This is a genomic window from Streptomyces sp. NPDC045967, from assembly GCF_056430495.1.
Genome location: NZ_JBWKLE010000005.1, coordinates 249195 through 303744, shown reverse-complemented (window position 1 = coordinate 303744; position 54550 = coordinate 249195). Strand labels below are relative to the sequence as shown.

Sequence of the window (54550 nt, the reverse complement as noted above, 5' to 3'; positions counted from 1 at the left end):
GGCCCGGAACTCTTCGTCGCTCACTCCCCCAGCATGCGGGTCGGTGCGGGGCTCGGGGGGTACGGGGGTCGTCTGGGGCACGCTCCGCACGCTAGTGCGGTCCTCCCCGCGCGCACATCGGGCGCCGGTCCGAGTCGCGTCCCCGCCCCTCGTCCTAGGCCTCCGGCGTATCGTGTGGCCGCGGGAACCGAGGGGGAGCGCTCTCCGCCGTGACCCGCCCCTGACGCGCATATATCCATCTCGTGTGACTTAAGTCACACAGAGCAAGATTTGTTGACCCTGTGTACCTGCCGCACAGCTCACTGTGATTCAGTGGACGGGACACCGCAACAAACGCCGATGACAAACCTGGAGTTGCTGTCGAGGTCTCGGGGAGAGCGAGCAATGGAGACCGAGTCGGAGCCGTACGTCCGTCTTGCGACCCTGCGGCAGCTGCACCGGGTGGTGGCCGAGCTCAACACGGCCCGGAGCCTGGCGGACACCCTGCAGACCGTCGTGAACGGCATCGTCACGGGCCTCGGCTACGAACTCGCCTGTGTCAACCTCGTACGCCCCGACGGTGATCTCGTCGTCGCCGCCTTCGCCGGCGACCCCTCCGCGGAGGCCCTCATCACCGGCCGCGTCGGCTCCCGCTCTTCCTGGGAACGCCGCCTGACGATGGGTGAGGACTGGGACGGTCTGCGCTTCATCCCGCACACCGAGGGCTGGGTGCTCATGGAGGACGACGTCCCCCAGTGGCACACCGACGGCCCCGACCCGCGGTTCGAGGACGAATGGCACCCCGAGGACCGCCTCTACGCACCCATGTACGCGTCCGGCGGGGAACTGCTGGGTGTCATCTCGGTGGACAGACCGCGCAACGGGCGCCGACCGGGAGCCTGGGGGCGCGAAGCGCTCCAGATGTACGCCTTCCAGGCGGCCATCGCGATCAGCAACGCCCGGCTCCGCGCCAACATGCAGCGGGCCCTGGTCCGCCTCGAGCGCGAGCAGCAGGCGCTGCGGGCCAGCGAGGAGTCCTTCCGCCAGGCCTTCGAGTACGCGCCCAGCGGCATGGCCATCGCCGAGATGGGCGGGGACCAGCACGGCCGGCTGCTGCGGACCAACGACGCGCTGTGCCGGCTGCTGGGCCGCCCGGCCTCCGTCCTGCGCCGCTACTCCTTCTCCGACCTGGTCCACCCCGAGGACATCGGCACCCTGCTGCGGACCTCGGCCGAAGGCGGGCGCGCCGAGCTGCGCCTGGGCCGGCGCGACGGCACGTACGTATGGGTCTCGCTGCGCAACTCCGTGGTCGCCGACGCCGCCGACGGGCCGCGGTTCCTGCTCACGCACGTCGAGGACATCGAGGAGCGCAAGCGCCACGAGCTCCAGCTCGCCCACCGGGCCAGCCACGACTCGCTGACCGGCCTGCCCAACAGCGCCGAGCTGCGGGCCCGGCTCGGGGCCCGGCTGTGCCGCAGGCCCCAGTCGGTACGGGCCACCGCGGTGGAGGCCCTGGACGCGGCCTACGAGGGGCGCGACGGGCACGAGGTGCGGGTCGGGGCGGGCGGCGCGGGCGAGCACGGTTTCCGGCCGGACGGCCCGGGCCCCGCCCCCGGCCACGGCCTCGGACCGGGCGCCGACCCCGGCCACCCCTCCGGGCACGGTTCCGGCTACGGGCCCGGCCCCGACCCCTTCGACTACGCCGGGACGGTCCCGTCGCCGGCCGACGGCCCGTACGACCACCACGTGCACACGGTGGCCCCGGCGACGGACGTCGACGACGGGACGAAGGGGCTCGCGGTGCTCTTCTGCGACCTCGACGGCTTCAAGTCGATCAACGACCGGTTCGGGCACCACACGGGGGACGCGGTCCTGATCGAGGTGGCCCGGCGGCTGACCACGTGCGTCAGGGACGGTGACACCGTCGCCCGGCTGGGTGGTGACGAATTCGTCGTACTCGCCGACGGACTCGGCGCCGCGGACGCGGCGGACCTGGCCGTCCGGCTGCGCAACGCGATCATCCCGCCGATCCGCGTGGACGGGCGGGCGGTCCGCGTGGGGGCCAGTTTCGGGATCGGCTGGGCCAGCTGCGGCATGTCCGCGGACGAGGTGCTGCGCTCCGCCGACCAGCGGATGTACATCGAGAAGCGGTCCCGCTCCAAGACCCACCGCCGGGCCGGCTGAGGCCGTCGGCCGCCCGTGGGTGCACCTGTTCGGGGTAGGCTCCCGGGGGTCGAAAGGAGTGACCTGCGATGACGACGCCCGCGAACAACGGCCCGCACGGTGGGGCGAACCAGCCCGAGGACGACGATCCGTTCGGCTATCTCTACGCGGACGGCCAGGCCGCCGGAGCCACACCGCCCGGTCAGGGCGGCGGATACGGCTACCCCGGCCCGTCGGGCGGCGGTCAGCCGGGTGCACAGCCGGGCGTTCCCCGCACCTCGCACCACCAGGTGCGCACGGTCGGCGAGCGCCGCAAGGGGGGCGGCCAGCGCGGCCCGGTGCCCCAGCAGCAGGGCACCGCCCCGCAGCCTCCCTACCAGGCGCAGTACCAGGCCCCGGAGGCACTCCAGGCGGGCGGTTACGGCGTACCGCCGCAAGCGCAGCCCCCGCAGCACCAGACGCAGACGCTCTCGCACTCCGGCGGCCACGGCGGTCACGCCGGTCGCGGCGGCGGCAACGGCGGCTCCAGCCGCCGCGGGCTGCTGATCGCGGCGGTCGCGGTGGTCGGTGCGGTCGCCATCGGCATCGGCGCCGCCCTGGCCTTCGGCGACAAGGGCGAGGACAAGGCCGGCGAGACCGCGGGGACGGGCCAGCAGTCGGCCGCCCCGCAGAAGCCGTCGAGCGCGCCCCCGACCTCCGCCGCGCCCTCGGAGGCCCAGCTTCCGAAGGCGGACTTCGCGGGCGCCGGCATGTCGCTCACGGGCGGCGCGATGCTGCAGAACACCGTGCCGGGTGCCAAGAGCGCCGGCGGCCAGTACGTGGGCGGCCTGAACGCGTTGGGAGCCGCGGCGACGTGGACCGTCGAGGTGCCCAAGGCGGGCGGCTACAAGCTGAAGATGACCTACGGGGTGCCGGGCAAGGACGCCAACACCACGCTGACGGTCAACGGCGAGGCGCAGTCCCGCCCGGTCAACATGAAGAACTTCTCCAAGGCCGCCGAGGGCGACTGGGCCAAGGGGTGGACCAACACCTACTCGATCGTGCAGCTCAAGCAGGGCTCGAACACGATCAGGATCTCGTGCGAGGCCGGCAACCAGTGCGACGTCGTCCTCGACCAGCTCTGGCTCGAGAAGGAGTGAGCGGGAACGCCGGCCGCCGCCACCGCGTTTAGTCGGCCGCCCGGGTGACCTTCACCGACCCCCGTACCTCCTCGTAGGTGCGGGGGTCGAACTCTCCCGCAACCGGGGCGAGGACCGTGGCCGCCGACAGGGCGACCGCGCGGATCAGCCGCTCCGGCCAGTCCAGGCCCTCGGCCAGGCCCGACAGCAGCCCCGCGACGGCGGAGTCGCCGGCTCCGGTGGGGTTTCCGGCCAGGGCGCGCGGCGGGGCCGCCCGCCAGGCGCCGTCGGGGGTGGCCGCCAGCAGGCCGTCCGGGCCGAGCGAGGTGACCACCGCGTGGGCGCCCCGGCGGCGGGCGTCGCGGGTGGCGGGCAGCGGCTCGCGCGACCCGGTGAGTTCGGCGAGTTCGGCGGCGTTCGGCTTGATGATCTCGGGGCGGGCGGCGACCCCGCGGCGCAGGGCCTCGCCGCTGGTGTCCAGCAGGACCGGGACCCCGGCCGTGCGGGCGGCCCGCACGAGCACGGCGTACGCGCCCACCGGCACGCCCGGCGGCAGGCTTCCGCACAGGGCCACCGCGCGGGCCCCGGCGGCCAGCAGCTCCTCGTACCGCTCCAGGAAGAGGGCCCACTCCGCGGCCGTGATCAGCGGGCCGGGCTCGTTGAACTGCGTGGTGTCGCCGGAGGCGTCGTCGACCACGGCCACCGTGCGGCGGGTGGTGCCCGCGCAGGGGACCAGGGCGTCCACCACACCGGGGGACCGCCTGAGCAGGTCCGTCATGACGGCGCCGGCGGGCCCGCCCGCGAAGCCCGTCGCGGTCACCTCGTGGCCGAGGGCGGCCAGGACGCGGGCCACGTTGAGGCCCTTGCCGCCGGGGCGCTCGGTGACGGCGGCGACCCGGTGCGAGGCGTGCGGGAGTAGCCGCGGCACGCGGTAGGTGACGTCGAGCGCGGTGTTGAGCGTGACGGTCAGGATCATTGGGCTCCCCCGGGTCTGTTGCTGCCGGGATCATGCCAAACGCAGAGCGGTCGGCCCAGTCCTCCGGGCCGACCGCCGGCCCCGCTCCAGCCGGTTGGCCGTCAGGGGCCGGGCTGCGCGGGCGGGCTGACGACCCATTCGCCGCGCCGCATGACGCCCCGGACGTCGAACCCGGCGTCCAGGACGACGAGGTCGGCGTGCTTGCCGGGCTCCAGCGAGCCGATCTCGTCGTAGAGGCCGAGCAGCTTGGCCGGGTTGGCGGAGATCGCCTGGACCACGGACTCCACGGGCAGCTTGTCGACGGTGACCGAGCGCTTGAAGGCGGTGTCCAGGGTCAGCGTCGAACCGGCGATCGAGCCGCCCTCGACGAGGCGGGCCACGCCCTCCTTGACCTCGACCTCGAGCGGGCCGAGGTGGTAGGTCCCGTCGCCGAAGCCGGCCGCGTCCATCGCGTCGGTGATCAGGGCCACGCGGTGCGCGCCCGCGTGGTGGAAGGCGAGTTCCAGTGCCGCCGGGTGCAGGTGGGTGCCGTCGTTGATGAGCTCGACGGTGATCCGCTCGTCCTCCAGCAGCGCGGCGATCGGGCCGGGTGCCCGGTGCGCGAGGCCCGGCATCGCGTTGAAGAGGTGGGTGGCCACGGAGGCGCCCGCGTCGATGGCCGCGCGCGTCTGCTCGTACGTGGCGTCCGTGTGCCCGATCGCGGCGATCACCCCGTGCTCGGCGAGCAGCCGTACGGATTCCAGGCCGCCGGGGAGTTCGGTGGCGAGGGTGAACATGCGGGCCGCGCCGTGCGCGGCGTCGATCAGCTTGCGGACCTCGGCCGGGTCGGGGTCCCGCAGCAGTTCCGCCTTGTGGGCGCCCTTGCGGCAGGCGTTGATGAACGGGCCCTCGAAGTGGATGCCCGCGATCTCGCCCTGCCGGGTGAGTTCGGCGAGCAGACCGGCGCGGCGGGCCAGTTCGTCCAGGTCCCCGGTGACGGTGGAGGCGACCAGGGTGGTGGTGCCGTGCTCGCGGTGGGTGCGGACGCCCCGCAGGACCTCCTCGGCGGTGCCGGAGGTGAACGAGGCGCCGCCGCCGCCGTGGTTGTGCATGTCGACGAAGCCGGGGACGATCCAGTGCCCGGACAGGTCCACGACCCGCGCGCCCTCCCGGGCACTGCCCGCGATGCGGCCGCCGTCGACGATGACCCTGCCGTTGGCCACGGTTCCGGTGGGCAGCACCACCCTGGCGCCGGAGAGAACAGTGCTGTGCGCGCTTCCGGACATCAGGCAGGTACCTCCGTGGCGAGTAGGTCCCAGGCGAGCAGCCCTGCGCCCAGGCATCCGGCGGTGTCCCCGAGGGCCGCCGGAACGATGTGCGGGAGCCGCTGGAACGTCACGCGCTCCTCGACGGCCGCCCGTAGGGGTGCGAAGAGGGTCTCCCCCGCCTCCGCCAGCCCGCCGCCGATGATCAGGGTGCGCGGGTCGAGCAGGGTGATGGCGGTGACCAGGCCGTCGGCGAGGGCGCCGACGGCCGCCAGCCAGGCCTCCCGGGCGCGCGCGTCACCGGATTCGACGGCCTTGGCGCAGTGCGCGGCGTCCGCCTCGGGGTCGCCGCAGGCGGCCGCCCAGGCGCGGGAGACGGCGGAGGCGGAGGCGAGCGTCTCCAGGCAGCCGTACTGGCCGCAGCCGCAGGCGGGACCGCCGGGGCGGACCACGATGTGCCCGATCTCGCCCGCGTAGCCGTGGGCGCCGGCCTCGATGCGGCCCGCGATGCCGATGGCTCCGGCGATGCCGGTGCCCAGCGGCACGAAGAGGAAGCGGTCGGCGCCGCGGCCCGCGCCGATGCGTCCTTCGGCGAGGCCGCCCGTGCGCACGTCGTGGCCGAGGGCCACCGGGATCCCGCCGAGCCGGCTGCTGAGCAGGGCCCGCATCGGTACGTCGCGCCAGCCGAGGTTCGCCGCGTAGACGGCGATGCCGTTCTCGGCGTCGACGATGCCGGGCACGGCGACTCCGGCGGCGGACGCGGAGCGTCCGTAGCGCTCGCGGCCGAGGGCGAGCAGCTCGGCGGCGAAGTCCTGGATCGTCTCGACGACGGCGTCGGCGCCCCGCTCGCGGCCGGTGGCGCGGCGCGCCTCGTGGAGCAGGGTGCCGTCGGCGGCGACCAGGGCGGCCTTCATCCCGGTGCCGCCCACATCCAGGGCGATGACGTGTTTCACGGGTTTCACAGGGGACAGTCTCGCGTGCTTCACGGGGAAAGGTCTAGTCCATTGAGGGGGATTGTTGAGTGGCCATACAAATCGGGGACCGCGGATGTGGATTAGCGGCCAAAGTGGTGTAGACCTTACGTGGATCGTACGTACGACTAGGGGTGGAACGAGAACTGTGAACCGCCGATACCTGCGCCTGGCCGCCTCCGGCGCCGCACTGTGCCTGACGGCCGCGACACTGACCGGCTGCGGAGCCGTCGACGGGCTCACCGGGGACAACGAGGTGACCCTGCGGGTCGTGGCGGCCGAGTACGGGGACAATCCGCAGAACTCGTCGGCCACCTACTGGAAGACGCTCGCCGAGGACTTCGAGAAGACCAACCCCGGCATCGACGTCGAGGTCAGCGTCTACTCCTGGTCCGAGGTCGACGCCAAGGTCGCCGAGATGGTCAAGGCCGGCAAGGCCCCCGACATCGCGCAGATCGGCGCCTACGCCGACTACGCGGAGGCGGGCAAGCTCTACACGGCCGACGAACTGCTCTCCGTGAAGACCGAGGCCGACTTCCTCGGGCCGCTCGCCGACGCGGGCAAGGTCAAGCGGGTCCAGTACGGGCTGCCCTTCGTGGCCAGCACCCGGCTGCTCTTCTACAACGAGAAGCTGCTCACCGACGCCGGCGTCCTCGCGAAGGACGCCAGGAACGGCTGGCAGCCCAAGAGCTGGGCGGAGCTGGAGGCGGCCGCGAAGAAGCTCAAGGGCGCCGGCGTCCCCACCCCCTTCGCGCTGCCGCTGGGCCGCGAGGAGGCCCAGGCCGAGACGATGATGTGGATGCTGTCCGGGGGCGGCGGCTACACCGACAACGAGGAGCGGTACTCCCTCGACGCCACCGAGAACGTCAAGGCGCTGGAGTTCCTCAGGGACAAGATGGTCGGCCAGGGCCTGACCGGACCGGTCGAACCGGGGAAGCTGGACCGGCAGGCCGCCTTCGACGCCTTCACGCGGGGCGAGGTGGGCATGCTCAACGGCCACCCGACCCTGATCAAGCAGGCGGCCGGCAAGGGCGTGAAGTTCGGCATGGTCACCCTGCCCACCGCCGACGGCACCGAGCAGTCGGCGATGGGCGTCGCCGACTGGGTGATGGCCTTCAAGAACGGCCACCGCAAGGAGTCCGGGAAGTTCCTGGACCACCTCTACGAGGCGGAAAACGTGACCGCCTTCACCACCATGTACGACCTGCTCCCGGTCACCACCACCGGCTACCGCGCCGCGCAGGCCGCCGCGGCCGGCGGGGCCGCCCCGCAGCTGAAGACCTTCCTGGACGCCCTGCCGTCCTCCCGGCTCTACCCGGTGGGCAAGAAGTCCTGGGCGGGCGTCAGCGAGGACATCAAGCAGAACATCGGCAAGGCCGTCGAGCCGGGCGGGCAGCCGGCGAGGGTGCTGGAGGAGATCGCGACGAAGGCCCGGGCGGCCGACCCCCGCTGAACCGGGCCGGGCCGGTGTCGGTGGGCGGCGTTAATCTGGCGGTATGACGGACGACGGGCGGTTGACGGCCACGGAGGCCGCGGTGCTCGCGTACGAGGGACGTACCTGGCCCGGTCCCGGGGCCAAGGAGCGGGCGATACGGGAAGGGCTGGGGCTGACCCCGGTCCGCTACTACCAGCTGCTCAACGTGCTGATGGACGACCCCCGCGCGCTGGCCCACGCACCGGGCACGGTCAACCGCCTGCGCCGCATCCGCGAGGCCCAGCGGGCCAGGCGCTAGCTAGTGCTGTGGCCGGGGGCGGGTGGCCCCCGCCATAGCCGTCGCCCGGTGCGACCGTTTAGGGTCGTCCGTATGGGGAGCCATCCGCACGACTTGCCGATGCCCGTCACCGCAGCCGGGCGCGAGGGCCTCGACGCCCTGCTGCGCAGACCCGGGCGTTCCGTGGTCGCCCTGGACTTCGACGGCACCCTCGCCGAGATCGTCCCGGACCCGGACCAGGCGCGGGCCCATCCCGGAGCCGTACCCGCCCTGGCGGCGCTGGCCCCCGAGGTGGCCTCCGTCGCCGTGGTCACCGGCCGGCCGGCGGGCGTCGCCGTGCGCCACGGCGGTTTCGCCGGGGTCCCGGGGCTGGAACACCTGGTCGTCCTCGGCCACTACGGCGCCGAGCGCTGGGACGCCGTCAGCGGGATCGTGCACGCCCCCGCCGAGCACCCCGGGGTGGCGGCGGTCCGGGCGGAGCTGCCCGGCTTCCTGGACTCCATCGGGGCCTGGCAGGGCACCTGGATCGAGGAGAAGGGCCGGGCGCTGGCCGTGCACACGCGGCGCGCCGCCGACCCGGAGGCGGCCTTCGAGGCCCTGCGCCGGCCGCTGGGCGAGCTCGCGGCGCGGCACGGGCTGATGGTCGAGCCCGGGCGGGCGGTCCTGGAACTGCGTCCGCCTGGGGTGGACAAGGGCGTCGCCCTCACCGGGTTCCTGGCGGAGACGGGCGCGGAGGCGGTGCTGTACGCGGGTGACGACCTCGGCGACCTCGCCGCCTACTCGGCGGTCGAGAAGCGGCGGGCCGAGGGGCTGCCGGGACTGCTGGTGTGCAGTGGCTCCGCCGAGGTGCCGGAGCTGGCGTCCCGCGCCGACCTCGTCCTGCCCGGACCGGCCGCGGTCGTCTCCTTCCTCGCGGCCCTGGCCGCGGCCGTCCGCGACTGACCCGCTTCCGCGCCGCCCCGCACGCCGGCGAATCCGGGGCGTCCGGCTCGCCGGCGTGCGGGCGCGGGGACCTCAGGGGGTGAGGGCCGCGAGCTGGGCCTCGAACCAGGCCGCCGGGGGCAGCGCCGTCGCCGCGGCGGCCAGGCGCTTCGTGCGCTCCGCGCGCTCGTCGGCCGGCATGGACAGCGCGGCGTGCAGAGCCTGGGCCGTCTCCGACACGTCGTACGGGTTCACCGTCAGCGCGTCCTCGCGGAACTCCTCGTACGCCCCGGCCCCCGTGGACAGCACCACCGCGCAGCCCGCCTCCGACACCACCGGGATCTCCTTCGCCACCAGGTTCATCCCGTCGCGCACGGGATTGACCAGCGCCACGTCCGCCATCCGGTAGGCCGCCAGCGACCGAGCGAAATCGTCCTGCACGGCCACCAGCACCGGCTGCCAGTCCCGCGTGCCGAACTCCGCGTTGATCTCGGCCGCCAGCTCCGAGACGGCCGCCGTGTAGTCCCGGTAGACCTTCAGGTCCTGCCGGGAGGGGTAGGCGGACGCCAGGTGCACCACCCGGCCCCGCCACTCGGGATGGACCGTCAGCAGCTCCCGGTAGGCCAGCAGGCCCCGCAGGATGTTCTTCGACAGCTCCGTGCGGTCCACGCGGACGATCGTCCTGCGGTCACCGACCTGCGCCCGCAGCTCGGCCAGCTTCTGGTCCACCTCCGGCCGGTGGGCCAGCGCGCGCAGTTCGTCCGCGTCCACGCCCAGCGGGTACACCGCCACGTCCGTCCGCCGGTGCCGCACCGGCCCCGACGGGGACATCTCGACGTACCGGCCCTCTCCGGGCGCCGCCCCCGCCGGGAACGCCGGCGCGGCGGTGCCCCGCTCGTCGTCCAGGTGCGTGCCGCCCATGAAGGTGTGCGCCCACGCCCAGGTGTGGAAGCCCACCACGTCGGCGCCGAGCATCCCCCACAGCAGCTGCCGCCGCACGTCGTCGGGCAGCATCCGCAGGAACTCCTGGGACGCCCACGGCGTGTGCGTGAAGTGCGCGATCCGCAGGTCGGGCCGCAGCTCGCGCAGGGCCCCCGGGACCAGCGCCAGGTGGTAGTCCTGCACCAGGACGCGGGCGCCCTCGGCGGCCTCCTGCGCCAGAGCCCGCGCGAAGGCCTGGTTGTAGGCGGTGTACGACGCCCAGCGGCGGCGGAACTCCGCGTCGAAGACCGGCTCGCGGGGAACGTCGTACAGGTGGTGGTGGGTGAACCACAGCACCGAGTTCGCGATGCCGTTGTACGCGTCGTCGTAGGTCGTGGGATCGATGTCCAGCATCCGGACCCCGGGCTCGGAGACGCCCCGGCGGACCGCCTCCCGGTCGGCGTCCGACAGGGCGGCGCAGATCCACAGCGCCTCCGGCTGCCGGGCCAGGGCCGCGGACAGGCCGGAGACGAGGCCGCCCCCGCCGCGCCGGGAGCTGAGGGTGCCTTCCGCATCGAGGGAATAGGACAGCGGGCCGCGGTTCGCGGCGACGAGTACCTGAGATGAAGCCATGTCGCGAACCTAGCCCGGCCCGGCCCCGCGCAAACTCCCGAACCCGTCAGGCCGCCCGCCGCCGGGCGTACTCCGCGACGCCCAGCATCGGCGGCCGCTCCTCGGTGTCCACCGGGTGGGTGCGCGGCACGAAGCCGCCCGGCCCCCGCTCGAACTGCGTCAGCTCCGGCCGGACGCGGGGATACCCCCGGCGGTGGCCCAGGGAGTGCCCGCGCGCGAGCCGCAGCTCGGCGGTGCGGTAGATCGCGGCGGCCATCCGGCCCAGCGCCTGACCGTCCTGATGGCGGTGGAGCCGTACGCCCACGTCCACCTGGGCCAGCGCGTCCAGTCCGACCGTGTGCAGCGCGTCGACCAGCAGGCCCAGCTCGACCCCGTACCCGACGGGGAACGGCAGCCGCTCCAGCAGCGAGCGGCGCACCGCGTACTCCCCGCCCAGCGGCTGCACGAAGCCGGCCAGCAGCGGCCAGTGCAGGTTGAGCAGCGGGCGCGCGACGAGTTCGGTGACCCGGCCCCCCTGCTCCGGCGTGCCCCCCGGGGCGGCAGCGCCGGCTCCCGCGGCCAGCGGGCGGTCGTACATCGCCTTCACGAACTGCACGTCCGGCTCGGTCAGCAGCGGCCCGACGATGCCGGAGACGAAGGTGGCCGAGAAGTCCCGCAGGTCGGCGTCGACGAAGCAGACGACGTCCCCGGTGGTGGCCAGCAGGGAGCGCCACAGCACCTCGCCCTTGCCGGCCAGTGCGGGGATGCGCGGCAGGATGTCGTCCCGGTGCACCACGTGGGCGCCCGCCTTCGCCGCGACGTCCGCCGTAGCGTCACTGGAGCCCGAGTCGACCACGACCAGCTCGTCCACCAGCGGGACCGGCAGCCCCTCGATCAGATCGCGCCGGATCACCTCGACGATCGCGCCGACCGTCGCCTCCTCGTCGAGCGCCGGCAGCACCACGCTGACCGTGGTCCCAGCTGCCCGTTTGCGCTCCAGCAACTGGTCGAGCGGTCGGTCGGCGGCGGACCAGGAGCGGTCGGCCAGCCAGCGCTCCACCTCTTCCAGCACCCTGAGTACTCCCTGCAGCTTGGTCGGATTGACCGAAAAGTGATCCATCTCGCGGTTCGGACGCCTGTCTCAACGCCACGGACCTTCGGTTACAGTCTTGAACAACGCGCAGGACCGCCGCATGCCGGGGGCCCTTCGCGTACAAACGCACCGGCGCGCCACAGAGCGCGTGTGCCGGTGCCATACCGCTCATCCAGAGGGGCAGAGGGACACGGCCCGTTGAAGCCCCGGCAACCCTCCAGTCGGTTCTCGTGATGCGACACGCATCCTGCGGGGCCCCGGCTAGGGAAGGTGCCAATTCCGTCTCATGGCGAAGTGCGCCATGGGGAAGATGAGGAGAAAGGGCCTCGCCATCATGGCTGCACAGACTGTTCCCACCTCTGTCGATCTCGGACCCGCCACCGGACTTTCCTGTCGCGAGTGCGGTACCCGTTTCGAACTCGGCCCCCTCTTCGCGTGCGTCGAGTGCTTCGGACCCCTGGAAGTCGCCTACGACCTCCCCACGGGCGATCCGGCCGCCCTGCGCGCCGCGATCGAGGCCGGCCCGAACAACATCTGGCGCTACGCGCCGCTCCTGCCGGTCCCCGCGGACGTGGCGTCCAAGCCCAGTCTGAACCCCGGCTTCACCAAGCTCGTGGACGCGGCCAACCTCGCCAAGGAACTCGGCGTCACCGGCAAGCTCTACGTCAAGGACGACTCCGGCAACCCGACGCACTCCTTCAAGGACCGCGTCGTGGCCATCGCCGTCGAGGCGGCCCGCGCCTTCGGCTTCACCACCCTCTCCTGCTCCTCCACCGGCAACCTGGCCGGCGCCGTCGGCGCCGCGGCCGCCCGGGCCGGTTTCCGCTCCTGCGTGTTCATCCCGCACGACCTGGAGCAGGGCAAGGTCGTCATGGCCGGTGTCTACGGCGGCGAGCTCGTCGGCATCGAGGGCAACTACGACGACGTGAACCGCTTCTGCTCCGAGCTCATCGGCGACCCGCTGGGCGAGGGCTGGGGCTTCGTCAACGTCAACCTGCGCCCGTACTACGGCGAGGGCTCCAAGACCCTGGCGTACGAGATCTGCGAGCAGCTCGGCTGGCGGCTGCCCGACCAGATCGTCATCCCGATCGCGTCCGGCTCGCAGCTCACGAAGATCGACAAGGGTCTGCAGGAGCTGATCAGGCTGGGCCTGGTCGAGGACAGGCCGTACAAGATCTTCGGCGCCCAGGCCGAGGGCTGCTCCCCGGTGTCGACCGCCTTCAAGGCCGGTCACGACGTGGTCCGCCCCCAGAAGCCGAACACCATCGCCAAGTCCCTGGCGATCGGCAACCCGGCGGACGGCCCGTACGTCCTGGACATCGCACGGCGCACCGGCGGCTTCGTCGAGGACGTCACCGACGAGCAGGTCGTCGAGGCCATCAAGATCCTCGCCCAGACCGAGGGCATCTTCGCCGAGACCGCGGGCGGCGTGACCGTCGGCGTGACGAAGAAGCTGATCGAGAACGGGCAGCTGGACCCCGCCCTGACCACCGTCATCCTGAACACCGGTGACGGCCTGAAGACCCTGGAGGCGGTGGCCGCGGACAGCGGCCAGACCGCCACCATCCGCCCGAGCCTGGACGCGTTCCGCGCCGCCGGCCTGGCCTGACCCTCCCCTGATACTCCCGGAAAGGCAGTAGCGCCATGAGCGTCATCGTCCGCATCCCCACCATCCTGCGCACCTACACCGGCGGTCAGGCCGAGGTCCCGGCCGAGGGCGCCACCCTCGCCGAGGTCATCGAGTCCCTGGAGAAGAGCCACCCGGGCATCGCCGCGCGCGTCCTGGACGACCAGGGCAAGCTCCGCCGGTTCGTCAACGTCTACGTGAACGACGACGACGTGCGCTTCGAGGGCGGGCTGCAGGCGGCGACGCCGGACGGCGCGGGCGTCTCGATCATTCCCGCGGTCGCCGGGGGCTGACCGTTCGGGCGCCGGAAACCGTAATTACCCCCTCCGTTAATAAGCGGAGGGGGTAATTCTGTTTGATTGGGCGCGGTAGGGTTGGGGAAGTCCCCTCCGCCGGTCTTGCCACCCGCATATGAACCGGTCGCGCCAGGGTCGACATCGGGTCAATGTGCAAGTGCGCTATGGGCTATTGGCGAGCTATGCCGGGCCCGAGTTGCCCGGGAATCTGCCGGATTTTCAGTCTTTTTCGATATTTCCCCGTGTCCAGAATTCTCGTCGGATTGACCTGTTGCAGACAGCACCGGCGCGGATACATTCAGCCTCGGTCGACGCGTTCCGACGCAAGTGATGACCCGGGATCGCGAAGTGCGTTCCTGCGCAAGGGCCAGTAATAGGGGAGTTAGGCATGGCTCAGGGCACCGTCAAGTGGTTCAACGCGGAGAAGGGCTACGGCTTCATCGCGGTCGACGGTGGTGCGGATGTGTTCGTCCACTACAGCGCCATCCAGATGGACGGGTACCGCACCCTTGAAGAGGGTCAGCGGGTCGAGTTCGAGATCTCGCAGGGCCAGAAGGGTCCGCAGGCGGACATGGTCAAGCTCGCACTCGGCTAGTACTGGCGCGATCGACCGCCCACGCGTACAGAGGGGCCCACATCCCGGAGACGGGATGTGGGCCCCTCGCGCGTGGGGGTGTGTCCACACGTGTTCACCGGGGTGTTCGTCCAAGCCGCTTGCACTCGCGGGGGTCGAGTGCTAATCATTGGCGTTAGCACTCTCCAGGTGAGAGTGCTACTGAAACGAGGACCGGGTCGGTGAGGCCCGCGGGGTTCGGCGGGAAGGAACCGCCGAACACGCAGGCCGTCCGTCGCGGGCGCGGGCGCGGTCCTGGGAGCAATCCACCGCTGTCCGGGAGGACCACTTCAGATGGCCAAGATCATTGCGTTCGACGAGGAGGCCCGGCGCGGTCTCGAGCGTGGGATGAACCAGCTCGCCGACGCCGTCAAGGTCACCCTTGGCCCCAAGGGTCGCAACGTCGTCCTTGAGAAGAAGTGGGGCGCCCCCACGATCACCAACGATGGTGTCTCCATCGCCAAGGAGATCGAGCTCGAGGACCCGTACGAGAAGATCGGCGCCGAGCTGGTCAAGGAAGTCGCCAAGAAGACGGACGACGTCGCCGGCGACGGTACGACCACCGCGACCGTGCTCGCCCAGGCGCTCGTCCGCGAGGGCCTGCGCAACGTGGCGGCCGGCGCCAACCCGATGGCCCTCAAGCGTGGTATCGAGAAGGCCGTCGAGGCCGTCTCCGCCGCCCTGCTCGCCCAGGCCAAGGATGTCGAGACCAAGGAGCAGATCGCTTCCACGGCCTCCATCTCCGCCGCCGACACCCAGATCGGCGAGCTCATCGCCGAGGCCATGGACAAGGTCGGCAAGGAAGGCGTCATCACCGTCGAGGAGTCCCAGACCTTCGGTCTGGAGCTCGAGCTCACCGAAGGCATGCGCTTCGACAAGGGCTACATCTCGGCGTACTTCGCCACCGACATGGAGCGTATGGAGTCGTCCCTCGACGACCCGTACATCCTGATCGTCAACTCCAAGATCGGCTCGGTCAAGGACCTGCTGCCGCTCCTGGAGAAGGTCATGCAGTCCGGCAAGCCGCTGCTGATCATCGCCGAGGACGTCGAGGGCGAGGCCCTGTCGACCCTGGTCGTCAACAAGATCCGCGGCACCTTCAAGTCCGTCGCCGTCAAGGCCCCGGGCTTCGGCGACCGCCGCAAGGCCATGCTCGGCGACATCGCCATCCTCACCGGTGGCACGGTCATCTCCGAGGAGGTCGGCCTCAAGCTCGAGAACGCCGGTCTCGACCTGCTCGGCCGCGCCCGCAAGGTCGTCATCACCAAGGACGAGACCACCATCGTCGACGGTGCCGGTGACAGCGACCAGGTCCAGGGCCGCGTCAACCAGATCCGCGCCGAGATCGAGAACTCCGACTCGGACTACGACCGCGAGAAGCTCCAGGAGCGCCTCGCGAAGCTGGCCGGCGGCGTGGCCGTCATCAAGGCCGGCGCCGCGACCGAGGTCGAGCTCAAGGAGCGCAAGCACCGCATCGAGGACGCCGTTCGCAACGCGAAGGCGGCCGTCGAGGAGGGCATCGTCGCCGGTGGTGGCGTGGCCCTGCTCCAGGCCTCCTCGGTCTTCGAGAAGCTCGACCTGCAGGGTGACGAGGCGACCGGCGCCAACGCCGTGAAGCTCGCCCTGGAGGCTCCGCTCAAGCAGATCGCCGTCAACGGCGGTCTCGAGGGTGGCGTCGTCGTGGAGAAGGTCCGCAACCTCACCGTGGGCTGGGGCCTCAACGCCGCGACCGGCGAGTACGTGGACATGATCGCCGAGGGCATCATCGACCCGGCGAAGGTCACGCGCTCCGCGCTGCAGAACGCCGCGTCGATCGCCGCGCTGTTCCTCACCACGGAGGCCGTCATCGCCGACAAGCCCGAGAAGGCCGGTGCCCCCGCGGGCGGCGGCATGCCGGGTGGTGACATGGACTTCTGATCGGCCCCGGCTGATCGGCTGTTCTCGAACGAGGGCGGCACCCCCCGCGGGGGGTGCCGCCCTCGGGCGTTGTGCGGCGCGCGGCGGCGGGGGCCGCGTCCGGCGGGAGGCCGCCGGTCCGGCGGGGCGGCGCTCCGGCCCGCGGGCGGCGGCGCTCCGGCCGGCTCAGAGCTGCTTGAGGAAGTACACGTCCTCGTGCCCGCCCGGGAAGCCCGGCACCCGGGCCGTCTCCACATAGCCGTGCCGGGCGTAGAAGGCGGGCGCCTGGAAGGTGAAGGAGGAGACGAGGACGCTCACGCAGCCCCGGCGGCGCGCCTCCGCCTCCGCCGCGGCCAGCAGCCTGCCGCCCCAGCCGCCGCCCCGGCTGTCCTCCCGCACCCAGGTCATCTCTATGCCCGCCCGGTCGCCCCAGCTCCAGCCGCTGAGCCCGGCGACGAGCGAGCCGTCGGCGTCCGTGATCCGCACGGTGAACTCGGACTGCTCGTGCCCCGTGGTCGCCGCCTGGTTGAAGGCGTCCAGTTCCTTGCTCAGCCGCTCGTCGAGTCCGGCATCCGGACCACCCGTGCTGATCTGCACTCCCTTGTCGTTCATCCGCTCATTCTGAGGTTGACTACAGACATGACGGAACCCTTCATCAAGATCTGCGGCCTGCGGACCGCGCACGACGTCGACGCGGCCGTCCGCGCCGGCGCGCACGCCGTCGGGTTCGTCTTCGCCCCCGGCAGCCCCCGCACCGTCGACGCCGCCACCGCCCGCGCGCTCGCCGCCCGGGTCCCGGACGGGGTGCTCACCGTCGGGGTGTACCGGGGGCAGTCGATCGAGGAGGTCCGGCGGCTCACCGAGGACAGCGGTGTGCGCGCCGTGCAACTCCACGGGGACGAGGGCCCCGAGTACTACGCGGCGCTGCGCGCCCCCGGCCGGACGCTGCTGCGGGCGACCGCCGGGCAGGTGGCGCGCTGCGGAGAGCTCGGTGAGGACCTGCTGCTGCTCGACGCCCCCGACCCCGGCTCCGGCACGCCGTGGAACTGGGGCTCCGCGCAGTTCACCGCGCCCGAGGGGCGCTGGCTGCTCGCGGGCGGCCTCACCCCCGCCAACGTCCGGGCGGCCGTCGAGACCACCGGCGCGTGGGGCGTGGACGTCTCCAGCGGGGTGGAGCGGGAGCGCGGGGTCAAGTCCCCGGAGTTGATCCGCGCCTTCGTCGAAGCTGCGCTCGGGGCGGCCGCCACGCGCTGAGCGTGTTCGTATGATTACTCTCAGCGAGAACGCGGGAGTGGGGCCAGGCCGGGGCGGGAAGAACATTCCCATGGTCACGGACACGCTCGCATGGCTACGGCGCCTGGCGCGCCGCGTCACCCCGGGCGGTGGGGACGGCCGCGGACCGCTGCTGCCCTCGCCCCGGCGCACTCCCGTCTTCACCGCCGACTTCTCCTCCACCACCCAATGGGTCGCGGGCCGCTCCTGGGCCTATCCCGACGGCGGCCCCACCAACCCGGGCGACAACAAGCTCGACCACCTCGTCGCCGACCCCGACTACAGCCGCGGCGGCGTCTTCCGGGCGACGCCCCGCCCCGACGGCAACTGGGACACCGGTCTGCTCACCACCGAGGGCAGCGAAGAGGGCTTCGCGCTGCGCACCGGCGACGTGCTGGAGGCGCGGGTGCGGCTGCCCGTGGAGGTGGGCGCCTGGCCCGCGATCTGGACCTGGCGGGACGGCGACCAGGAGATCGACGTCTTCGAGTACCACCCCGACAACCCGGACCTGCTGGAACTCTCCAACCACGTCCGCCAGGCCCACCGCTACCACCGGGACCCGTCGGTGCGGCCCGGGGCCTGGGTCGACCTCAAGGTCGAGTTCGGCAGGAATTCGGTCGTCTGGTGGGTCAACGGCGCCCGCGTGTTCGCCGACCGCAAGGGGGTGGGCCGGTCCTGGTGGGCCTACCTCATCGTGAACCTCTCGGTCTCGGCCGGCCGCTACCACCCGGCGCCCGGCCCGGAGGTGACGGAAATGTCGTACGAGGTCTCGCGGTTGCGGGTGTACCGGACGTAGGGCACGTCCTCCGGGGCGCGCCGGGGAACGGCCGGCGTCAGCGGGCGCCGCCGGAGGAGGCGGCCCCGTCCTCCTGGACCGACTCCACCGGGGCGGCCGCCCGCAGCGCCTCGACCTGCTCGGGCGAGAGCCGGGCGGCGAAGCCGTTCAGCGCGTGCCGGTAGACGTGCAGCGGGGTGACGCCGTGGGCCTCGGCGACGGCGGCCGGGTCGAGACCGGGGTGCACGGTGACGATGTAGGAGGGGTCGTCGGCGGTGGCGGTGGTGGCGGCGTCCCGGGACGCGGTGACGGCGGCGGCTCCCGTCGCGGGGGCGGTGGCCGCCGTGGCGGGCAGGCCGACGGCGGCGGACAGGACGGCGAGGGCGGCGGCGAGGGGCAGGGCCCGGCTCAGGCGGTTGTGCATGGGGGGAGGGCATCACGGCCGGCGGGCCCGGTCAACGACGTCCGGGGGTGTGGCGGGGGCACCGGGGGGCGCGGCGGCCCTGCGCCCCCGAGGTGGGTGGGGGCCGTACGGATGAGGGGCGGTTCAAGCAGGTCCGAGGCGGCGCCGACGTGGCACCGATGGAACCGGGAGCCGCCCCGCCGGAGCACACGGCACGGTGGAGCGGCGCCCTCCGTGCCGGACCGTCCACCCCTCAGGAGTCCCTTCCATGCGCCTGATCGTCCGTATGGCCACCGCCGCCCTCATCACCCTCGCGCCGGTCGCGGCCGGGACGGCGTCCGCTGCCGCGCCCGAGCCGACGCCCGTTCCCACGCCCGTTGCGACACCCGTGCCGAGGCCCGTTGCGACGCCCGTGCCGCTGCGGACGTCCGCCAGCGCCGTCGCCGGGGAGTACATCGTGACCGTCGGCAAGGCCGTGGACGCGGCCGCGCTGGCAAAGCGGCTGGAGCTGGAGCCGAAGCACGTCTACGGGTCCGCCCTCAACGGGTTCGCGGCGGCCCTCACCCGGCCCCAGCTGGACATCGTCCGGGCCAGCCCCGGGGTGACGGCGGTCGAGGAGAACACGCGGGTGGCCTCCGGCCCGACGCCCGTCGCCGGTGGCGCGGGGGCGGGCGCGGGCGCCGGCGCGCCTACGCGCACGAGCCGGGCGCCGTCCTCGTCCTGGGGCCTGGACCGGATCGACCAGCGGACGTCGCCGCTGGACGGCGACTACACCGTCGACGGCACCGGCGCCGGGGTGAGCGTCTACGTCCTCGACACCGGCATCGACTTCGCCCACACCGAGTTCGGCGGCCGCGCGAAGCCCGGCTACGACGCCATGCCGGACGCCGCGACCCAGCAGGGCCAGGACTGCAACGGCCACGGCACGCACGTCGCGGGCACGATCGCCGGTTCCACGTACGGCGTCGCGCGCAAGGCGAGCCTGGTCGGGGTGCGCGTGCTCGGCTGCGACGGCACGGGCTCCTACGCCGGGCTGCTCGCGGGCCTGGACTGGGTGGCCGCGAACGCCCGGCAGCCGGCCGTCCTGAACGCCTCCCTGGGCGGCCCCCGCTCCGAGGTCCTCAACGACGCGGTCGACGCCCTCGCCGACGCGGGCGTCCTGCCCGTCGTCGCGGCGGGCAACGCGGCGCAGGACGCCTGCGAGGTCTCGCCCGCCTCGGCGGGCGGCGCGCTCACCGTGGCGGCGAGCAACCGCTGGGACGAGGAGACGAGCTTCTCCAACTACGGCGGCTGCGTCGGCCTGTTCGCCCCCGGTCAGGAGATCGCCTCCGCGCGGCTGGGCGGCGGCAGCACGGCCCTCAGCGGCACGTCGATGGCCGCGCCGCACGTCACCGGTGTCGTCGCGCTGTACAAGGAGGCGCACCCGGGCGAGCTCCCGGCGGACATCGCCGCCTTCCTGGCCGAGAAGTCCACGAAGGACGTCCTGACGTCGGTCAGCAAGGGCACACCGAACCGCCTGCTGTTCACCGCCGGCCTCTGACCCGGCCGGTGGCCGCGCTCGGCGGTGGCGCGATTGACCCGGTCCCCTTCCCGCGGACGGCGGCTGCCGGGCGCGGACGCGTCCGAGGGCCGCGTCTTCAGGCGGCGAAGTCCTTCAACGCTTCGGTGTCGAGGGTGATGCCGACTTTCCCTGGACGAACTCGAGGGTGACTGTCTCGGGAGCCGCCCGGGCGATCTGCTCGAATTCCTCGACGTCCATCTGGGGGTGCTCGGCGAAGCTGGGGGTCATGGTGTCGCCTCCTCGACACCATGGTGCCCCGTGGGCCCGGCGGCGGATCGCGTGAAGCGTCATGCACGGCTCCGATCGGTGCGGCTGCCGGCACACGCTGGAGGCATATGCGGCGCCGCATCCGCCGATCGCGTCGGGATGACCCGATCGTGTGCCCGGCGCGCATGCCCGGCCCGCCCCCGTCAGGTCAGGGCCGGTTCCTTGGTGGGGGGTGGGGTGGTGGTCGGGGTCGGATCGTTGTTCAGGTCGGTCAGCATCTGGCGGGTGAAGCCGAAGAAGTACGTGGCGAGGAAGCCCACCAGGTAGCCCACCCCCAGGCCGCCCGCGTAGATCACCAGCGTGGAGACCCAGCCCGACGTGCCGTCGAGCAGCGGGAACAGGGCCCAGCCCGAGGGGCCGATGGCCGTGGAGCCGAAGGCGACGCCGAGCTGGTTGCACAGGCCGACGAAGGCCCCGCCGGCCGCGCCGCCGGCGCAGGCGGTGACGAACGGGCGGCCGAGGGGCAGGGAGACCCCGTAGATCAGGGGCTCGCCGACGCCCAGGACGCCGGCCGGCAGCGCGGACTTGATGGTGGTGCGCAGCGAACCGTTGCGCGGCAGGCGGTAGTAGACGGCGATGGCCGCGCCGACCTGGCCCGCGCCGGCCATGGCGAGGATCGGCAGCAGGACGGTGTAGCCGGACTGCTCGATGAGCGTGGTGTGGATCGGGATGAGGGCCTGGTGCAGGCCCAGCATGACGAGCGGGAGGAAGAGACCGCCCAGCACCAGCCCGGCGAAGGCGCCGCCGGTCGCGAGCAGCCGGTCGGCGAACGTACCGATGGCCTGCGACGCCTCACCGGCGAGGAACATCAGGCCGAAGATCGTGACCAGGCCCGCGACCAGGACGGTGAGGGTGGGGGTGACCAGCACGTCCACGGCCTCGGGGACCCACCTGCGGCACCACTTCTCGACGTGGACGGCGAGCACGGCGGCGGCGAGCGCGCCGAGGACGCCGCCCTGGCCGGGCTTGAGCTCCATCCCGAACGCGGTGATCTTCGCGACGCCGGGGAAGACGATGATCGCGGCGACGGCGCCGCCCAGGACGGGTGTACCGCCGAACTCCTTGGCGGTGTTGTAGCCGACGAAGACCGCGATCAGCGACATGAATCCGGCGGACATCGCGGCGAGCGCCGGGACGATGCCGGGCAGCCAGCCCGCGTTCGTGAGCACGCCGTTCAGCCCGGCGATGATGCCGCAGCCGATGAGGGCCGGGATCAGCGGGACGAAGATGTTCGCGACACGGCGCAGGAGGAGCTTGAACGGGGTCGCGTTGCGGGCCTTCTGCGCCGCCTTCAACGCCGCGCCCCGGTCGGCCAGTTCCTCCGCCGTGACCGGGGGCGCGGCCGCGGTGGAGCGGCCCTCCTCGACCAGTGCCTCGAACTCGGGGGTGACGCGGGCGACGGTGCCCGGGCCCAGCACGATCTGGTACGTCTCGTCCTCGACCACGCCCAGGACCGCGGGCAGCGCCCGCAGGGCCTCGTCGTCGACCAGTGAGCGGTCCAGCAGGCCGATGCGCAGGCGGGTCATGCAGTGTGCGACGGATGCGATGTTGTCCGGGCCGCCGACCAGAGGAAGGATCGCGGCGGCTGTGGCGCGGTTCTTGTCAGGGGACATGCGGGGTCGCCTTGCTCTCGGAGGGCGGGGCAGCGGGTGGCCGGGTTACGGGTCACCGGGTCCGGAGGTCGGCCGGGGCCTCGGCCCGGTCCGCGGCGCGGGCGTCGGCGAGTGCGTCGGCGAGGGCCGCGCGGAGGTGGCCCGAAGAGGCGGCGAGCAGTTCGGCGGCCCGGGGCCCGTCGACGCCGCCGAGGACGACGAGGATCGCGTGCTTGACCTCGCCGCCGGTTGCCGTCAGCGCCGCCTCGATCTCCGCGTCGGGCGCGCCGGTGGCCAGCGCCACGATGCGGCGGGCGCGGGCGCGCAGCTTCTCGTTCGAGGAGCGCATGTCGACCATCAGGTTCCCGTACGTCTTCCCGAGCCGGATCATGGTGATGGTCGAGATGAGGTTGAGCACGAGCTTCTGCGCGGTGCCCGCCTTGAGACGGGTGGAGCCGGTGAGCAGTTCGGGGCCGACGACGACCTCGATGCCGTGGTCGGCGGCGGCGGCGAGCGCGGAGCCCGCGTTGCAGGACAACCCGACGGTGAGCGCGCCGCGCGTACGGGCGAACTCGACGGCGCCGATCGCGTACGGCGTGCGGCCGGAGGCGGAGACGCCGACGACGGTGTCCTCGGCGGTCAGGGCGAGCGCGGTGAGGTCCTCGGCGGCCAGCTCCGCGGAGTCCTCGGCGCCTTCGACGGCCTCGACCACGGCGCGGGGGCCGCCCGCGATGAGGCCGACGACCTGCGCCGGGTCGGTGTTGAAGGTGGGCGGGCACTCGCTGGCGTCCAGGACGCCCATCCGGCCCGCGGTCCCCGCCCCCGCGTAGACCAGGCGCCCGCCGCGGGCCATGCGGGCGGCGATCGCGTCGACGGCGGCGGCGATCGCCGGGAGCTGCGCGGCGACGGCGGCCGGGACGGTGGCGTCCTCGGCGTTCATCGTGCGGGCGATCTCCAGGGTGGACAGCCGGTCGATGTCGGCCAGTTCGGGGCGGAACGCCTCGGTGGTCAGGGTCTCCAGCTGGGCGCGGAGTTCGGCGTACGCGGTCATGGACGGGGGCTCCTGGCGGCTCGGCGGCTGGCTTCGGCGGGCGGTGCGGCGGTGGGCGAGGGCTTCGTACGAGGCGGCGAGGGCGGGGCGGCGGTGTCGTACGTCTGCTGCGCGACACCCGCGAAGGGGCGGTCGACGACGAGCCGCCGGCTGGTGCGGCCGGACCGGGCGGCCGGCCGCAGAGGGCTCTCGCGGGCGGCGGAGGGGGTCAGGACCACGCCGCGGTGAGCCGGGAGCAGCCGGCGGGACCGGCGGCGACGGCCTCGGCGGCGGCCCGCACGGACCGCGTCACGGAGGCGCCGAGCCCCCGCCCCCGCAACGCGCCCCCGGCCGGGACCGGGACCGGGGCCGGGAGGACGCCAACGGGGGCCGCGGGGGCGGGCTGGGTCCGCGGGGTGGGGGACTGCGTTCCGGCCCCGTTCCCGGAGCCGGTCTGCGGAGCGGGCGTGCTGGACGTTTCCTTCGTCTCCTTGCGCACGCCTGAAAGCTATTTTCGGGACCGCGGGGCGTCAAGGAGCCATGGGGCCGGAGCGAAGAGGACCTTCACCACTTCGCCCATACGGGGCCACAATGGCCCCATGGACCACGCGACCCCTCTGGAACAGGCGCTGCACGTCGCCCGCGCACTCGTACTCGCCGACCTCGCCGCCGGCCAGGTCGCCGACGCCGGCGTCGTCTCCCTCGTCGAGGACTCGGTCACGCACCGCCGGTGGTGGGTGGAGCAGTGGCCCGAGGGGGTCGGCTGCCTCGCCGGGCTCGTCGCCCAGGACGTGCAGGACGCGCTGCTGGACAAGTACGGCCGCTGGCCCCTGTGCCCGGTGTGCGCGCACGGCGAACCGCACGCCCTCGACGTGGAACCGGAACTCGGCCCCGACCCGCACTGGGTGTGCTCGGAGGCGGGCGTACGGGTGGCCTCGGTGGGCGGGCTCGGCCCGGTCCTCGGCCCGTGACCGTCTACATCGACCCGCCGACCTGGCCGGGCCACGGCCGCATGTGGTCGCACCTGGTCAGCGACGTGTCGTACGAGGAACTGCACGCCTTCGCGGCGGCCATCGGCTGCCCGCCCCGCGCCTTCGAGCGGGACCACTACGACGTCCCCTCCCACCGCTACGCGGACGCGGTACGGGCCGGCGCGGTCGAGATAGGCAGCAAGGAACTGGTCCGCCGCCTGACGGCCGCGGGCCTGCGCCGCCCGAAGGGCCGCCCGGCGTGAGGGCCTGAGGCGTGCCGGGGCCGTTCAGCCGTGGGAGGCCGGCTGCGGCTCCTCGGCCGGCGGCCCGACCGGCCGCGCACCGGCGCCTCCCGAGGCGACCAGCCGGGTGCCCGCGACCGGGGCGCGGCGGTGCAGGCGCAGGGCCGTCGCGGTAAGGGCGAGGGCCGCGACGGTCATGGCCGCGCCGGCCCAGGCGGTGGCGGCGAAGCCGAGGCCGGCGTCGATGACCGTACCGCCGAGCCAGGGCCCGCCGGTGTTGCCGAGGTTGAAGGCCGCCGTGGTGGTGGCTCCGGCCAGGGTCGGGGCCGCGCCCGCCACGTTGAACATGCGGGCGTTGAGCGCGGGGGCGGTGAAGAAGGCCGAGACGCCGAGCAGGAACGACAGCGCGATCGCCGCGGCCGCGGACGGGGCCAGCAGGGCGAGGGCGGCGAGGAAGGCGGTCGAGGCGCTGATGCCCCAGATCATGACGCCGAACAGGTGCGCGTCGGCGATCCGGCCGCCGAGGGTGGTGCCGACCAGCGCGCCCGCCCCGAACAGGCCGAGGATCCACGGGACCCAGCCGGAGTCCAGCCCCGCCACGTCCGTGAGCAGCGGTGACAGGTAGCTGAAGGCGCAGAAGACGCCGCCCGCGGCGAGGGCCGTGATGCCGATGGAGAGCCACACCTGCCGGTCGCGGTAGATGCGCAGCTCACGGCCGAGCGAGGGCTTCTCGTCGGGCAGCGGGATCTTCGGGATCAGGGCCAGGATGCCGGCGAGGGCGACGGCGGAGGCCGCGCCGACCGACCAGAACGCGGAGCGCCAGCCCAGGTGCTCGCCCAGGAACGCCCCGGCCGGTACGCCGAGGACGTTCGCGATGGACAAGCCGCCGATCATGACGGCCATCGCGCGGGCCCGCTGGTCTTTGTCCACCATGGCGATGGCCACGGCCGCGCCCACGGCCCAGAAGCCGGCGCAGGCGAGGGCGGAGACCACGCGGGAGGCGAAGAGGAGCTCGTAGGAGGGGGCCAGCGCACCCGCGACCTGCCCGAGTCCGAAGAGGCCGATGAGGGAGACCAGGGTGGTGCGGCGCGGCAGGCGCAGGGTGGCCACGGCCAGCAGCGGCGCCCCGACGACCATGCCGATCGCGAAGGCGGAGATGAGCAGACCCGCCTGGGGGATGGTGACCCCCATGTCGTCGGCGATGGGCGGCAGCAGCCCGGAGAGCATGAACTCGCTGGTGCCGAGTGCGAAGACGGACAGGCCGAGGACGTAGACGGCGACGGGCATGCGGGGGCGGCGGGCGGCTTCTACGGGCATGGACGTCTTCAACCGCGGCGGACGCGGTCACATTCCCCCGGCGTCGAGCAGCGCGAGCTCGGTGGCGAGGTTGGCGCGCGCCGGGGCCTCCCAGTGAGCGGCTCCGTACGGGGTGCGGAAGAGCCTGGGCAGGGCGAGCAGCCGGCGGAGCACGTCGGCGCGGCCCGCGCCGAAGGCGTCGTCGGGGACGAACCCGTACTCCTCGCGCACGGCGGCGGCGTAGGCGGCGTACGCCTCGGGCGCTCCGGCCAGGACGGCGAGGTCCGCATCGCAGAGCGCCTCGCCGTTGGTGTCGCCGGGGGCGGGGTCGTGGGTGACGGTGAGCCGGACCAGGCGGGCCACCTCGGCGGTGCGCTCGGCGCCGACGCCGAGCTCGGGCAGGGCCCGCTCGGCGAGGGAGGCGCTGCGTTCCTCGTTCTCGGAGCGGTCGGGGCGGTAGACGGCGTCGTGGAACCAGGCGGCCAGCTCGACGGCGGCGGAGTCGGCGGCGTGCCCGGCCAGTACGTCGAGCCGTGCCAGTACGTCGGCCAGGTGCGCGGTGGTGTGGTAGCGGCGCTGCGGCTCCGCCCAGGCGGTGAGCAGGCGGTCCGCGTAGGGGGCGGGGTCGGGGCCGGTGGTGGCGGCGGTGGCCCGATCGGCGGTGGCGGCGGCGACGGTGGCCCGGAAGCGGGCGTGCAGGGCCGCGGGGTCGATGTGCGGAGTGCCTGTGTCCATGCGCACATTGTGGGGGTGGCGTGATGGTGCTGGTGAAGGGCGGGGGCAGGCCCGTACCCTTCGTATTGGACTAGACCTATTTTGTGCAGCTTCTCGAAGGATGGGATCGAATGAGCAACCGTGCGCTCCTGGAGGTGATCGCCCTCGACGCGGAGGACGCGATCGCGGCCCAGGCCGGTGGGGCGGACCGGCTCGAGCTGGTCACCGACATGGCCGCCGACGGGCTCACCCCGCCGCGCGAGACCTTCGCGGCGATCAGGGCGGCGGTCGACATCCCCCTGCGGGTGATGATCCGCAAGGCGGACGGTTTCGCGGCGGGCGAGGTTGCGGGGCTGGTGGCGGCGGCGCGGGAGCTGCGGGCGGAGGGGGCCGAGGAGTTCGTACTCGGCTTCCTGCACCCGGACGGCACCCCCGACCTGGCGGCGGTCGAGGCGGTGGTGGCGGAGCTGGACGGCTGCCGGTGGACCTTCCACCGGGCGATCGACCGCGCGGCGGACCGCGACGGCCTGCGCAAGGCCCTGGCGGACCAGCCGGGCCTGGACACCTACCTCACGGCGGGCTCGCCGGCCGGCGTCGACGAGGGCATGCCGGTGCTGATCGCGGAGAGGGAGGCGGCGGAGCGGGGGGAGCCGGGGTACGGGGCGCGGATCCTGGTCGGCGGGGGGCTGGGGCTGTCGCACCTGCCGATGCTGCGCTCGGCCGGGATCAACGCGTTCCACATCGGCGGCGCGGCCAGGCCCTCCGGGTGGGCGGGTCCGGTCTCGGCCAGGGCCGTTGCGCAGTGGCGGGCGGCGTTGGACTGAGCCGGGGCGCCGGGCGCCGGAGCGCCGGGCGCGGCCGTGAGCCGACCCGGAGCCGGGGCTTCGCCCCGTACCCCGCGCCTCAAACGCCGGCGGGGCTGGATTGGTCCGCCTCAAACGCCGGCGGGGCTGGATGTGCCCCTGCGCGTGGGGGTGGGTGGGCCTCAAGGCGCGGGGCTCCGCCCCGTACCCCGCGCCAAACGCCGGCGGGGCCGGATCGGCCCGCCTCAAGTGCCGGCGGGCGGATCGGCCCGCCTCGTACGCCGGTCGTCGGCGTTTGAGGCGCGGGGGCTGGGGCGGTCAGGTCAGGGATGGGGGGAGGGGGGACGCGTGGAGGGCTGTCAGGCCCGAGACGGCCCGGGTGAGGCAGACGTACAGCCGGCGCAGGCCGGTCCGTTCGTCCGGCTCGCCCCCGACGATCGCCGCGGGCTCGTCCAGGACCACGTAGTCGTACTCCAGACCCTTCGCCAACGACGCCGGCACCAGCGTCAGCCGGGACTCCGCCGTCGTCTCCTCGCCCGGCGACAGATACGCCAGCCCCGCCGCCCGCAGGGCCTCCGCCAGGGCCGGAACACGCGCGTCCGCCGCGATCAGCCCGATCGACCCCTCGTGCGCCAGCGACTCCCGGCAGGCCCCGACCACCGCCGTGACCAGGTCGTCCGCCGCCTCCACCGCGACGATCCGCAGCGACCCCGGAGCCTCCCGCACCGAGGCCACCGCCGCCAGCCCGGGGGCGATCGACGGCAGCAGCCGCGAGGCGTACGCGATCACCTCGCGCGGTACGCGGAAGCCCGCGGTCAGCTCCTCCACCACCGCCTGCGGCTTCCCGAGGTGCGCCAGCGCCTCGTCCCAGCCGCGCGTGGCCCACGGCGTGGTGCCCTGCGCCAGGTCCCCGAGCACCGTCACCGAACCCGTCTCGCAGCGCCGCCCCACCGCCCGGTACTGCATCGGCGACAGGTCCTGGGCTTCGTCGAGGACGACATGGCCCAGCGACGGCGTCCGCTCCACCAGGTCGGCCGCCTCGTCGATCAGGACCAGGTCCGCCGCCGACCACTTCGCCGACTTCACGCCGCGGAACGGCTTCGGCCACAGCAGCAGCTTCTGTTCCTCCGCCGTCAGCACGTCCGCCGCGTGCAACGCCAGGAAGTCCGGGTCGGACAGCAGCCGCAGCACCAGTTTCGCCGGATCGACCGGCGGCCAGATCTCCTTCACCGCCGCCTTCACGGCCGCGCCGCGCGCCACCGCGTCCTGCACCCGGTCGTCCGGCGCCTCACCCGCCTGCTCCATCCGTACGAGTACCGCGTGCGCGATCCGCCGCGGCAGGGCCTCGCGCGCCGCGCCGTAGCGGATGTCGCGGTTCTGCAGCTCCTCGACCATCTCGGCGATCTCGTACGCCGGCACCCGCCAGCGCCGCGACCCCCGCACCACCATCAGCGGCTCCGTGGGGTGCGTGACGTGCGAGGCGACCGCCCGGCGCAGCACCTGCGCCATCCGGGCATCGCCCTTGACCACGGCGGTTTCGGCCGGGTCGGTGCCGCTTGCCTCCAGGCCGTCGCGCGCCACCAGGTCGTCGACGGTGGCCTGCTTGACCTCCAACTCGCCCAGCGCGGGCAGCACCTGCTCGATGTAGTGCAGGAAGGAGCGGTTCGGTCCGATGACCAGGGTGCCGGTGCGGGCGAGCCGGTCGCGGTGCGCGTAGAGCAGGTACGCCACCCGGTGCAGGCCGACCGCCGTCTTCCCGGTGCCGGGGCCGCCCTGCACGCACACGGAGCCCGACAGCCCGGCGCGGACGATCTCGTCCTGCTCGGGCTGGATCGTGGCGACGATGTCCCGCATCGGGCCGACGCGCGGGCGCTCGATCTCCTGCTGGAGCAGCTTGCTGACGGCGGCCGCCTCGGAGGGGTCGGAGAGGTGCTCGTCCTCGTACGCCGTGAGCTCGCCGCCGGTGTAGCCGAACCGGCGGCGCAGCGCGACGTCCTGCGGGTCGGTCTTGGAGGCGCGGTAGAAAGGCTGGGAGACGGGCGCGCGCCAGTCGATGACCATCGGATCGCCGTCGGCGTCGTGGACGTGGCGGCGGCCGATGTAGAACTGCTCGCCCTCCGCACCCTCGGCGAGCTCCGCGCCGGGCGCGTGCAGGTAGTTCAGGCGGCCGAAGAAGAGGGGGGTGTGCGCCAGGTCGGCGAGGGCCTTGATCCGGTCGTCGATCTGGGCCTGGAGGACGATCGCGTTGACCCAGTTCGCGGTGACGTCGCGGATGTCGAGGGCCTCGACGTCCTCGCGCATGGCGCGGAGCGCGGCGCGGGAGGCGGCGAGGTGCGCGCGTTCGCGGGCGAGGGGATCGGTGCCGGGCTCGGCTGCGGGCGCGGTTCGGGGGGCGTGCGCGGGCACGGGACTGCCTCCGGTGGGTGGTGGGGACACAGGTGGCCCACCGGTTGCCGTCCGGTGGGCGGCTCTCCCCGGTGACGCGGCGGGAGGCGGCAAGAGCGGAGAGTGTAGTCACGGGTGCCCCGCCGCGCGAACGAATTGGGGAGCCGCCGGGCCCGGCCCCGCGATCCCGCGGCCGTGAGCCCTGCCGACCGAAGACCCCGCCGGGCCGCCGGTCCCTGGCCGTCGGGCGGGAGTCACCCCCCGGGTTTCACCCTCCGGGTTTCACCCCACGGGTGTCAGACCTCCGGCAGAGCCGGCAGGGAGCTCCGTGCACCCGGAGGAGGAGGCCGGAGGCCGGGAGGGTCCGCCCGCAGGGCGATGCCCCGGCGGGAGGCGCGGACGCACCATGGATCCATGAGCACCGCAACCCTCACCCCGACCCGGGGCGGCCGCCCGCGCGGCGCCACCGCCCCCTCCGACTCCGGTCCGCGCCGCGGCCTCGGCGGCCTGCTGCACGCCGCCAAGGTCTTCGCCGCGGCCGCCGTGAGCGTCGTCGTCCTCGGCGAGTACACCGAGGACGCGGGCGTCATGCGCCGCTGACCCCCCGCCGGGGCGTCAGTCGGTCGCCAGCAGCTCGTCGGCGTCCATGATGCGGTAGGCGTAGCCCTGCTCGGCGAGGAAGCGCTGGCGGTGCGCCGCGAAGTCCTGGTCGATGGTGTCGCGTGCGACCACCGAGTAGAAGCGCGCCTCGTGGCCGTCCGCCTTCGGACGCAGCACGCGCCCCAGCCGCTGCGCCTCCTCCTGGCGGGAGCCGAAGGTGCCCGACACCTGGATGGCGACCGTCGCCTCGGGCAGGTCGATCGAGAAGTTGGCGACCTTCGACACGACCAGCACGCTGATCTCGCCCTGCCGGAAGGCGTCGAAGAGCTTCTCGCGCTGCGCGTTGGAGGTCTCGCCCTTGATGACCGGAGCGTCCAGGTGCTCGCCCAGCTCGTCGAGCTGGTCGATGTACTGCCCGATCACCAGCGTCTGCTCACCCTGGTGCTTGCGCACCAGCGCCTCGGTGACCTTGCGCTTCGTCGCCGTCGTCGCACAGAAGCGGTACTTCTCCTCCGTCTCGGCGGTCGCGTACGCGAGGCGCTCCGACTCGGTCAGGTTCACCCGCACCTCGACGCAGTCGGCGGGCGCGATGTAGCCCTGCGCCTCGATCTCCTTCCACGGCGCGTCGAACCGCTTCGGCCCGATGAGCGAGAAGACGTCCGACTCGCGTCCGTCCTCCCGGACCAGGGTCGCGGTCAGGCCGAGCCTCCGGCGCGCCTGGAGGTCGGCGGTGAACTTGAACACCGGCGCGGGCAGCAGGTGCACCTCGTCGTAGACGATCAGGCCCCAGTCCCGGGAGTCGAACAGCTCCAGGTGCGGGTAGACGCCCTTCCGCTTGGTCGTGAGGACCTGGTACGTGGCGATCGTGACGGGCCGGATCTCCTTGCGGGTCCCGGAGTACTCGCCGATCTCCTCCTCCGTCAGCGAGGTCCGCTTGACCAGCTCGTGCTTCCACTGGCGGGCCGAGACGGTGTTGGTGACCAGGATCAGCGTGGTCGCCTTGGCCTTCGCCATCGCCCCGGCGCCGACCAGCGTCTTGCCCGCGCCGCAGGGCAGCACGACCACGCCGGAACCGCCGTGCCAGAACCCCTCGACGGCCTGCTGCTGGTACGGGCGGAGCGCCCAGCCGTCCTCGGCCAGGTCGATGGCGTGGGCCTCGCCGTCGACGTATCCGGCGAGGTCCTCGGCCGGCCAGCCCAGCTTGAGCAGCGTCTGCTTGATCTGCCCGCGCTCGGAGGGGTGCACGGCCACGGTGTCGGCGTCGAGCCGCGCCCCGACGAGCGGGGTGATCCGCTTGGACCGCAGGATCTCCTCCAGGACGGGCCGGTCGGTGCAGGTCAGGACCAGCCCGTGCACCGGGTGCTTGGAGAGGGTCAGGCGCCCGTAGCGGGCCATCGTCTCGGCGACGTCGACGAGCAGGGCGTGCGGGACGGGGTACCGGGAGAACTCGACCAGGGCGTCGACGACCTGCTCGGCGTCATGCCCGGCGGCCCGGGCGTTCCACAGGCCGAGCGGGGTGATCCGGTAGGTGTGGATGTGCTCGGGGGCCCGCTCCAACTCGGCGAAGGGAGCGATCGCCCGCCGCGCGGCTCCGGCGAGCTCGTGGTCGACCTCGAGAAGGAGTGTCTTGTCGCTCTGGACGATGAGAGGCCCGTTCACGCACTTCCCTTTCCGGCAGATGGGTGGTCCACCCGGGCGCGGGTGGCCAAACCTCCAGTGTGCCGCATCGGGGCGCCGGCGGGGCGGTGCGTGCTGACCGGCGCCGGACGGCCGGGGGCTCGGGCCCGGCTGGAGCGCGGGGGAAAGCGGCTGACGGTGGGGGAGGGGGGTGCGTAGGGTCCGGGCATGAGTGGTGATCAGCACAGTTTCGTGCCCGCCGGATTCGAGGTGCCGACGGCCCTCGCCGGTGCGGGTTTCCGGCTCGAGCCGCTGGGTGGGCGGCACAACGCACGGGACCACGCCGCCTGGAGCGGGAGCATCGGGCACATCCGGGCGACGCCCGGGTTCGCGGGGCGCGGGTGGCCGCCCCGGGAGGGGATGTCCGCCGAGGCGAACCTCGCCGACCTGGAACGGCACGCGCGGGACTTCGCCGAGCGGCGGGGGTTCACCTACAGCGTGCTGGAGGGGGACGCGCACGGGGGCGGCGAGGGGGAGGCGGACCGGGAGGCGGAGGTCATCGGGTGCCTGTACGTCTACCCGGGCAGGGAGAATCCCCGGCGGGTCCACGTCAGCTCGTGGGTGCGCGCCGACCGGGCGCATCTGGACCGCCCGCTGTACGAGGCGGTCAGCCGGTGGCTCGCCGAGGTCTGGCCCTTCGACGCCGAGCGGATCGACTACGCGCCCAGGTGAGGCAAGGGGCCCGACGGGTACGGGGTCTCCGGCGGGAGCAGGGCCCGGGCGGCCGCCGCCTCGCCGGAGCGGAGCAGGGAGTGGATCCGCCGGGCCAGCGGGGTGACGTCGCGGACGGCGACGGTCCAGGTGTCGGCGTAGGCCCGCGACGCCGGCCCGGACAGGCCGAGCTGGAGCGAGCGGTACGGCAGCGGGTTCAGGTGGAGGTCGCGCTCCGGGTCCCACTGGACCCGGGCCGCCGTCTCGCGCAGCGACCGCTGCCAGGCGGCGCGGTCCGCGTGCACCGCGGGGTCGTAGTGGGACAGGCAGGCTCCGCGCAGCGCCTCGTCGAAGCCGGACCGGGTGATCTCGATCGCCAGGACCGTCTCCTGGTCGGTCTTCGTGGCCCAGCCGCAGCGGTACATCATCCACAGGAACGACGGCTTGATCCATGTCATCCGCTCCCGCTTCCAGGCGGGCGGGAACCGGCCGTCCCGGGCCGCCGGCTGCCCGAGCGACGGGGAGTACGCCTGGTAGACGGTGATCGTGGTGTCGGTGTGGAGGGCGCGGATCGCCCGTGACGGAGGGGTGTGCATGGGGGCAGCCTGGCGTGGCGCCGCCGCGCCGGGCCAGTGGTTTTCCGGGGGCCCGGGCCCCGCGCCCCGAGCAACGGCGGGGCTGGACGGTGCCCGGTGGCGCCGGATGGTGCCCGGCAGGGCCGAAGCGTGCCCGGCGGGGGCGGCTCGTGCCCGGCGGGGGCGGATCGTGCCGGACGGGGCCGGGTCAGACCTGGTCCTCGGCCAGTTCCGCGACGCCCGTGATGCGGTGGAGCGGGTAGGTGCGCACCTCGTCCGCCGTGTGGTCGTAGCCGGTGACGAAGCCGCCCTCCACCCGGACCGGGGCGATGACGCGCTGGCTCGCCGCGCCCTCCGCGTTCACGTAGCCGATCCACACCGCCGAGCCCGTCAGCGCCGCCGCCTGCACCGTCGCCAGGGTTTCCGCCGCGCTGGTGCGCGGGAGCCCACCGGGGGAGGCCGCCGTCGCGGCCGGCTCCTTGCGGACCGCCGTCGCCGCCATGTCGCCCGCCCGGATCGCCCGCACCGCCGCCCCCAGCAGCGTGTCGTCGGGCACCGGCGGGCCGTCCGGCACCGGTACGGGCGCCGCGCGCGGCGGTGTGCGCCGGGCGTCGGCCCGGGACACCAGGACGTCACCGGTCAGGGACTCCGCCGCCGGGGCGTACCCCATCGCGCGCAACCCCTCCAGCAGCGCACCGGGTTCGGCCTGCGCGGCCAGCACGGTCGGGGCGAGCCGGCGCAGCCCCAGCCCCGCCGAGCGCTTGTCGGCCAGGATCTCGCCGAGCATCGCGTCGTCGTCGCAGCGCACGTAGGAGGACGCCGCGCCGACGCGCAGGTGCCCGTGCCGCCGGGCGACGTCGTCGATCAGGTACGCCAGCGGCTGCGGCACGGGCGTGCGGCTGTGTTCCTTGAGGAAGGCGTGCAGGTCGGCGGCGGCGTGCCCGGCGTCCAGGGCCCGGCGCACCGATCCGGGCGTGAACCGGTAGACCGTCGCACCGCCCTTGGACTCCACGTCCGCGAGCAGGGCCAGGGTGTCGCCGAGCGGCCGGCGCAGCGGGCCGGGGGCCACCGCCGTCAGGTCGGCCTGGAGCAGGACGTGGTCCACCGGCTGGGGCAGCAGCGGGGCCAGCAGCGGCGCCGGATCGCGGTGCTCCAGCAGGGCCCGGCCGAAGGCGCTGATCGCACCCCGGCCGGTGACGCCCAGGACCTCGGCCTCGTTCAGCGTCCAGTGCGCGAGGCGGGCGCGCAGATCGCTCCCGCCGCGTACGGGACGCTCCCACGCGAGGCGGTCCAGCAGGGCGTCCGGTGCCGGGGAGCCGCCTTCGGGCAGTGCGGCGAGGAGTTCCAGGATCCGCCGGCGCACCTCGGGGGCGGCCGAGCGGTCGAGGTCGGGGCCGAGCGCGGACAGGGTGCGGCCCTTGCCGTCCTGCTCGCCGACCAGGCCGGAGGTCCGGGTGGCCGGCAGCCAGGCCGCCGCGAGCGCCGACCACCGCTCGGGGGGCGGCAGTTCGCACCAGTCGTCGAAGGCCGGGGTGGGCGCGTAGCGTTCGTCCGCCTCGCCGTCACTGGCCACCAGCCCGGCCGCGTAGGCGAGTTCGATCCAGAACGCCGCCACCGGCTCGGTGGTGTCCAGGACGGTCGCCGCCCGCTTCAGGTCCCGTACGGCGAGTCCGCCGGCGCGCAGCACCAGCGGACCGGCGTGCTCCCAGGACTTCACCAGCTCCTCGACGGTGGACAGCGCGGCCAGCGCCTGCCCGGCGGCGTTCGCGTCCACAAGCTGTGGACGGTGTTCGCGCAGCGCGGGCACGAGCGGGGCCACGGGCGCGGTGTCCCGGTGGGCGAGGCCGCCGCGCAGGTGCAGTGCCACCTCGCGCGGCAGGACCACCGTCCGGGCGGAGGCGGGCAGCAGCAGTCCGCGGTCGCGCAGCCAGCGCACCGGCGCGGCCGGGTTCGGGGTCACCTCGCCGTACGGGGGCCCCCACACGAGCCGCCCGAGCACCTGGTGCGCCTCCGCCGGGGCCTCGTCCAGCAGCGCCGACATCCGCTGCGGGTCGGTGAACAGCCCGGTCAGCGCGGAGACCGCGGACACCGGGTCGTGGGTGGGGGGCAGGCCCGCGGCCGCCACGATCTCCTGGATCCGGGTCGGCGACATCCCGGACGTGGCCTCGGCGACGGTCGGGCCGAGGCCGGTGGGCGATGGCCGCTGGGCGGAGGGCGCGAGCAGCTCGCGGGCGGTGCGCACCAGGCGCAGCCGGTCCTCGTCGCCCCAGACCAGGGCCTGGTCGCGCAGGGTGGCCAGGGCCCGGGGGAGGGCGGCGCGCGCCCCGTTGTCGTGGCCGGTGCTGCCTTCCTGACCGGTCAGCAGGGATTCCAGGACCGGGTACGGGCAGGGGTCGGGGGCCACCGCCAGCGCTTCGGCGGTCTGCAGCGCGAACCGGTCCAGCCGCTCCAGCGCCCGCACCACCGAGGCACGGGTCCCGGCGCGGGTGGCGAGTTGGGTGACGTCACCGGGCACCGGGCCGAGCAGGTCGGGTCGGGCGCGCAGCAGCGCGGCGAGCGCCGTGTCGTCGCGGGCGCGCAGCGCCTCGGCGAGGGAGCGCGGGGCGCCCGTCACGGCGCCTCCTGCGGTGCTTGCCTCGGGCACGGTCGTCGCCTCCTGGTCGCGTCGGCCGGTCAGTCGGCCGGTCCCCATCCGGCCAACGGTATCCGCTGAGCCCGCGGCCGCTCCACGGACGCACGCGCTACCTTCGGGACAGGCGGTAAGGGAGGAGCCGGGCGTGGGGATCGAAAGCGACCAATTGGTCTACGAATATCTGAGCCGCGTCGGGGACTTGGCGCAGCAGCGGCAGTTGTCCTCCGGTGACCGGATGCGGCTCGTGGCGGGGCTGCGGGACGAGATCGACCGTCGGCGCGCCCGGTACGAGCCGGAGACCCCGGCGTCGGTGCGCGGCATCCTGGCCCGGCTCGGCTCGCCGGAGGAGGTACTGGAGGGGCACGGCGCCGCCGGAGCCGGATCCGCGGCGCCGTCCGACGCCGCCCCGGCCGTGCCCACCCAGCGGGGGCCGCGCCTGCGCAAGCCGGCGCCGAAGGCGCCTCCGAAGACGCCGGCGAACCCCCCGGCGGAGCCGCGGAACGTGCCGCCGCACCTGGCCGGGCTCGACGAACTCGGGCCCTCGGGCGGGTCGGAGCCCGAGTGGTGGCGGGTCGGTCCGGGGACGTACGGGGCGGGACCGCAGGTCGACGGGTTCGCGGGCGGCATCGAGTTCCCGGAGCCGGAGCCGGAGCCGGAGCCGGAGCCCGAAACGGAAACGGAGCCCGGGCCGGGCTCCGGGGCGGGTGTGGACAAGCCGGGTCCGCAGGCCGGGGGCGAGGCGGCCCAGCCGGGCGTACGGGGCGCCGTACGGCTCCTGCGCGAGCGGCGGCGGGCCAGGAGGGAGGCGGCGGCGGAAGCGGCCCCCGCGGTGGGGCCGGTGGCCGCCGCCGGTCCCCGGCCCCGGCCGAACGCCTTCCTGCTGCTGGCCGCGGCCGTCCTCCTCGGCGGCCTCGTCACCGGCTACTGGCTGCTGCTCGTCGTGGGCTGGCTGCTCCCGTACGCCTCGCGGGCCCTGGGGCCGGCCGAGCGCAAGTGGGCCGTCCTCGGGCCGCCGGGGCTGGTCGCCGCGGGGGCGGTGCTGTGGCTGTGGGGCAGGATGAACGGCAAGTGGGGCGAGTCCCTGGCGCAGGACCAGCTGGGCCCGGCCCTGCACGGGATGTGGCCGTGGCTGCTGCGCGCCGCCGCCGTGGCCTCCGTGGCCTACCTGGTCTGGCGCGCCCGGCGCCGGTAGCCGGCCGTCGACAGGGCCGGTCGCGCCGTCGGCGCTGCCGGACCAGCGCCGTCGGCGTTGCCGGACCGAAGGGGTTGAATGGCGGTATGAATCTCACCGTCGGCTTCGACCTCGACATGACGCTCATCGACTCGCGCCCGGGGATCAAGGCCACCTACGAGGCGCTCTCGGCCGAGACCGGCACGTTCATCGACGCGGCCGCGGCGGTCACGCGGCTCGGGCCGCCGCTCGAGGAGGAGCTGGCGCACTGGTTCCCGCCGGCCGAGGTGGCGGCCGTCGCAGACCGCTACCGGGCGATCTACCCCCACCACGCGATCGAGCCGACCCGCGCGATGCCGGGCGCCCGCGAGGCGATCGAGGCCGTGCGGGCGCTCGGTGGCCGGGCGATCGTCGTCACCGCCAAGCACGAGCCCAACGCCCGGCTGCACCTGGCGCACCTGGGCATGGAGCCGGACGCCGTCATCGGCTGGCTGTGGGCGGAGGCCAAGGCGGGGGCGCTGCGCGAGTACGGCGCGCAGGTCTACGTCGGCGACCACGTGGGGGACGTACGCGGCGCCCGCACGGCCGGCGCGCTGTCCGTGGTGGTGCCGACCGGCCCCTGCGGGGAGCCGGAACTGCGGGCGGCGGGCGCCGACGTGGTGCTCGCCGACCTCACCGCGCTGCCGCAGTGGCTCGCGGAGTACGTCGAGGCCCGGCCCGCGCGGTCCGCCGAGCCGGTCCCGTCCGCCGAGTCCGCCCAGCCCGCCTAGCCCGCCTAACCGGTCCGGCCCGCCGGTCCGCGGCTACGCCTGCGAGGCGCGGGCCGCCCGGCGCTGGGCGGCGGCGGAGCGGAGCACCCCGGCCGCGGAGATCGCGAAGCCGACGCCCATCAGCATGCACACGGCCCAGGCGTACGAGGGGAACGGGTCGAGGTCGAGGAACAGCGGGGCCATCGTCGCGAGCGTGGCCACGGCGCCCACGATGAAGACGATGCCGCCGGCCTTCACCAGGGCGTCGCCGGGCCGTGCTTCGTCTGCGGGAGGAGTAACAGTCACCCCACCAGGGTAGTTCCCTGGCCTGAGTGGCCGACGGCGAAGGACCGGGGAACGTCTTGTCACCCGTCCCTCGACCATTAGCCTGGAGGTGGCGGGTCACGGTTGACCCGCTGCACTGTTGTCCGGAGCCGTTCCACGGCACTTCGGACCCCGACGAGCACAAGGACAGAGGACGGACGTGCCTACCGGCAAGGTCAAGTGGTTCAACAGCGAGAAGGGCTTCGGCTTTCTCTCCCGCGACGACGGCGGTGACGTCTTCGTCCACTCGTCGGTGCTCCCTGCCGGGGTCGACTCCCTCAAGCCCGGCCAACGCGTCGAGTTCGGTGTCGTCGCCGGACAGCGCGGTGACCAGGCACTTTCGGTGACGGTCCTGGATCCGACGCCGTCCGTCGCGGCAGCCCAGCGCCGCAAGCCCGACGAGCTCGCCTCGATCGTGCAGGACCTCACGACCCTGCTGGAGAACATCACGCCGATGCTGGAGCGGGGCCGCTACCCCGACAGGGTGCACGGCTCGAAGATCGCCGGCCTGCTCCGCGCGGTGGCCGACCAGCTCGACGTCTGAGCCCGCCCGAACGCACCAGGTGCCCCGTCCCCCCGCGAGGGGGCGGGGCACGCGCGTACGCCGGCCCGGGCGGGCCCCGAGGGCTACGGGAAGGCCAGCGCGCCGGGCGGAATGGCCGGTACCAGCCCCTCCGCCGCCGCCCGGGTCAGCAGCCCGCGCACCGCCGCGTAGCCGGCTTCGCCGAGGTCCGCGGTGAACTCGTTGACGTAGAGCCCGATGTGCTGGTCGGCGACGGCCGGGTCCAGCTCCTGCGCGTGGGCCCGCACGTACGGCCGCGAGACCTCCGGGTCGTCCCACGCCATCCGGACCGACGCCCGGGCGGACTCGGCCAGGCCCTTCAGGGCCGCCTCGCCCAGCGAACGCTTGGCGATGATCGCACCGAGCGGGATTGGCAGGCCGGTCGTGGACTCCCAGTGCTCGCCCATGTCGGCCAGGCAGTGCAGCCCGTAGTCCCGATAGGTGAACCGGGCCTCGTGGATGACCAGTCCGGCGTCCACCCGGCCGTCGCGCACCGCGGGCATGATCTCGTGGAAGGGCAGCACGACCACCTCGCCGACCCCGGCGGGGAGCACGTCGGCCGCCCACAGCCGGAACAGCAGGTAGGCGGTGGAGCGTTCGCTCGGCACCGCGACCGTCTTCCCGCTCAGGTCGGGCCCCGCCCCAGCGGCCGGGCCCGGGTCCCGCACCAGCACGAGCGGGCCGCAGCCGCGGCCCAGCGCCCCGCCGCAGGGCAGCAGCGCGTACTCCTCCAGCACCCAGGGCAGCACGGCGTAGGACACCTTCAGCACGTCCAGCTCGCCGCGCTCGGCCATGCCGTTGGTGAGGTCGATGTCCGCGAAGGTGACGTCGAGGGCGGGTGCGCCCGGGACGCGGCCGTGCGCCCAGGCGTCGAAGACGAAGGTGTCGTTCGGGCAGGGCGAGTAGGCGATCTTCAGCGGTTCACCGGTGCTCATGGCGTTCTCCCCAGTTCGCGAGTACGGGTCCCAGCGAGCGGAAGCCGTCGGCAAGGGCGGCGAGGGCGTCCCCGATCCGCCAGGCGGCACGGTCGCGCGGGCCCACGGCGTTGGACACGGCGCGGATCTCCAGGACGGGCAGCCCGTGGGCGGCGGCCGCCTCGGCCACCCCGAAGCCCTCCATGGCCTCGGCCCCGGCCATCGGATGCCGGGCGGCCAGCTCGGCGGCCCGGGCGGCGCTGCCGGTGACGGTGGAGACGGTCAGTACGGGAGCGAGCAGCGCCCCGGTGGCCTCGGCGGCGCGCGCGGCGAGTTCGGCGGGCGGCAGGTGCACGGTGCGCCCGAAGCCGAGCGCCGCCACGTCCACGAAGCCGTCGGGCGTCTCGGCACCCAGGTCGGCGGCGACGATCGCGTCCGCGACGACGAGCGAGCCGGGCGGGGCGGCGGGCGCGAACCCGCCGCCGATACCGGCCGAGACGACGAGCGCGTACGGGCCGAGGGCCAGGGCGGTGGCGGTGCCGACGGCGGCCGCCGCCGGTCCGACGCCCGCAACGAGCACGTCGAAGGCGATGCCGGGGAGGTCCCGGCGGGCGAGGAGGTACCCCCCGGGGAGGGTGCGCGGCTCCGGACCGAAGGCGTCCGGATGAGGGGTCAGCCCGGTGGTGACGGAGTCTGCCTCCGCCGCCACCGCGGTCACGACGAGCGCGCGCACCGGTACCGCCCGGTTACTTGAGCTTGAGGTTGAAGGTCCACACGGACAGCGGCTTGCCGTCCTCGCCGACCTGGACGAAGGCGAGCTTCTTCGAGGCCGGGGCCTCGCCCTGGCCGCCGGTCGCGAAGACGTCGGCGCCCGGGAAGCTGCGGTAGGTGTTCGAGGAGGGCTCGGTGATGGGCTGCCCGTCCAGGACCGCCTGCCACTTCCTGCCGTCCTCGACGACCTCCGGCTCGACACCGAGGCGCAGCGTGTCGCCCCGGGCGTACTCGACGGTCTTGGCGGCCTTCAGGTTCGTGAGGCAGTCCTGGACCTTGTCCATGGACAGCGGCTCGGAGCCTTCGTGGCAGGCGGCTTCGGCGGATACCGACGAGGTGCCGACCGTCACGGTCGCCAGCGGTGTCGGCTTGTCGCAGGCGGAGAGGAGGAGGAGGCCGGCGGACACGGCTCCGAGGGCCGCGACGCTGCGGCGGGCCCTACCCGAGAAAAGCGGTGCGGTCATGAGCCGAAGGCTATCGGGCCGCTGGGCTGCACCGCTGCACGGGGTCCCCCGGCCCGCGGCGCGCCGCGGCGGGAGCCGGGCGGTAGCCGGGCGGGCACGGGCCGCCGCCCCGCACCCCCGCCGGGGTGCGGCGCGCCGAGGCCACCCCGGGGCCGAGGAGACGCGCCGCCGCTACGCGACCCGGGGGCGGGAGGGCTCCGGGTGGTGGCGGGGGGCGTCCATGAGGCCGCGCAGGGCCATGGTCGCGCCGAGGGCGACCACGGCCGCCGCGACGGACATGCCCAGTACCCCGTTCAGCGGCAGCGCGATCCCGATCGCGCCGCCCAGTACCCACGCCATCTGGAGCAGCGTCTCCGAACGGGCGAAGGCGGAGGTCCGTACGGCCTCCGGCACGTCCCGCTGGATCATCGCGTCCAGCGACAGCTTCGCCAGCGCCTGGCAGAAGCCCGCCGTCGCGCCCAGCACCGCCATGAACAGCCCGCTGAAGAAGACGGCCGCCAGCACGGCGACGCCCAGGGTCAGGCACAACACCGCCGCGACGATCACCTCCGGCGCCCTCGCCCGCAACCACGCCCCGACCGCCGTGCCGCACGCGTTCCCGACGCCCGCCGACACGCCCACGATGCCCAGGGACACCGCCGCGCTCTGCCCCGCCAGGGGGTGCTCGCGCAACAGGAACGCCAGGAAGAAGATCAGGAACCCGGACAGCGCGCGCATCGACGCGTTCGCCAGCAGCCCGCACAGGACCGACCGGCTGACCGTCCGCAGCCCCGGCCGGCGCGAGTGCGCCTCGTGCGTGGACAGCCGGGCGCGCCGCTCGCCCCGGGCCTCGTCCACCTTGTGCGGCAGCGTGAACGCCGCGACCGTGCCCCACACGAAGATCGCGCAGGCCCCGTACAGCGGCCACTGCGGCCCGATCTGGTGCAGCCCGGCGCCCGCCGGGGCCGCCACGCCGGTGGCCAGCAGCCCGGCCAGCGTGACCCGGGAGTTCGCCTTGACCAGCGAGAACCCCGCCGGCAGCAGTCTGGGCACCACCGCGCTGCGCACCACTCCGTACGCCTTCGAGGCGACCAGCACGCCCAGTGCCGCCGGATACAGCTCCAGCCCGCCCGTCGCCACCGCGCCCGACATCGTCAGCGCCAGCAGCGCACGCGCCAGCATCGCGGCCGCCATCGAGGCCCGGCGACCGTGCGGCAGCCGGTCCAGCAGCGGCCCGATCACCGGAGCCAGCAGGGTGAAGGGGGCCATGGTGATCGCCAGGTACAGGGCTACCCGGCCGCGCGCCTCGTCCGTGGGGACGGAGAAGAAGACCGTCGAGGCCAGCGCCACCGTGATCATCATGTCGCCGGCGCCGTTGATGGCGTGCAGCTCGATCAACCTGCCGAGCCCCGACTCGCCGGCCCCGTGCGCGTGCGTGGCCCGCCGGATGCCGCGGGCCGTACCGGTGAAGGGCAGGTGCAGCGCACGCCCCAGGGCCCGGCCGGCCCGCCTGGCCGGTCCCGAGCCGTCGCGGGACGACCGTACGGGTGCCATCAGGCCATAGTGCCCCACGGCGCCCTCCCCGACCCTCCCCGGCGTGTCGCGGAGGCCGTCCACCGCACGGCCTTCTCGCGAATCGGACCTTGCATGTGGGCCCGGGGCGTCGAAGGAGGTAGCGTGCGTAGCGCGCCACCGGCGGTTGCTCTTGGCCGCGCGCCTCTTCGCGATCCCGCAGAATGGATCGCATAAAGGTGCGCCCGGAGTCCGATCGGGTGCGGACGTCGACGCGGCCCTCTGGTCCGCTCCGCCCGCGCCACGTACGGACAGGACCGACGGGTCGTTGTGGACGACAGTACGGACGGCGCACTCGTGAGACGGCGTAGGAGAGAACGAGACCAGTGAGTGCTGCGACGACGCGAAGCCGTACCCCGCGTACCCCCGACCGCCTGTGCGTCGAGGCGGTAGACCTCGCCCGCGCTGCCGCCGAGGAGGCCGCCTACCCCGGTGTGGTGGGCGAGCACGTCTCCGCCGTGGCGGAGGGCGACCGGGTCGTCACCCACTTCTTCGAGGCCAAGGAGCCGGGCTACCGAGGTTGGCGCTGGGCCGTCACCGTGACCCGGGCCTCCCGCGCCAAGAACGTCACCCTCGACGAAACGGTGCTTCTCCCCGGAGAGGACGCGCTGCTGGCCCCCGAGTGGGTGCCGTGGAGCGAGCGGCTGCGGCCCGGCGACATGGGCCCGGGCGACCTGCTGCCCACCGACGCCGAGGACCTGCGGCTGGAGCCGGGCTGGACCGGCGAGGACGCGCCGCCGCCGAACTCGCTGGTCTCCGCCGAGATGGCCGAGCTGGTCGAGGCGGAGGACGCGGACGTCACCGACCGGGCGGTGGTCCCGGTCCGCGGGTCCATCACGTCGGTGGCCGAGGAACTGGGCATGCGCCGCGCCCGGGTCCTGTCGCGGTACGGGCTGCACAGCGCGGCCGACCGCTGGGACGAGTCGTTCGGCGCGAAGACCCCGATGGCGCAGGCCGCGCCCGCCTCCTGCGTCTCCTGCGGCTTCCTGGTCGCGATCGGCGGCTCGCTGGGCCAGGCCTTCGGTGTCTGCGCCAACGAGTTCAGCCCGGCCGACGGCCGGCTGGTCTCGCTCTCGTACGGCTGCGGCGGGCACTCCGAGGCCGCGGTCATGCCGGCGCCGCCGCGGCCGGCCCCGCCGGTGCTCGACTCGATGGCGACCGACGCGTTCCCGCTCCGCCCCTCCGCCGACACCGGCTCGGTCCCCACGGCCGACCTCCCCGCCGCGGACCTGGGCCACTCCTAGGGCTGTGGCCGGAAAGGTTTGCCGGGTCGCGGTGAACCTTTCCGGTCACAGCACTAGGTCCTGCCGTCGAAGGCCCGCCCGGCCCGCGTCGGGCCCGGTCCTACTTCGGGCGCCGGCGCAGTACCCGCTTCGCCGCGAAGGCCAAAGCCAGGGCGCCGGCGAGGACCAGCGCGCCCTTGCCGAAGCCGCCCGGCGGGTCGGTGGCGGTGGCCGCGTCCGGCGGGGAGCCCGGCGGCGGCGTCGCCGACGGGCCGCCGGGCGCCCCGGCCAGCGGGACCGCGATGACGCGGCTGGACTCGCCCTCCGCCCCGAACATCAGCGCCGATCCGTCCGCCGCGTACGTCACCGACTCCGCCTGCCCCTGCCACGGAGCGTCCACCCGCTCGCCCTCGCCCTGCGGCCGCCCCTCCCGCCAGTCGTAGGTACGGGCCGTGAAGTACCCGCGCAGGGTCAGCCGGCCCCCGTCGGGGGAGAACGCCCCGTCCGTGACCCACGGCACGTCCGCGACCCGCCGGAACACGTTCGGTCCGCTCCCGGACAGCCGTTCCGGGCCCTCGTACAGCCCGCCGGTGGTCTCGTTCTTGCTCGCGATGTACACCCGGCCGGTCACCGGATGCACCATCAGCGCCTCGGCGTTGCGCGGCCCGTCCGCGTACCGCACGGTGAACTGCGCGGCCTTGGCCGTGACATCGCCCAACTGCTTCGGCTCGGGGAACCGGTAGATCCAGACGTGGTCCCAGGTGCCGTCCCTGTTGTCCCCGATGTCACCGACGTACAGCTGCCCGTCCGGCCCCAGCGAGACCGCCTCGACGTCCCGCGGCCGTCCGATGCCCGTGAGCGTGACCCGCGCCACCGTCCTGCCGGTCGCCGAGTCCACCGCGTAGACGTACGGGCCGTCGTCGCTGTCGTTGTGCGTCCAGTACACGCCGGGGTGGATCCGGCTCGCCGCCAGGCCGCTCGACTCCTTGATGCGGGGATCGGCGATGGTGAAGGAGGACGCCGGGGGCCCCTCCGCCCCGGCGGCCGACGCGGACGACGGCGGCAGCAGGGCGAGGACCAGGGCGGCGGTGGCGGACGGCAACGGCAGCAGGCGCATGACCCCCACCCTCTCAGCCCGCCGGGCGTGTCGCGCATCACAGGGGACCGGGTCGGGTGATCCGCGATGATGACCGGATGCGTTTCATGTTCGTCGGCGACTCCATGACCATCGGACGCGCCGGCGACTACACCTGGCGCTACCGGATGTGGCAGCACCTGGGCTCCGCCCCCGGCGGCCCGTACGAGATCGTCGGCCCGCGCAGCGGGCTGTACGACGCCGCCGCGGACGCCCCCGCCAGCCATTCCTACGCCGATCCGGAATTCCCGCCCGACGCCCGCCGCCACCTCGCGGGCTGGGGCGAGGGCTGGCAGCACATGGCCCCGCTGGTCGGGCCGGCCGCGCGCGCCGCCCGGGCCGACGTCCTGCTGGTCTCCCTCGGCCTGATCGACCTCGGCTTCTACACCGGCGCCGAGGAGACCGCCGCCAACGTCCGGCGGTTCGTCGACGCCGCCCGCCGGGCCCGCCCGGGCATCCGCATGGTGCTGCTGCCGGTGATCCCGAACATCCGCGCCGAGGAGGACGCCCCCTTCGCGGCCGAGGTCGACCGCTTCAACGAGCTGTTGGCGAAGGCGGTGGCCGACCTGACCACCGCCTCCTCGCCGATCCTGCTGGGTGCCCGCCCGGCCGGGTACGACATCCACCGCGACACCTACGACGGGACCCACCCCAACGCCTCGGGCGAGCACCGCCTGGCGGGTGAGTTCGCGGCGGCCCTGCACCAGGCCTGGGGCATCGGCGGCCCTTACCGGCCGCGGGACTGACACCCTCCGCCGGGTCCGGGCGCCCCGGGCCCGGCGGACCGGGTGCTCACCAGGCGAAGGCCTCGGGGGATGGTCCGGGGCCGGGGAAGATCTCGTCCAAGGCCGCCAGCACCTCCTCGCCCAGCTCCAGCTCCAGCGCCCGCAGCGCGCTGTCCAGCTGCTCGGCCGTGCGCGGGCCGACGATCGGGCCGGTCACCCCGGGCCGGGTCAGCAGCCAGGCCAGCGCCGTCTCGCCGGGTTCCAGACCGTGCTTGTCGAGCAGGTCCTCGTACGCCTGCACCTGCGCCCGTACCGCCGTGCTGGCCAGTGCGTCCGCCGACCGCCCGGAGGCGCGGCGGCCGCCCTCGACCTCCTTCTTGATCACCCCGCCCAGGAGGCCGCCGTGCAGCGGCGACCACGGGATGACCCCGAGCCCGTACTCCTGGGCCGCCGGGATGACCTCCATCTCGGCGCGTCGTTCGGCGAGGTTGTAGAGGCACTGCTCGCTGACGAGCCCGACCGTGCCGCGCCGGGCGGCGGTCTCGTTGGCCTGGGCGATCTTGTATCCGGGGAAGTTGGAAGAGCCCGCGTAAAGGATCTTGCCCTGCTGGATCAGGACGTCGACGGCCTGCCAGATCTCCTCGAAGGGGGTCCGGCGGTCGATGTGGTGGAACTGGTAGAGGTCGATGTAGTCGGTCTGGAGCCGCTTCAGGCTCGCCTCGACGGCCCGCCGGATGTTCAGCGCCGACAGCCGGTCGTGGTTGGGCCACGGGTCGCCGTCCCCGGCCATGTTCCCGTAGACCTTGGTGGCGAGGACGGTCTTGTCCCGGCGGCCGCCGCCCTGGGCGAACCAGGTGCCGATGATCTCCTCGGTGCGGCCCTTGTTCTCGCCCCACCCGTAGACGTTGGCGGTGTCGACGAAATTCAGTCCTGCGGCGAGGGCGCCGTCCAGGATGCGGTGACTGGTGGGTTCGTCTGTCTGCGGACCGAAGTTCATCGTGCCGAGAACGAGTCGGCTGACCTTGAGTCCGGTGCGTCCGAGCTGCGTGTACTTCATGGGCCCCAAGCCAACTGCTTCGAGTCCACTCGAAGCAAGGGCGCGCCCTACTGCCCCACGGCGGCCGCGACGGCGACGACGACGAACATCAGCACGAGCACACCGGCCATGACACGGTTTCTGGTCTTGGGATCCACCCGTCGAGCGTAACGCGGCAGCCCCCGCATCGCGGACGCAGGGGCTGTGCCGGGGAGGGCGGGGCGGCAGGGGCCACTGCCGGCCCGTGTCGTTCGTCGCGGCGACCGGGGCCGGGCTCAGCCGGTGAGCGGCCAGGTTTCGACGGTCTCGTAGCGGGGCTGCTCGCCCGGGACCCCGCCCGCCGGCAGGTTGCTGCGCACCAGGCTCACGGCGCCGACCTGCCACGGCGCGCCCTCGAACGCGGCGAGGGCGTCGAGGTACGTCCGCAGCGATCCACCGTCGCGGGAGCGGCCCACGGTGAGGTGCGGGGTGTAGCGGCGGTGCTGCTCCATGGGCACCCCGGCCCGCCGGGCGGCCGCGTCGGCCCGCTCCGCCAGCAGCCGCATCGTGTCGAGGTCCCCGGCGGCGCCGACCCACAGCGCGCGCTCGCCGAAGTGGCCGGCGCCGTGCAGGCGCAGCCGGAACGGCGCGGTGCGGTGCGCGGCGCGGGCCAGGCGGGCGCGCAGGTCGGGGAGCAGCTCCTCCCGCACCTCGCCCATGAAGGCGAGGGTGAAGTGCCAGCCGGCCTCGCCGGTCCAGGTCAGCCGGTCGTCCCGCAGCGGCCGCACGGCCTCGGCCAACTCGGCGACGGCCGCGTCCGGGGGCAGCACGGCGGCGAACAGTCTCATGCGCGGAGCCTAACGCTGCGACCCGAACGGTTCACCGCATCGGGGGATCCCGGTCCGGTCCCGGCAGGGGGCGGGAGCCGCGGCGGCCGGGTCAGGCCGCCGCCACCAGCTCGCGCTCGCGCGTCGCCCGGACGAAGGCCACGCCGTGGCGGGTCACGGTCAGCCGGAGGTTGCCGACACGGGCCAGGACCACCGCGACCGCGACCGAGGCGAGCAGCGAGATCACGCCGCCCGCGGCCATCCCGATCCGCGCCCCGTAGCTGTCCGTGATCCAGCCGAGCAGCGGCGCGCCCAGCGGTGTGCCGCCGGTGAAGACCATCATGTACAGGGCCATGACCCGCCCGCGCATGCCGGGATCGGTCGCCATCTGGACGCTGGAGTTCGCCGTCACGTTGACCGTGAGCCCGAAGACGCCGATCGGTACGAGCAGCGCCGCGAACAGCCAGAAGCCGGGCGCGAAGGCGGTCGCGGTCAGCAGGACCGAGAACAGCACGGCCGCCGCCACCAGCAGCCGCAGGCGGGAGTGCCCGCGCCGGGCGGCGAGCAGCGCACCCGCGAGGGAGCCGACCGCGATCAGGGTGTTGAAGAGGCCGTAGGTGCCCGCGTCGCCGTGGAACACGGTGCTCACGTACGCCGACAGCCAGATCGGGAAGTTGAACCCGAAGGTGCCGATGAAGCCGACGAGGACGATCGGCCAGACCAGTTCCGGGCGGCCGGCGACGTACCGCAGTCCTTCGCGGAGCTGCCCCTTGGCGCGGGGCCGCGGCGCGACAGGGTGCAGTTCCTGCGTGCGCATCATCAGCAGGCCGGCGACGGGCGCCGCGAAGGACAGGCCGTTCAGCAGGAAGGCCCAGCCGGAGCCGAACGCGGTGATCAGCACACCGGCGATGGCGGGACCGACCAGCCGCGCGGACTGGAAGTTGGCCGAATTCAGACTGACGGCGTTGGCGAGCTGGTCCTTGCCGACCATCTCGGGGACGAAGGTCTGCCGCGCCGGGTTGTCGAGGACGGTCACCAGGCCGAGCAGGAAGGCCGCCAGGTAGACGTGCCAGACCTGGACGTGACCCGCCAGGGTGAGCACGGCCAGCGCGATGCCGGTCAGGCCCATGGCGCTCTGCGTGACGAGGAGCAGCCGCCGCTTGGGCAGCCGGTCGGCGAGTACGCCTCCGTAGAGGCCGAACACCAGCATCGGCAGGAACTGCAGGGCGATGGTGATGCCGACGGCGGAGGCCGAGCCGGTCAGGGAGAGGACCAGCCAGTCCTGGGCGATCCGCTGCATCCAGGTGCCGGTGTTCGACACGGCCTGGCCGGTGGCGAAGAGCCGGTAGTTGCGGATGCGCAGCGAGCTGAACATGGAGTTCTTGCCCGCGGGGGTGGTGGTGTCGTGGGTGGATATGTGGCCGGGTGCGGAGTCTGCTCCGTTTCCCGTACTCAAAAGCGTTCGCCTCCTGGCGTCGTTCCTACAGGTGCGCGAGCTTCTCCAGGACGGGCGCGGCCTCGCGCAGCTTGGCCCACTCGTCCTCGGTCAGCTCGGCCGCGAGCCCCGCCAGGAAGGCGTTGCGCTTGCGGCGGCTCTCCTCGAGCATCGCTTCGGCCTCCTCCGTCTGGCGGACGACCTTCTGGCGGCGGTCGTCGGGGTGCGGTTCCAGCGTGACCAGTCCTTTGGCCTCCAGCAACGCGACGATGCGCGTCATCGAGGGCGGCTGGACGTGCTCCCGCCGGGCCAGCTCGCCCGGAGTGGCCTGGCCGCAGCGGGCGAGGGTGCCGAGCACCGACATCTCGGTGGGGCTCAGCGATTCGTCGACGCGCTGGTGCTTCAGGCGCCGGCCCAGCCGCATGACGGCGGAGCGGAGGTCGTTCACGGCGGCAGCATCGTCGCCATGGGAAAGGTCACGCATGTCCTTAGAATAACTCATTACCCTGTCTAAGGAAAACTTTTTCGGTCGTCACTCGTACGGGTGAGCAGACGGCCGAAAACGACACGCGTCCATACCCGCCCCCCGACTCTTTCGGCATGGGGACACATGTGCTGAGCATGCGCATAGACGGGGAGCTCCTCGACCGGCTCCGTACTCATGCCGCCAAACGCGGAATGAGCGTCCAGGACTATGTGGTCCGGACGCTCATTCGCGACGACTTCGACGAGCGCTTCAAGGCGGCCGTCGACGAGACGGAGAAGTTCTACGGGCTCACGTGAGGCCGAGGGCGGGCATCGCGTAGTAGAAGACGAACACCGCCGCCACCACGTACATGGCCACGGGCACCTCGCGGCCCCGTCCGGCCGCGGCCCGCAGGACGCAGAAGCTCACGAAGCCGATGCCGATGCCGTTGGTGATCGAGTAGGTGAAGGGCATCATCACCATGGCCAGGAAGGCCGGAATGGCGATGGTGAAGTCGCTCCAGTCGATGTCCTTGACCGAGCCGGCCAGGATCAGGAAGCCGACCGCCACCAGGGCGGGGGTGGCCGCCTGGGACGGGACCATCGTCGCGAGCGGGGTCAGGAACAGCGCCACGGTGAACAGGCCGCCGGTCACGACGTTCGCCAGGCCGGTACGGGCACCCTCGCCGACCCCGGCCGTGGACTCCACGAAGCAGGTGGTGGCGGAGGAGGAGGTCGCGCCGCCCGAGGCGACCGCCAGGCCGTCGATCAGCAGCACCCGGTTGATCCCGGGGAACTCGCCGGTCTCCTTGTCGATGAGCTTCGCCTCGTCGCCGACGCCGAGGATCGTGCCCATCGCGTCGAAGAAGCAGGACAGCAGCACGGTGAAGACGAACAGCACGCCGGTCAGCACGCCGACCTTCTCGAAGCCGCCGAACAGGCTGACCTGGCCGACGAGCCCGAAGTCGGGGGCGGCCACCGGGTTGCCCGGCCAGGCGGGGACGGTCAGGCCCCACGCCTCGTCCGGCAGCCCGGCCAAGAGCTGGACGGCGACCGCGACGAGCGTCATCGCGACGATGGAGATCAGGATCGCGCCCGGCGTCCTGCGGATCAGCAGGGCGAGGGTGAGCAGCACGCCCACGACGAAGACCAGGACGGGCCAGCCGAGCAGGTGGCCGCCGGTGCCGAGCTGGAGCGGGACGGTGGTGTGCGCGGCGTCGGGGATGCGGGTGACGAAGCCCGAGTCGACCAGGCCGATCAGCATGATGAACAGGCCGATGCCGATGGCGATGCCCTTGCGCAGCCCCAGCGGGACGGCGTTCATCACGCGCTCGCGCAGGCCGGTGGCGACCAGCAGCATCACCACGAACCCGGCCAGCACGACCATGCCCATGGCGTCGGCCCAGCTCATGCGGGGGGCGAGCTGGAGGGCCACGACGGTGTTGACGCCGAGCCCGGCGGCCAGCGCGATCGGGACGTTGCCGATGACGCCCATGAGGAGCGTGGAGAACGCGGCCGTCAGCACCGTGGCCGTGACGAGCTGGCCGCCGTCGAGCTGGTGGCCGTACATGTCTTTCGCGCTGCCCAGGATGATCGGGTTCAGCACGATGATGTAGGCCATCGCGAAGAAGGTGGCGAAGCCGCCGCGGACCTCGCGGGCGAGGGTGGAGCCGCGCTCGGTCACGCGGAAGTGGCGGTCGAGGGCCGAGGGCTCCCGGGAGCCGGGTTCCGGGGCGCCGGATGCGGGGGCGGGGGCCGGGGCAGGGGTGCTCATACGGTCCTCATTGGGTGGTTCATACGAAGAAAATGGGCCACGCCCAAACCGTTTCAGTATGAACACATGAACAAAGGACCGTCCATCTCCGCGCGTAGACCGAACGTGGGCCGGACGAATCCCGGCCGAGGGCCCGCCGGTCCCGCCCCCGGCCGGCGCGCGCCTAGACTTGGCCGCATGGCGAAATGGACTCCGAAGCACGAGGCGCCCGAGCCCCTTGAGGGTCCGGTCGTCGCCACCGTCACCGGCGGCACGATCCTCTGGTTCGCCCTCTTCGTCGTCCAGCTCCCCTTCTACGGCTGGTTCTCCGACCGCGGCATGCTGTGGTGGGTCTGGACCTGCGCGGCCGGCGGCTTCCTCGGCCTGATCGGCATCTGGTACGTCCGCGGCCGCGACGCCGCGCTCAAGCGGCACGCCGCGGCGGCCGCGGCCGCCGCCGCCCCGGCCGGTCCCGGTGACCGGCCGGACCCCGCCTGACCCGCAGCCGAAAACGCCCGCGAGGGGCCCGGGGTCACCGGACGGGCTCCAGCCGCAGCCGCCGCGGCTCCGCGTGCAGGTGGGCCGAGAGATCCGGCAGCGGTCCCGCCTCGCCGACCGTGAACCACAGCAGCACCTCCTCCCCGGTACGCACCGGCAGCGCCGGGAAGGTGTTCGGCGCATGCTCGGAGCGGTGCACGGCGAGCGGAGCCGATCCGGCCGCGGTGAGCGCGGGCCGCAGCCGCCGCTCGAAGTGCCGGGCGAACGCGCGCGCGTCCACCGGGTGGCAGACGGTCAGCGCGATCGGCGGGGCGGGCCGCGCCCCCGTGTCCGGCGGGACGAAGCCCGGCCCGCGCAGCAGGAGCACGTCGTCCGAGTCCAGCATGGTGGCGTTCGCCGCCTCCCGGTGGGCCCGCCAGACGGGACCGCCGTAGAAGGCGTGGAGCGCCCGCTCGCGCGCCGCCATGTCGGGGAAGGCGCGCAGCCACACGAAGCGGTCCGGGTCGTCCAGGTCCCGGAACCGGCCGCCCAGGACGATCCCGGCCGCCTCCTGCCCGGTGACGAACTCCCGCTCGAAGAGCCCGATCAGCGTGTCCCGGGCTCCGGGGCGCAGGGTGTACTGCCGCAGTTCCACGATGAGGTCCATGGCCCGGACGGTAGGGCCGGTCCACTGACACCCCCCGTCAGCGAAGTCCCGGCCGCGGCGGGCCCGGCGCGAGGGGGGACCAGGGGAGGATCGCGGTCATCCCGAAGTCGGATCTTCGGGCTTCTCGGCGGGTGAACCGTTCGCACCGCCTTTACCGTCGGAAGCATGACGCAGCGGGCGAAGATCGAGCAGGACGGGCCGGAGCCGCCCGGCGGCGCCATCGACGCGGGGGCCGAACCCGACCCCGTCCACCCGGTGCGCCCGCCCGCCCCCCGGTTCCGGCCCGGCGGCCTGAGCACCACCGAGGTCGCGGAACGGGTGGCGCGCGGGGACGTCAACGACGTCCCCGTCCGCAGCAGCCGCTCCACCGCCGACATCGTCCGCGCCAACGTCTTCACCCGCTTCAACGCGATCATCGGCGTGCTCTGGGTGATCATGCTGGTCGTCGCGCCGATCCAGGACAGCCTCTTCGGCTTCGTGATCCTCGCGAACACCGGCATCGGCATCGTCCAGGAACTGCGCGCCAAGAAGACCCTCGACAGCCTGGCCGTGATCGGCGAGGCCAGACCGGGCGTCCGGCGCGACGGAAGGACCGCCGAGATCTCCACCTCCGAGATCGTCCTCGGCGACGTCATCGAACTCGGGCCCGGTGACAAGGTCGTCGTCGACGGGGCCGTCGGCGAGGCCGAGGGCCTGGAGATCGACGAGTCCCTCCTCACCGGCGAGGCCGACCCCGTCCTGAAGAAGCCCGGCGACCAGGTCATGTCCGGCTCCTTCGTCGTCGCCGGCGGCGGCGCCTTCACCGCGACCAAGGTCGGCCGCGAGGCCTACGCCGCGCAGCTGGCCGAAGAGGCGTCCCGCTTCACCCTCGTCCACTCCGAGCTGCGCTCCGGCATCTCCACCATCCTCAAGTACGTCACCTGGATGATGATCCCGACCTCCATCGGCCTGGTCATCAGTCAGCTGGTCGTCAAGGACAACAACCTCAAGGACTCCATCGCCCGCACCGTCGGGGGCATCGTCCCGATGATCCCCGAGGGCCTGGTCCTCCTCACCTCCGTGGCCTTCGCCATCGGCGTCATCCGCCTCGGCCGCAAGCAGTGCCTGGTCCAGGAGCTGCCCGCCATCGAGGGGCTCGCCCGCGTCGACGTGGTCTGCCTCGACAAGACCGGCACCCTCACCGAGGGCGGCATGGACGTCACCGAGCTGCGCCCGCTCGGCGGCGCGGAACCCTCGTACGTCAAGAAGGTGCTCGGCGCCCTCGGCGAATCCGACCCGCGCCCCAACGCCAGCCTCCAGGCGATCATCGACGCCTACCCCGACAGCGCGGAATGGCGCTGCACCGAGTCCCTGCCGTTCTCCTCCGCGCGCAAGTACTGCGGCGCCAGCTTCAGCGAGGACGACGGCGAGAGCAGCACCTGGCTGCTGGGCGCCCCCGACGTCCTGCTCCCCGCCGGCGACCCCGCCCTCGACGAGACCGACGGCCTCAACGAACAGGGCCTGCGCGTCCTGCTGCTGGCCCGTACGGCCCGCGAGCTCGACGACGCGGCCGTGGCCGCCGGCGTCCGGCCGACCGCCCTCGTCGTCCTCGAGCAGCGGCTGCGCCCCGACGCCGCCGAGACCCTGCGCTACTTCCGGGACCAGGACGTCGACGCCAAGGTCATCTCCGGTGACAACGCCGTCTCCGTCGGCGCGGTCGCCGGCAAGCTGGGCCTCCCCGGCGCCGACACCACCGTCGACGCCCGCGAGCTCCCCACCGAACGGTCCGGCATGGCGCAGGCCCTCGACGCCAACTCCGTCTTCGGGCGCGTGACCCCGCAGCAGAAGCGGGACATGGTCGGGGCCCTGCAGTCCCGGGGCCACACCGTCGCCATGACGGGCGACGGCGTCAACGACGTGCTCGCCCTCAAGGACGCCGACATCGGCGTCGCGATGGGCTCCGGCTCCGAGGCCACCCGGGCCGTGGCCCAGATCGTGCTGCTCAACAACAGCTTCTCGACCCTGCCCGCGGTCGTCGCGGAGGGCCGCCGGGTCATCGGCAACATCACCCGCGTCGCGACCCTCTTCCTGACGAAGACGGTCTACTCGGTGCTCCTCGCGATCCTGGTCGTCTGCTCCCAGGTCGAGTACCCCTTCCTGCCCCGCCACCTCACCCTGCTGTCCACCCTCACCATCGGCATCCCGGCCTTCTTCCTGGCGCTCGCCCCGAACAAGGAGCGCGCGAAGCCGCACTTCGTGCAGCGCGTGATGCGCTACGCCGTCCCCGGCGGCGTGCTCGCGGCGACGGCCACCTTCGCGACGTACGTGATCGCCCGCGCCCACTACACCGGCCCCGACGCCCTGATGTCCGAGACGAGCGCGGCCACCCTGACCCTGTTCCTCACCTCGATGTGGGTCCTGGCGATCATCGCCCGCCCGTACACGTGGTGGCGGGTGGTCCTGGTCGGCGCGATGGGCGGCGCCTTCCTGATCGTCCTGGTCGTGCCGTGGCTCCAGGACTTCTTCCAGCTCCGGCTCCAGGGCGTGACGATGCCGTGGACCGCGGTCGCCCTCGCCGCGGTCGCCGGGGTCCTGATCGAGTGCACGTTCCGCTGGGTGGACCGCAGGTTCCCGGCATAGAGCGGCGGGGGGGGGGGGGGGGCCCCCCCCCCCCCCCCCCCCTCCTCCCCCCCCCCCCCCTCCCCACCCCCCCCCCCCCCCTTGGAAGGGGGCTCCCGGAAGGGGTGAAAAAAAA

Annotated in this window: 55 protein-coding genes, 1 pseudogene and 1 riboswitch (1 of these 57 running past the window's edge); of the genes and pseudogenes, 25 read left to right on the top strand and 31 right to left on the bottom strand. The window is 73.7% G+C overall.

Annotated elements, in window-relative coordinates; all coding sequences use genetic code 11:
- On the bottom strand, window positions 1-81 hold the 5' portion of the coding sequence (locus AC07FY_RS14235; protein ID WP_479005220.1) for a flavin reductase family protein. It extends 489 nt beyond the left edge of the window; 81 of the gene's 570 nt are visible here — the first part of the coding sequence; its start codon is at window positions 79-81; its stop codon lies off the left edge, out of view.
- A gap of 303 nt (window positions 82-384) precedes the next feature.
- Here AC07FY_RS14235 and cdgB point away from each other — a divergent pair, with 303 nt between their 5' ends.
- Both cdgB and AC07FY_RS14225 read left to right on the top strand, forming a co-directional pair.
- Window positions 385-2163, top strand: coding sequence for a diguanylate cyclase CdgB (gene cdgB / locus AC07FY_RS14230; RefSeq protein WP_479005218.1), 1779 nt, complete (start codon window positions 385-387; stop codon window positions 2161-2163).
- Between the two features lie 68 nt (window positions 2164-2231).
- Window positions 2232-3281, top strand: coding sequence for a CBM35 domain-containing protein (locus AC07FY_RS14225; RefSeq protein ID WP_479005215.1), 1050 nt, complete (start codon window positions 2232-2234; stop codon window positions 3279-3281).
- Window positions 3282-3309: 28 nt separating this feature from the next.
- On the opposite strand, the gene AC07FY_RS14220 is transcribed toward AC07FY_RS14225, so the two are convergent.
- The 3 genes from AC07FY_RS14220 to AC07FY_RS14210 form a co-directional block, all read right to left on the bottom strand.
- Window positions 3310-4236: a 1-phosphofructokinase family hexose kinase gene (locus AC07FY_RS14220; protein ID WP_479005212.1), complete on the bottom strand. Its 927-nt coding sequence runs from the start codon at window positions 4234-4236 to the stop codon at window positions 3310-3312.
- A 101-nt stretch (window positions 4237-4337) separates the two neighbouring features.
- Window positions 4338-5501: an N-acetylglucosamine-6-phosphate deacetylase gene (gene nagA / locus AC07FY_RS14215; RefSeq protein ID WP_479005209.1), complete on the bottom strand. Its 1164-nt coding sequence runs from the start codon at window positions 5499-5501 to the stop codon at window positions 4338-4340.
- Window positions 5501-6433, bottom strand: a complete 933-nt coding sequence (locus AC07FY_RS14210; RefSeq protein ID WP_479005491.1) for an ROK family protein — start codon at window positions 6431-6433, stop codon at window positions 5501-5503. The genes nagA and AC07FY_RS14210 overlap by 1 nt, the downstream gene beginning before the upstream one ends.
- 166 nt (window positions 6434-6599) lie before the next feature.
- On the opposite strand from AC07FY_RS14210, the gene AC07FY_RS14205 reads away from it, so the two are divergent.
- The 3 genes from AC07FY_RS14205 to otsB all read left to right on the top strand — a co-directional run bounded on the left by AC07FY_RS14205 (window position 6600) and on the right by otsB (window position 9105).
- Window positions 6600-7904, top strand: coding sequence for an extracellular solute-binding protein (locus tag AC07FY_RS14205; RefSeq protein ID WP_479005206.1), 1305 nt, complete (start codon window positions 6600-6602; stop codon window positions 7902-7904).
- A gap of 43 nt (window positions 7905-7947) precedes the next feature.
- Complete coding sequence (locus AC07FY_RS14200; protein ID WP_479005203.1) at window positions 7948-8184, top strand: DUF3263 domain-containing protein; 237 nt, start codon at window positions 7948-7950, stop codon at window positions 8182-8184.
- Between the two features lie 72 nt (window positions 8185-8256).
- Window positions 8257-9105: a trehalose-phosphatase gene (gene otsB / locus AC07FY_RS14195; RefSeq protein ID WP_479005200.1), complete on the top strand. Its 849-nt coding sequence runs from the start codon at window positions 8257-8259 to the stop codon at window positions 9103-9105.
- Between the two features lie 72 nt (window positions 9106-9177).
- On the opposite strand, the gene AC07FY_RS14190 is transcribed toward otsB, so the two are convergent.
- Both AC07FY_RS14190 and AC07FY_RS14185 read right to left on the bottom strand, forming a co-directional pair.
- Window positions 9178-10638: an alpha,alpha-trehalose-phosphate synthase (UDP-forming) gene (locus AC07FY_RS14190; protein ID WP_479005198.1), complete on the bottom strand. Its 1461-nt coding sequence runs from the start codon at window positions 10636-10638 to the stop codon at window positions 9178-9180.
- Window positions 10639-10684: 46 nt separating this feature from the next.
- Window positions 10685-11689: a glucosyl-3-phosphoglycerate synthase gene (locus AC07FY_RS14185; protein WP_479005195.1), complete on the bottom strand. Its 1005-nt coding sequence runs from the start codon at window positions 11687-11689 to the stop codon at window positions 10685-10687.
- Window positions 11690-11875: 186 nt separating this feature from the next.
- Window positions 11876-12027, top strand: a riboswitch (SAM riboswitch).
- On the opposite strand from AC07FY_RS14185, the gene thrC reads away from it, so the two are divergent.
- From thrC to groL, 4 genes are all read left to right on the top strand, one after another.
- On the top strand, window positions 12021-13319 hold the full coding sequence (gene thrC / locus AC07FY_RS14180) for a threonine synthase (RefSeq protein WP_479005193.1): 1299 nt from the start codon (window positions 12021-12023) through the stop codon (window positions 13317-13319). (Overlaps the previous riboswitch by 7 nt.)
- 35 nt (window positions 13320-13354) lie before the next feature.
- Window positions 13355-13630: a MoaD/ThiS family protein gene (locus AC07FY_RS14175; protein ID WP_479005190.1), complete on the top strand. Its 276-nt coding sequence runs from the start codon at window positions 13355-13357 to the stop codon at window positions 13628-13630.
- Window positions 13631-14021: 391 nt separating this feature from the next.
- A complete protein-coding gene (locus tag AC07FY_RS14170; RefSeq protein WP_030009783.1) occupies window positions 14022-14228 on the top strand; it encodes a cold-shock protein in 207 nt (68 codons plus the stop codon).
- A 312-nt stretch (window positions 14229-14540) separates the two neighbouring features.
- Window positions 14541-16163, top strand: a complete 1623-nt coding sequence (gene groL / locus AC07FY_RS14165) for a chaperonin GroEL (RefSeq protein WP_479005187.1) — start codon at window positions 14541-14543, stop codon at window positions 16161-16163.
- 165 nt (window positions 16164-16328) lie between these two features.
- On the opposite strand, the gene AC07FY_RS14160 is transcribed toward groL, so the two are convergent.
- On the bottom strand, window positions 16329-16754 hold the full coding sequence (locus AC07FY_RS14160; RefSeq protein ID WP_479005184.1) for a GNAT family N-acetyltransferase: 426 nt from the start codon (window positions 16752-16754) through the stop codon (window positions 16329-16331).
- Window positions 16755-16781: 27 nt separating this feature from the next.
- Between AC07FY_RS14160 and AC07FY_RS14155 the strand changes: the two genes are divergently transcribed.
- Entirely contained in the window at window positions 16782-17396 is a 615-nt protein-coding gene (locus tag AC07FY_RS14155) for a phosphoribosylanthranilate isomerase (RefSeq protein WP_479005181.1), read from the top strand.
- 70 nt (window positions 17397-17466) lie between these two features.
- Window positions 17467-18210: a LamG domain-containing protein gene (locus tag AC07FY_RS14150; protein WP_479005178.1), complete on the top strand. Its 744-nt coding sequence runs from the start codon at window positions 17467-17469 to the stop codon at window positions 18208-18210.
- 37 nt (window positions 18211-18247) lie between these two features.
- On the opposite strand, the gene AC07FY_RS14145 is transcribed toward AC07FY_RS14150, so the two are convergent.
- Complete coding sequence (locus AC07FY_RS14145; RefSeq protein ID WP_479005175.1) at window positions 18248-18613, bottom strand: protease inhibitor I9 family protein; 366 nt, start codon at window positions 18611-18613, stop codon at window positions 18248-18250.
- 247 nt (window positions 18614-18860) lie between these two features.
- On the opposite strand from AC07FY_RS14145, the gene AC07FY_RS14140 reads away from it, so the two are divergent.
- Entirely contained in the window at window positions 18861-20132 is a 1272-nt protein-coding gene (locus AC07FY_RS14140) for a S8 family peptidase (RefSeq protein WP_479005172.1), read from the top strand.
- Window positions 20133-20246: 114 nt separating this feature from the next.
- On the opposite strand, the gene AC07FY_RS14135 is transcribed toward AC07FY_RS14140, so the two are convergent.
- The 5 genes and pseudogenes from AC07FY_RS14135 to AC07FY_RS14115 form a co-directional block, all read right to left on the bottom strand.
- A complete protein-coding gene (locus tag AC07FY_RS14135; RefSeq protein WP_479005169.1) occupies window positions 20247-20381 on the bottom strand; it encodes a hypothetical protein in 135 nt (44 codons plus the stop codon).
- 182 nt (window positions 20382-20563) lie between these two features.
- A complete protein-coding gene (locus AC07FY_RS14130) occupies window positions 20564-22033 on the bottom strand; it encodes a PTS transporter subunit EIIC (protein WP_479005166.1) in 1470 nt (489 codons plus the stop codon).
- Between the two features lie 52 nt (window positions 22034-22085).
- Complete coding sequence (gene murQ, locus AC07FY_RS14125; protein ID WP_479005489.1) at window positions 22086-23063, bottom strand: N-acetylmuramic acid 6-phosphate etherase; 978 nt, start codon at window positions 23061-23063, stop codon at window positions 22086-22088.
- Window positions 23064-23099: 36 nt separating this feature from the next.
- Window positions 23100-23278 (bottom strand): annotated as a pseudogene (locus AC07FY_RS14120) (RpiR family transcriptional regulator); the annotation flags it as partial.
- A complete protein-coding gene (locus AC07FY_RS14115) occupies window positions 23272-23541 on the bottom strand; it encodes a hypothetical protein (RefSeq protein WP_479005163.1) in 270 nt (89 codons plus the stop codon). The pseudogene AC07FY_RS14120 and the gene AC07FY_RS14115, both read right to left, overlap by 7 nt.
- 100 nt (window positions 23542-23641) lie before the next feature.
- On the opposite strand from AC07FY_RS14115, the gene AC07FY_RS14110 reads away from it, so the two are divergent.
- The gene (locus AC07FY_RS14110; RefSeq protein WP_479005161.1) at window positions 23642-24013 is read left to right on the top strand and encodes a hypothetical protein; all 372 of its coding nucleotides are present in this window, start codon (window positions 23642-23644) and stop codon (window positions 24011-24013) included.
- The gene (locus AC07FY_RS14105) at window positions 24010-24276 is read left to right on the top strand and encodes a DUF4031 domain-containing protein (protein WP_479005158.1); all 267 of its coding nucleotides are present in this window, start codon (window positions 24010-24012) and stop codon (window positions 24274-24276) included. The genes AC07FY_RS14110 and AC07FY_RS14105 overlap by 4 nt, the downstream gene beginning before the upstream one ends.
- A gap of 24 nt (window positions 24277-24300) precedes the next feature.
- On the opposite strand, the gene AC07FY_RS14100 is transcribed toward AC07FY_RS14105, so the two are convergent.
- Both AC07FY_RS14100 and AC07FY_RS14095 read right to left on the bottom strand, forming a co-directional pair.
- Window positions 24301-25542 (bottom strand): Cmx/CmrA family chloramphenicol efflux MFS transporter, encoded by a 1242-nt coding sequence (locus AC07FY_RS14100; RefSeq protein ID WP_479005488.1) that lies wholly within the window; start codon window positions 25540-25542, stop codon window positions 24301-24303.
- Window positions 25543-25599: 57 nt separating this feature from the next.
- Window positions 25600-26286: an HD domain-containing protein gene (locus AC07FY_RS14095; protein WP_479005156.1), complete on the bottom strand. Its 687-nt coding sequence runs from the start codon at window positions 26284-26286 to the stop codon at window positions 25600-25602.
- Window positions 26287-26396: 110 nt separating this feature from the next.
- Here AC07FY_RS14095 and AC07FY_RS14090 point away from each other — a divergent pair, with 110 nt between their 5' ends.
- Window positions 26397-27089: a copper homeostasis protein CutC gene (locus tag AC07FY_RS14090; RefSeq protein WP_479005154.1), complete on the top strand. Its 693-nt coding sequence runs from the start codon at window positions 26397-26399 to the stop codon at window positions 27087-27089.
- A gap of 297 nt (window positions 27090-27386) precedes the next feature.
- Here AC07FY_RS14090 and AC07FY_RS14085 read toward each other — a convergent pair whose 3' ends face one another.
- Window positions 27387-29369, bottom strand: coding sequence for a HelD family protein (locus AC07FY_RS14085; RefSeq protein ID WP_479005485.1), 1983 nt, complete (start codon window positions 29367-29369; stop codon window positions 27387-27389).
- A 498-nt stretch (window positions 29370-29867) separates the two neighbouring features.
- On the opposite strand from AC07FY_RS14085, the gene AC07FY_RS14080 reads away from it, so the two are divergent.
- The gene (locus tag AC07FY_RS14080; protein WP_479005151.1) at window positions 29868-30053 is read left to right on the top strand and encodes a hypothetical protein; all 186 of its coding nucleotides are present in this window, start codon (window positions 29868-29870) and stop codon (window positions 30051-30053) included.
- 15 nt (window positions 30054-30068) lie between these two features.
- Here the strand turns inward: AC07FY_RS14080 and AC07FY_RS14075 are convergent, their stop codons facing one another.
- Window positions 30069-31712: a DNA repair helicase XPB gene (locus tag AC07FY_RS14075; RefSeq protein ID WP_479005148.1), complete on the bottom strand. Its 1644-nt coding sequence runs from the start codon at window positions 31710-31712 to the stop codon at window positions 30069-30071.
- Window positions 31713-31898: 186 nt separating this feature from the next.
- Between AC07FY_RS14075 and AC07FY_RS14070 the strand changes: the two genes are divergently transcribed.
- Complete coding sequence (locus AC07FY_RS14070) at window positions 31899-32402, top strand: N-acetyltransferase (protein WP_479005146.1); 504 nt, start codon at window positions 31899-31901, stop codon at window positions 32400-32402.
- Here the strand turns inward: AC07FY_RS14070 and AC07FY_RS14065 are convergent.
- Together AC07FY_RS14065 and AC07FY_RS14060 are read right to left on the bottom strand one after the other, a co-directional pair.
- Entirely contained in the window at window positions 32387-32977 is a 591-nt protein-coding gene (locus AC07FY_RS14065; protein WP_479005144.1) for a DUF4291 domain-containing protein, read from the bottom strand. The genes AC07FY_RS14070 and AC07FY_RS14065 overlap by 16 nt on opposite strands.
- A gap of 187 nt (window positions 32978-33164) precedes the next feature.
- Window positions 33165-35648 carry a helicase-associated domain-containing protein gene (locus AC07FY_RS14060; RefSeq protein WP_479005142.1) on the bottom strand — a complete coding sequence of 828 codons (2484 nt, stop codon included), beginning with the start codon at window positions 35646-35648 and terminating at the stop codon, window positions 33165-33167.
- Between the two features lie 85 nt (window positions 35649-35733).
- Between AC07FY_RS14060 and AC07FY_RS14055 the strand changes: the two genes are divergently transcribed.
- Both AC07FY_RS14055 and AC07FY_RS14050 read left to right on the top strand, forming a co-directional pair.
- Window positions 35734-36780, top strand: coding sequence for a hypothetical protein (locus AC07FY_RS14055; RefSeq protein WP_479005139.1), 1047 nt, complete (start codon window positions 35734-35736; stop codon window positions 36778-36780).
- Between the two features lie 86 nt (window positions 36781-36866).
- Window positions 36867-37529 carry an HAD family hydrolase gene (locus AC07FY_RS14050; protein WP_479005136.1) on the top strand — a complete coding sequence of 221 codons (663 nt, stop codon included), beginning with the start codon at window positions 36867-36869 and terminating at the stop codon, window positions 37527-37529.
- Between the two features lie 33 nt (window positions 37530-37562).
- On the opposite strand, the gene AC07FY_RS14045 is transcribed toward AC07FY_RS14050, so the two are convergent.
- Window positions 37563-37814, bottom strand: coding sequence for a hypothetical protein (locus AC07FY_RS14045; protein WP_362303208.1), 252 nt, complete (start codon window positions 37812-37814; stop codon window positions 37563-37565).
- Between the two features lie 178 nt (window positions 37815-37992).
- On the opposite strand from AC07FY_RS14045, the gene AC07FY_RS14040 reads away from it, so the two are divergent.
- On the top strand, window positions 37993-38376 hold the full coding sequence (locus tag AC07FY_RS14040; RefSeq protein WP_479005132.1) for a cold-shock protein: 384 nt from the start codon (window positions 37993-37995) through the stop codon (window positions 38374-38376).
- A gap of 83 nt (window positions 38377-38459) precedes the next feature.
- Here the strand turns inward: AC07FY_RS14040 and AC07FY_RS14035 are convergent, their stop codons facing one another.
- The 4 genes from AC07FY_RS14035 to AC07FY_RS14020 all read right to left on the bottom strand — a co-directional run bounded on the left by AC07FY_RS14035 (window position 38460) and on the right by AC07FY_RS14020 (window position 42076).
- Complete coding sequence (locus tag AC07FY_RS14035) at window positions 38460-39329, bottom strand: 1,4-dihydroxy-6-naphthoate synthase (protein WP_479005130.1); 870 nt, start codon at window positions 39327-39329, stop codon at window positions 38460-38462.
- Window positions 39316-40041, bottom strand: a complete 726-nt coding sequence (locus AC07FY_RS14030; RefSeq protein ID WP_479005128.1) for a futalosine hydrolase — start codon at window positions 40039-40041, stop codon at window positions 39316-39318. The genes AC07FY_RS14035 and AC07FY_RS14030 overlap by 14 nt, the downstream gene beginning before the upstream one ends.
- A gap of 13 nt (window positions 40042-40054) precedes the next feature.
- On the bottom strand, window positions 40055-40543 hold the full coding sequence (locus tag AC07FY_RS14025) for a DUF2771 domain-containing protein (protein ID WP_479005125.1): 489 nt from the start codon (window positions 40541-40543) through the stop codon (window positions 40055-40057).
- A 171-nt stretch (window positions 40544-40714) separates the two neighbouring features.
- Window positions 40715-42076, bottom strand: coding sequence for an MFS transporter (locus tag AC07FY_RS14020; RefSeq protein WP_479005122.1), 1362 nt, complete (start codon window positions 42074-42076; stop codon window positions 40715-40717).
- 344 nt (window positions 42077-42420) lie between these two features.
- On the opposite strand from AC07FY_RS14020, the gene AC07FY_RS14015 reads away from it, so the two are divergent.
- Window positions 42421-43338: a DUF3027 domain-containing protein gene (locus AC07FY_RS14015; protein WP_479005119.1), complete on the top strand. Its 918-nt coding sequence runs from the start codon at window positions 42421-42423 to the stop codon at window positions 43336-43338.
- A gap of 100 nt (window positions 43339-43438) precedes the next feature.
- On the opposite strand, the gene AC07FY_RS14010 is transcribed toward AC07FY_RS14015, so the two are convergent.
- Window positions 43439-44434, bottom strand: coding sequence for a WD40 repeat domain-containing protein (locus tag AC07FY_RS14010; protein WP_479005117.1), 996 nt, complete (start codon window positions 44432-44434; stop codon window positions 43439-43441).
- 77 nt (window positions 44435-44511) lie between these two features.
- On the opposite strand from AC07FY_RS14010, the gene AC07FY_RS14005 reads away from it, so the two are divergent.
- Window positions 44512-45198: a GDSL-type esterase/lipase family protein gene (locus AC07FY_RS14005; RefSeq protein ID WP_479005114.1), complete on the top strand. Its 687-nt coding sequence runs from the start codon at window positions 44512-44514 to the stop codon at window positions 45196-45198.
- Between the two features lie 46 nt (window positions 45199-45244).
- On the opposite strand, the gene AC07FY_RS14000 is transcribed toward AC07FY_RS14005, so the two are convergent.
- The 4 genes from AC07FY_RS14000 to AC07FY_RS13985 all read right to left on the bottom strand — a co-directional run bounded on the left by AC07FY_RS14000 (window position 45245) and on the right by AC07FY_RS13985 (window position 48938).
- Window positions 45245-46234: an aldo/keto reductase gene (locus AC07FY_RS14000; RefSeq protein WP_479005111.1), complete on the bottom strand. Its 990-nt coding sequence runs from the start codon at window positions 46232-46234 to the stop codon at window positions 45245-45247.
- A 254-nt stretch (window positions 46235-46488) separates the two neighbouring features.
- Complete coding sequence (gene thpR, locus AC07FY_RS13995) at window positions 46489-47040, bottom strand: RNA 2',3'-cyclic phosphodiesterase (protein WP_479005109.1); 552 nt, start codon at window positions 47038-47040, stop codon at window positions 46489-46491.
- Window positions 47041-47131: 91 nt separating this feature from the next.
- Window positions 47132-48475 carry an MFS transporter gene (locus tag AC07FY_RS13990; protein WP_479005106.1) on the bottom strand — a complete coding sequence of 448 codons (1344 nt, stop codon included), beginning with the start codon at window positions 48473-48475 and terminating at the stop codon, window positions 47132-47134.
- Between the two features lie 25 nt (window positions 48476-48500).
- Window positions 48501-48938, bottom strand: a complete 438-nt coding sequence (locus tag AC07FY_RS13985) for a MarR family winged helix-turn-helix transcriptional regulator (RefSeq protein WP_257555006.1) — start codon at window positions 48936-48938, stop codon at window positions 48501-48503.
- 116 nt (window positions 48939-49054) lie between these two features.
- On the opposite strand from AC07FY_RS13985, the gene AC07FY_RS13980 reads away from it, so the two are divergent.
- Window positions 49055-49237: a hypothetical protein gene (locus tag AC07FY_RS13980; RefSeq protein ID WP_030156886.1), complete on the top strand. Its 183-nt coding sequence runs from the start codon at window positions 49055-49057 to the stop codon at window positions 49235-49237.
- On the opposite strand, the gene AC07FY_RS13975 is transcribed toward AC07FY_RS13980, so the two are convergent.
- Window positions 49230-50693, bottom strand: a complete 1464-nt coding sequence (locus tag AC07FY_RS13975; protein ID WP_479005102.1) for an NCS2 family permease — start codon at window positions 50691-50693, stop codon at window positions 49230-49232. The genes AC07FY_RS13980 and AC07FY_RS13975 overlap by 8 nt on opposite strands.
- A gap of 177 nt (window positions 50694-50870) precedes the next feature.
- Here AC07FY_RS13975 and AC07FY_RS13970 point away from each other — a divergent pair, with 177 nt between their 5' ends.
- Window positions 50871-51170 (top strand): DUF2530 domain-containing protein, encoded by a 300-nt coding sequence (locus AC07FY_RS13970; RefSeq protein WP_479005100.1) that lies wholly within the window; start codon window positions 50871-50873, stop codon window positions 51168-51170.
- 34 nt (window positions 51171-51204) lie between these two features.
- Here the strand turns inward: AC07FY_RS13970 and AC07FY_RS13965 are convergent, their stop codons facing one another.
- Complete coding sequence (locus tag AC07FY_RS13965; RefSeq protein ID WP_479005097.1) at window positions 51205-51816, bottom strand: NIPSNAP family protein; 612 nt, start codon at window positions 51814-51816, stop codon at window positions 51205-51207.
- 165 nt (window positions 51817-51981) lie between these two features.
- Here AC07FY_RS13965 and AC07FY_RS13960 point away from each other — a divergent pair, with 165 nt between their 5' ends.
- Window positions 51982-54435, top strand: coding sequence for a cation-translocating P-type ATPase (locus tag AC07FY_RS13960; RefSeq protein WP_479005095.1), 2454 nt, complete (start codon window positions 51982-51984; stop codon window positions 54433-54435).
- Window positions 54436-54550: the final 115 nt, after the last annotated feature.

Coding starts and splice junctions, on each gene's coding strand:
- cdgB (WP_479005218.1), top strand. CDS start 385: ATGGAGACCGAGTCGGAGCCGTACGTCCGTCTTGCGACCCTGCGGCAG.
- AC07FY_RS14225 (WP_479005215.1), top strand. CDS start 2,232: ATGACGACGCCCGCGAACAACGGCCCGCACGGTGGGGCGAACCAGCCC.
- AC07FY_RS14220 (WP_479005212.1), bottom strand. CDS start 4,236: ATGATCCTGACCGTCACGCTCAACACCGCGCTCGACGTCACCTACCGC.
- nagA (WP_479005209.1), bottom strand. CDS start 5,501: ATGTCCGGAAGCGCGCACAGCACTGTTCTCTCCGGCGCCAGGGTGGTG.
- AC07FY_RS14200 (WP_479005203.1), top strand. CDS start 7,948: ATGACGGACGACGGGCGGTTGACGGCCACGGAGGCCGCGGTGCTCGCG.
- otsB (WP_479005200.1), top strand. CDS start 8,257: ATGGGGAGCCATCCGCACGACTTGCCGATGCCCGTCACCGCAGCCGGG.
- AC07FY_RS14190 (WP_479005198.1), bottom strand. CDS start 10,638: ATGGCTTCATCTCAGGTACTCGTCGCCGCGAACCGCGGCCCGCTGTCC.
- thrC (WP_479005193.1), top strand. CDS start 12,021: ATGAGGAGAAAGGGCCTCGCCATCATGGCTGCACAGACTGTTCCCACC.
- AC07FY_RS14175 (WP_479005190.1), top strand. CDS start 13,355: ATGAGCGTCATCGTCCGCATCCCCACCATCCTGCGCACCTACACCGGC.
- AC07FY_RS14170 (WP_030009783.1), top strand. CDS start 14,022: ATGGCTCAGGGCACCGTCAAGTGGTTCAACGCGGAGAAGGGCTACGGC.
- groL (WP_479005187.1), top strand. CDS start 14,541: ATGGCCAAGATCATTGCGTTCGACGAGGAGGCCCGGCGCGGTCTCGAG.
- AC07FY_RS14160 (WP_479005184.1), bottom strand. CDS start 16,754: ATGAACGACAAGGGAGTGCAGATCAGCACGGGTGGTCCGGATGCCGGA.
- AC07FY_RS14155 (WP_479005181.1), top strand. CDS start 16,782: ATGACGGAACCCTTCATCAAGATCTGCGGCCTGCGGACCGCGCACGAC.
- AC07FY_RS14150 (WP_479005178.1), top strand. CDS start 17,467: ATGGTCACGGACACGCTCGCATGGCTACGGCGCCTGGCGCGCCGCGTC.
- AC07FY_RS14145 (WP_479005175.1), bottom strand. CDS start 18,613: ATGCACAACCGCCTGAGCCGGGCCCTGCCCCTCGCCGCCGCCCTCGCC.
- AC07FY_RS14140 (WP_479005172.1), top strand. CDS start 18,861: ATGCGCCTGATCGTCCGTATGGCCACCGCCGCCCTCATCACCCTCGCG.
- AC07FY_RS14135 (WP_479005169.1), bottom strand. CDS start 20,381: ATGACCCCCAGCTTCGCCGAGCACCCCCAGATGGACGTCGAGGAATTC.
- AC07FY_RS14130 (WP_479005166.1), bottom strand. CDS start 22,033: ATGTCCCCTGACAAGAACCGCGCCACAGCCGCCGCGATCCTTCCTCTG.
- murQ (WP_479005489.1), bottom strand. CDS start 23,063: ATGACCGCGTACGCCGAACTCCGCGCCCAGCTGGAGACCCTGACCACC.
- AC07FY_RS14110 (WP_479005161.1), top strand. CDS start 23,642: ATGGACCACGCGACCCCTCTGGAACAGGCGCTGCACGTCGCCCGCGCA.
- AC07FY_RS14100 (WP_479005488.1), bottom strand. CDS start 25,542: ATGCCCGTCGCCGTCTACGTCCTCGGCCTGTCCGTCTTCGCACTCGGC.
- AC07FY_RS14095 (WP_479005156.1), bottom strand. CDS start 26,286: ATGGACACAGGCACTCCGCACATCGACCCCGCGGCCCTGCACGCCCGC.
- AC07FY_RS14090 (WP_479005154.1), top strand. CDS start 26,397: ATGAGCAACCGTGCGCTCCTGGAGGTGATCGCCCTCGACGCGGAGGAC.
- AC07FY_RS14085 (WP_479005485.1), bottom strand. CDS start 29,369: ATGCGCGAGGACGTCGAGGCCCTCGACATCCGCGACGTCACCGCGAAC.
- AC07FY_RS14080 (WP_479005151.1), top strand. CDS start 29,868: ATGAGCACCGCAACCCTCACCCCGACCCGGGGCGGCCGCCCGCGCGGC.
- AC07FY_RS14070 (WP_479005146.1), top strand. CDS start 31,899: ATGAGTGGTGATCAGCACAGTTTCGTGCCCGCCGGATTCGAGGTGCCG.
- AC07FY_RS14065 (WP_479005144.1), bottom strand. CDS start 32,977: ATGCACACCCCTCCGTCACGGGCGATCCGCGCCCTCCACACCGACACC.
- AC07FY_RS14060 (WP_479005142.1), bottom strand. CDS start 35,648: ATGGGGACCGGCCGACTGACCGGCCGACGCGACCAGGAGGCGACGACC.
- AC07FY_RS14050 (WP_479005136.1), top strand. CDS start 36,867: ATGAATCTCACCGTCGGCTTCGACCTCGACATGACGCTCATCGACTCG.
- AC07FY_RS14035 (WP_479005130.1), bottom strand. CDS start 39,329: ATGAGCACCGGTGAACCGCTGAAGATCGCCTACTCGCCCTGCCCGAAC.
- AC07FY_RS14025 (WP_479005125.1), bottom strand. CDS start 40,543: ATGACCGCACCGCTTTTCTCGGGTAGGGCCCGCCGCAGCGTCGCGGCC.
- AC07FY_RS14020 (WP_479005122.1), bottom strand. CDS start 42,076: ATGGCACCCGTACGGTCGTCCCGCGACGGCTCGGGACCGGCCAGGCGG.
- AC07FY_RS14010 (WP_479005117.1), bottom strand. CDS start 44,434: ATGCGCCTGCTGCCGTTGCCGTCCGCCACCGCCGCCCTGGTCCTCGCC.
- AC07FY_RS14005 (WP_479005114.1), top strand. CDS start 44,512: ATGCGTTTCATGTTCGTCGGCGACTCCATGACCATCGGACGCGCCGGC.
- AC07FY_RS14000 (WP_479005111.1), bottom strand. CDS start 46,234: ATGAAGTACACGCAGCTCGGACGCACCGGACTCAAGGTCAGCCGACTC.
- thpR (WP_479005109.1), bottom strand. CDS start 47,040: ATGAGACTGTTCGCCGCCGTGCTGCCCCCGGACGCGGCCGTCGCCGAG.
- AC07FY_RS13985 (WP_257555006.1), bottom strand. CDS start 48,938: ATGCGTGACCTTTCCCATGGCGACGATGCTGCCGCCGTGAACGACCTC.
- AC07FY_RS13980 (WP_030156886.1), top strand. CDS start 49,055: ATGGGGACACATGTGCTGAGCATGCGCATAGACGGGGAGCTCCTCGAC.
- AC07FY_RS13975 (WP_479005102.1), bottom strand. CDS start 50,693: ATGAGCACCCCTGCCCCGGCCCCCGCCCCCGCATCCGGCGCCCCGGAA.
- AC07FY_RS13970 (WP_479005100.1), top strand. CDS start 50,871: ATGGCGAAATGGACTCCGAAGCACGAGGCGCCCGAGCCCCTTGAGGGT.
- AC07FY_RS13965 (WP_479005097.1), bottom strand. CDS start 51,816: ATGGACCTCATCGTGGAACTGCGGCAGTACACCCTGCGCCCCGGAGCC.
- AC07FY_RS13960 (WP_479005095.1), top strand. CDS start 51,982: ATGACGCAGCGGGCGAAGATCGAGCAGGACGGGCCGGAGCCGCCCGGC.